Here is a 56,829-nt window from a genome sequence, read left to right on the forward strand (position 1 = left end):
CAGAGACGCCCGATGAGTGATCCCGCTGCAAATCTGTCAATCGAGCGCCCACGCAAGATCATCCACATCGACATGGACGCCTTTTATGCGTCCGTCGAGCAGCGCGACAACCCNGANCTTCGCGGTCGTCCCGTCGCAGTCGGTGGTTCCGAGGCGCGCGGCGTGGTGGCGGCGGCCAGCTACGAGGCCCGTAAGTTCGGCGTCCATTCTGCAATGCCTTCAGTGACGGCAAAGCGCAAATGCCCCGACCTGATTTTCGTGAAGCCACGCTTTGACGTCTACAAGGCTGTATCAGCTCAGATCAGGGAAATCTTCGCCGAATACACCCCAATGATCGAACCGCTGTCGCTCGACGAGGCCTATCTTGATGTTACTGAGAACCTGAAGGGCATGGAGATCGCGACCGAGATCGCGCTTGAAATCCGGGCGAAGATCAAGGCGACAACCAACCTCAACGCATCGGCGGGAATCTCCTACAATAAGTTCCTGGCCAAGATGGCGAGCGACCTCAACAAACCAAATGGCCAGGCGGTCATCACGCCGAAGAACGGACCAGCCTTTGTGGCGGCGCTGCCTGTCAAGAAGTTTCACGGCATCGGTCCAGCGACTGCGGAAAAGATGCATCGTTTCGGTATCGAAACTGGAGCCGATCTAAGAGAGAGGGATCTCGAGTTTCTGGTTCGGCATTTCGGCAAGTCCGGGCCGTATTTTTACGGCATCGCGCGTGGGATCGATGATCGTCAGGTAAAGCCAAACAGGGTCCGAAAATCTATCGGAGCGGAAGACACGTTCACTGTGGATATTCACACCTACGAGCCTGCCCTGGAAGGATTGAAGCCCCTGATTGCGAAGGTCTGGCACTACTGCGAGGCAAATCGGATTACCGGCAAGACCGTGACGCTCAAGGTTAAGTACGCCGATTTCATGCAGATCACCCGCGCAAGGACGATTGGCCATGGTTTCCGATCGAAAGAAGAAATCGAGGAATCCATTTGCGTGCTGCTGGGAGCCGTCTTTCCTATCAGGAAGGGGATACGGCTGCTCGGCGTGACAATCTCCTCGCTCGAGCATCTGGCCGACACGTGCGTTGAACAGCTGGCCCTGCGTCTATGATGGGCATCGGCTTGAAAATCAGTTTCGCCCCCGCGTCGCTACCATGCGGTACGAGCCGTACCCAACGCGAACGAATTCATCGACTGTACGTGGGCGACGTGCGGTTTCACCGTGACAACGCAGTTCCCCGGGTAGCTAAGCTTATGCTGGGCAAGGTGTTTCAGCAATTCCACAACATTGCGCTTCTCGGTAAGCGGAAACGAAAAAGTCATCCAAGTTCTCCATACGGCACGTTTCGGGCGCCATTTAGGACTTGGTTTCTTTCGCTCCGCAACATGAAATGTTTAATAACAAAATTAAAATCGATTAGTTTTTCGCTCAACTTTTTAAAATCGATTTAAAATCGTCTAGCGCCTGGCTCATCGTCCACACCACGGTCGCGGCGTCTGTGGGCACTTCGTTTCACTACAGACGAAGGGTACAGCGAGCCCCTCGCCTACCAGGATGTTGCTGACATTCCGTCCACCAGCATAAAGAACGGCGCAGGAGCGGCCGTAATTGCATCGATCCGTTCCTTCAGTCCCGGGCTCGCACGCGCAGGAAACCCTCGTAAGCTCGACCGGTCCCGCTGCGACGAGTTCCTTCAGGCGGTCAGTTGCACGGTCGCCGAGTTCCTTCTCAAACGTACAACGGGGGCTGAAGACCTCGGGCGCGTTGTATCCAACGAGCCGTGTGCCGTTGTTCTCGCCTTCTACATGAATTGTATCGCCATCGGTGACCGAAAACGTCGACGAAACAAAGGTCCTGGTCGATGAGGACGGCGAACTCACCGCAGCAAACTTGCTGCCAGAAAAAAACTGAAGGCTTGCAATCAACGCGAGGACCACAATTGCCGTCAGAAATCGTCTGTCGTTCCAAGTCAGTCGATGCGAACGCCGCCTGGCAAACTTCGAGCGAGGGTACTTCGGCGAGCGAGGATGACGGGGCAACGTCTCCCGAAACTGAAATTGGGCCACGTTTGAGCGATCTGCAAGAATCTCGAAGACCTTTCTCCACTGCTTGTCAGTAAGAGTGAACCTGTCACCACTGCGCTCAATGCGCGTCAGAATATCGGTCAGGAATCTCCGCTGCCAGTCATTGAGATGATGGTTGCGTAGTGCGATCTCGATGTCTCTTTTGAGATTGGTTGCTGTTTCCATCGTTCACCAATGCCGATTGATGGAGTTTAGCCCGCAAACAGCTAAGGGAAGCTTTCAGCGGCAGATCGACTTATAGTCAGTCACGTGTAAGCAGCGCGCGTCCAACCACAACGCGGACGCTGAACGAATTTGGCCCCTCTCGCTACGCAGGCTGGAAAGGCCCTGACGCCTCCCTCGAGTGGCGTTTCATCGCGCTCATCAAATCGAAAAGGAAAAAGGGGCCACGCAAGAATACCGTGGCCCATAAGTTGTGAAGGTCGAAAACCTCCAGAGGGGAACAGCTGCTGCGCGGAACTGGGAGGAGAAGCCGCTATATGCATCAGCTGCCACCGTTATGATCGTTTTTTGACCAATTGGAAAACATTTTTTGTGCAACGCAGCCATGCAAATGTGGATACTTGCAGCAAACCGCGCCGGTACCTCCGCGCTGTTCCGCCATTGGTCGTTCCGTTTCGCTGAGTTCAGCGCCTTAATGACCGGACACTTTGTCCGACACAATTTCGTTTCGACGCCTAGCCGCTTCGTGGTGCCTTGAAAGTCCGAGGCAAATGGCTGACCTTCGGTCCCCATGAAAGGGAGGCGACTACCGCATGTGTAATCTCTACCGCATGGATGATCGCGACTGGGTCAACAAATGGGCGCAGGACGTTGAGAGCCTGATCAACCTGATGCCCGCCTATCAGATCAACCCGGATCAATGGGCACCCGTCATCCGAAACACCTCCGACGGCAGGAAACAGCTCGCGAACTGCCGATGGGGCCTGCCCTCTCCGATCTACTTGCAGAGGAAGGCAGCCGAAACCCGCGCTGAGAAGCTTCGAAAAAAGGGCCTTCCAGTGGACATGGACGAACTCCTACGGACGGAGCCGGACAGCGGCGTTACCAACATTCGCAACTTGACTTTACCCCATTGGAAGCGATGGTTCGGCCTTGAACATCGATGTCTCGTGCCCGTGACGGCCTTTGCTGAGCCAGACCCGGCGAGCAAGGAAGAAGGCGGCAGGACACCAAACGCGTGGTTTTCTGCGCGACCCGACAAGGCGGTCATGTTCTTCGCTGGCCTCTGGGTGAGACAATGGAAGAGCGTCCGCAAGGTCAAGGATGGGCTGACGACTGATGATCTCTACGCAATTCTGACAACGGAGCCGAACGACATCGTCCGGAATGTGCACGAGAAGGCGATGCCGGTTCTTCTGCAGACTGCTGAGGAGATCGAAATCTGGATGCGCGCACACTGGGAGGAAGCCAGACACCTGGCCCGGCCGCTACCAAACGACCGCATCGTGATCACGTCACGGGAGCCCTACGGGTCCACGATTGTAAGCAAGGCTGGCGAGCCGCTTCCCGAACCGATGGTGCTTTAGAAGATCTCTGATCGCGGGAGACAGTGACCACGCCATAAAGTTTTGGAGCGCCTCTCATATGCAGGTGCTGCGCAAGGCAGATTCGGAAGTAGAACCAACGTCTAATTGAACCGCGCCGAAAATGGAGCAGGAATACCAACCTGATCCGTGCGCTAGGGAGCGGACACGCGGACATCGATCGCGATAAGTTGTCGTCGGCAACACAAGGCCGACGAGGATACTAACGCTCTGGGAGGAGCCGATGAGTGCATCAGCATTTGCGCGGCATGCCAACTTAATCCAAGAGGCGATCGGCTCGAACGCTGCGGCCAGGTCCGCACTTGTCGCATCCTGGTGCAGATCGGCAGACCTTCACCGGCTCGACCCGACCGAGAGCAATCGACCGAAACGACTGACGGATTCGGAGTTGCGCTTTGCTCGCCAGAAAATCGAACCGCTGATCCGGGCTGCCTGCATTAGCCTTGATCGACTGCACCATGCGGTTGGGGGCATTGGCTGCTGTGTCCTTCTCGCCGACCGCGACGGCATCCCGGTTGAGCGGCGTGGCGCCGTCGCCGACGACGAGACATTCAGGGAATGGGGGCTTTGGACGGGAACTGTCTGGAGCGAAGAAAGCGAGGGGACAAACGGAATCGGCACGTGCTTGGTAGAGCAGCGCGCTGTGACCATCCACCGAGATCAACATTTTTACTCTCGCAATACGCTTCTGTCCTGCACGACCGCGCCGATTTTCGATCACGAGGGCAAGCTTGCCGCCGCGTTGGACGTGTCCTCTTGCCGCGCGGATTTGACGGAGGGCTTCGTCAATTTAATCACAATGGCCGTTGGCGACGCGGCTCGAAGGATCGAGGCGGAGAACTTTCGTATCGCCTTTCCTGAAGCCCGCATTATTGTCGCTTCGACAAACGAAAAGATGCCAAACCCTCTTCTCGCCGTCGACAGCAATGATTTGGTGATCGGCGCGACCCGATCTGCGCGCATCGCATTCGGAATCACGTCGGAATCGCTGATGAGGTCCCTTCCAGCCGCTGATCTTCTGGGAGATGAACCTGGCTATGCCGGAAATTTGCGGCAGGCCGAGCGCACCGTCCTGGAGCGCACGCTCGCCAATACCGCCGGCAATGTAACGGCGGCGGCCGAAATCCTCGGGATTTCACGGGCCACGCTTTACCGAAAGCTCGGCAAATTTGGTCTGCGGGGCGCTCAATAGGAATTTTGCAGGCCACAGTGTCTCAACCTTGAGACACTGTGGCCTTCCGAACTGCCGCGCGCGGGCTGACATTCCGTCGAAAGCGAAAAACACTCCCACAAGGCGTCGCGCAGGGCGGCGCGTTTTGGGAGGAAAGCATGAACAAGGTCGAATTCCATCGCACGGCCAAGGTGCCGTTTGCCAAGAAGTATGACAATTTCATCGGCGGCAAGTGGACGCCCGCGAAATCAGGCAGGTACTTCGACAACACCTCTCCGGTCAACGGCCAGGTCCTTTGCGAGATCGCCCGTTCGGAAGCTGTGGATGTCGAGGCCGCTCTTGACGCGGCCCATGGCGCCAAGGACGCCTGGGGCAAAACCAGCGCGGCGGAGCGGGCACGGCTGCTCAACCGCATAGCCGATAAAATGGAAGAGAACCTCGACACACTGGCGCTCGCGGAAACCTGGGACAACGGCAAGCCGATCCGTGAGTCCACCGCGGCCGACATCCCGCTCGCCATCGATCATTTTCGCTATTTCGCCGGAGCCATCCGCGCGCAGGAAGGTTCGATCGCCCAGATCGACGACGATACGGTCGCCTACCATTTCCACGAGCCTCTGGGGGTCGTCGGCCAGATCATTCCCTGGAACTTTCCGATCCTGATGGCCGTGTGGAAGCTGGCACCTGCACTGGCTGCTGGCAATTGCGTCGTGCTCAAACCTGCCGAACAGACGCCGGCATCGATTCATGTGCTGCTCGAACTGATCAGCGACATCCTGCCGCCAGGTGTTCTCAACGTTGTCAATGGATTTGGCCTCGAGGCAGGCAAGCCGCTGGCCTCGAACCCGAGGATCGCCAAGATTGCGTTTACCGGGGAGACGACCACCGGACGCTTGATCATGCAGTACGCCTCGCAGAACCTGATCCCCGTCACGCTGGAGCTCGGCGGGAAGAGCCCGAACATCTTCTTCTCGGATGTGGCAGACGAAGACGACGATTTCTTCGATAAGGCAATTGAAGGCTTCGTCATGTTCGCCCTTAATCAGGGCGAGGTCTGCACATGCCCCAGCCGCGCCTTGGTTCACGAGAAGATTTATGACCTCTTCATGGAAAGGGCCTTGAAAAGGGTCGAAGCGATTGTTCAAGGTGATCCGCTCGACCATGCGACCATGATCGGAGCCCAGGCCTCCAGCGAGCAGTTGGAGAAAATTCTCGCCTACCTCGACATCGGAAAGAAGGAAGGCGCTGAGCTCTTGATCGGGGGTGAGCGCAACGAACTCGCCGGAGACCTCGCCGGCGGTTTCTACGTCAAACCGACTGTCTTCAGGGGCACGAACAAAATGCGCATCTTCCAGGAGGAGATATTCGGGCCCGTGGTTTCCGTCGCAACGTTCAAGGACGATGCCGAAGCCCTTTCAATCGCAAACGACACCTTGTACGGCCTCGGTGCCGGCGTGTGGACCCGAGACGGCACGCGCGCCTATCGGTTTGGCCGCGCAATCCAGGCAGGCCGCGTCTGGACCAATTGCTATCATGCCTATCCCGCGCACGCGGCCTTCGGGGGCTACAAACAGTCCGGCATCGGGCGCGAGACCCATAAGATGATGCTCGACCACTACCAGCAGACGAAGAACATGTTGGTGAGCTACAGCCCGAAAAAGCTTGGCTTCTTCTGATAACCTCCCAAGCGCATGCGGTGTGGCCATCCCGGCCACACCGCCCCATCCCCGGAGGTCACCATGCGGGACAAAGTCTTTCTCGGAAGAGTAAGCGCGACGCCGGCGGCGATAACGCTTCTGGACGAAATCATCACCGACCATGGACCGGTCCTGTTTCACCAGTCAGGTGGCTGTTGCGACGGGTCTTCGCCCATGTGCTATCCCCGCGATGATTTCATGGTCGGCGATCGCGATGTCCTTCTCGGCACCATTGGTGACACGCCGGTCTACATCAGCGCATCCCAATACGAGGCCTGGAAGCACACTGCGTTGACCATCGACGTCGTCCCAGGCCGGGGCGGGATGTTCTCCCTCGACAATGGCCGCGAGCAGCGCTTCCTGATCCGCTCCGCGATTTGCGAGGTGTCACCCCAACCGCCTCGGTAGAGACCACACGGGCTCCCAATTGCGATGCTTCAGCTGCAGAGCCGGATCAAGGCATCACCGGACAAATGGCAGGTAGGCTTGCGCGGGGCGGCAACACAGTGGTGCGCAAGGGCCTTGCGAACACACGTGCAGGTTACGATTGAAGTCGTTCTTGAAGAAGGAGCTGGCCAATCGACGACGTCGATGTGGAACAATTGCCACACTGGCGCGCGAACACCTTCTGCTGCAGGAAGAATGGCGAGCGTTTGCTTTTCCTTTTTTAGGAATGTCCCATAGCCTGCATGTGCCCAAATGGGCGGAAACGTCGCCAATGCCTGTCGAAGGCAATAGCAGAGCATTGGCGGCGTTTCGTTCGGTTGGCATTCTGTTCGCATTGCTTCTTGAGCGGTTTCGACCGGCGCGGATCCTATTTTCGCAGCGTCGCCAGATAGTGCTCGAGTGCCTTGATCGCCTTGTCGCGGTCCGCGCCTTTCAGCGCCGAGCCGATATCCCACTGCAGGTCGCCCTCGCTGTTCGAAAACACATCCTTCGCCGCTTCTTGGGCGGTTCGAGCGCCGATCACACGGTAGGTCTTGATTGGATAGGCGAAGCCCTTGACGGTTAACGGAGGCAGTTCCTCGGCATCGATTTCGTCCTTGACCAAAGCGTAGGTCTCGCCCGCCAGCAATATGCCGCCGAGGTCGGCATGGCCCTGCAGTCTCGAAGCGAGGTTCACCTCGCCGCCGATGATGGTATAGTCCATCCGATCCTCGCTGCCGAAATTGCCCACGGTGCAATAGCCTGTATTGATGCCGATGCGCAGATGGAACGGCAGGGCAAAGCCGGCTCCTGCCCATTCCCCCCGCAACTCCTGCATCCTGTTCTGCATGGCGATCGCCATTCTGACACAGGCGACAGCGTCTTCCCTGGTACCCCTGGTTTCGGGATCGCCGAAGAAGACCAGGATTGCATCGCCGATGAACTTGTCGATTGTCGCACCGTACGTCAGAGCCAGCTTCGCCATCTCGGTCAGATAGTGATTGAGCAGATCGGTCAGTTCTTCGGACTCGAGCTTGTCGGTCGTCGCCGTGAAGTCGGCGATGTCGGAGAAGAAGACTGTCAGCTTCTTGCGGGTGGACGAAATCTCGACGTTTTGCTTGCCGGAGAAGATCGAGGCGAAGACCTGTGGCGAGAGATATTTCGACAGCTTGCTCGAGACTGCTTCCAGCGCCCGGTTCTGCTCGCCAATCCGTCTGCTCGCTTCCTCCGCTTCGCTCTTGGCAGCTTCCGTGGCCGTGTGCAGCCGCGCGTTTTCCAGCGCAATCGAGGCAAGTTGCCCGAAACGCTTGAGAAGCTCGACCTCTTCGGTGCCGAACTCGAGGGCCGAGGCGTCGTCGTAGGCGATGCCAAGGACACCGACCACCCTGTTGTCGGACTTGAGTGGCACGGCCATGATCGCCCTGATTGTCACATCGAGCTGGGCGGCGGCCGCCGCCCTCCCCGGCCAGGTCGGGTATTCGTTGATCACAAGCGCCTCGCGCGTATGCCAGACCGTCCCCGCCACGCCCTCCTTGCTCTTCAGTTGCTGACCCGCGGCCTGTCCCGCATAGACACCGACGCCGACCATGCGCTGAAGCGTCTCTCCGGCTTCGTCGACAAGATAGACGTATCCATGTTGCGTGCCGAGCAGACTTGCGGCACGCATCGTCAAATCCGACAGGAGTCCGGTCAGGTCCAATCTCGCAATCAGGCCGAGCGACGTATCGTGAAGGGCGCCCAGATATTCGCTCTGCCGGCGAAACTGCAATGCCAGCTGCTCCTGTTCCCTGCGGCGGTTCTCGAGGTCGCCGAGATTGGAGCCCAACTGCGCCGTCATGTCGTTGAACGTTGTCGCCAGCGTGCCGATCTCATCGCCCGATTCCACCTTCGCGCGCGCGGCAAGATCGCCTTGGCGAACCCGGTCAGCAACGCCCGTCAAGCGCTGGATCGGCCCGGCGATGCTTTCCCGGAAGATCAGCCCCAGGATCAGGCCGAGAATGGCGGCGGCCACACCACCTAGCAAGATAATGCGCTGGGCCTTCTGGAGCTGGTCACGGCCGCCACCGAGATCCGCCTGCAGCCGTTGTTGCTCCTCATTGGCGATCTCGTCCAGAATTCCAAGCATGCCTTCGGCAAGGGGGACGGCCTGCGTGCGGAAGATATAGAGATCCTCACGTGCGTGTTCGCCTTCGACCGCTGTAAACATCTGCGCGGGAAATTGCAGGAAGACTGCGCGAGTCTTCGACAGCTTGTCGATCAATATTTTCTGGTTCGGCGTCAGCGCGACGGTAGCGTCAGTGATGCTCTTCCAGGCTGCGTCATTGATGGTGAGGTTAGCCTCGTATTCGTATTTGAAGCCGTCTCGCCTGGTGGTCACATAGCCCCGCAGCCCTGCGACCATCGCATAGAAGGAGCTCTGGAAGGACGCGAGGTCGGCCAGATAGGCCATGTTTTCGGGCGTCGCGTCTCGTTTCTGCTGCGCCAGGATCAGCGCCGTTGCCGTCCCGACAATCGTGGCGATCATCGGGTTTGCATCCGTCACCAGCAGCTTGAGGGCGGGTTCGCGTCGAAGCTGGTCATTGCGTAACTCGAAGAGCTGATCCGTCAGCGGCTGCCAGGAGGCAAGCTTTTCGTGGAGCTCCACCATCCGCTGTTCGACGTCTGCGGCCGGGTCGGGCCGCGGAGCTGTTCTCTCCTGGAGCAGACGTTCAAGCGACTGCATGTCCCCGAGAAATGCGGCTTTCGCCGAAGCGTAATCGTCGCGGTAGCTCTCCTCGCCGAGCGCAAGATAGCCGCGAACGGCGCTCAGCATCCGTAGCAAATCGGCTTGTGCCCGCGCCGATGCGACCGCGCTCGGGGCACTCAGGTTGGTCGTTCTGTTGATGCTTCTGACTGCATCGAGGCTGCCCAGATAGTTCAAGCCGACAACGAGCAGCGTCAGCGCCGCCAGAATGCCAAATCCGACCGTGAGCTTGCCGCCGATATTCAGGTTTCTGAGAACCGGTGAAGCTGCGCGGACGAGCGCATACAGTGGGGCGACATAGAATGGACGATTTCTTGCGACCACAGGCTCCTCGTGCTCCATGCCTTCAGCTTCGGCCCCTCATGGCTTGCGCCGCCAGTCCGCGATGTTCCACGTCTCGGAATCCCATGGCGTGGGATTGAATCCGACGATATCGTTGCGAACGCCGGGGACGTTTGCCCACTCGACAATGGGAATGACCGCGGAGTGAGCAATCAGCAGGTCGTTCATCGCCACGAACAGGCCAATCCGCTTTTCCGGATCGATCTCCGTTTCCGATGCGTGGAACAGTGCATCGTACTTTTCGCTGCAATAGCGGGACTCGTTCAGCCCCGACCAGTTGTTGCTTTTCTGAGCGGCCTGCGCGCAGGTCCACTTGACCATATAGCTTCCCGGATCGGGGCTCTTGTTGCCGGTCGCGAATTCCTCAAGATCCGCGTAAAAATGCTGGCTGGTATTAAGGATGTCCGGTGAAGGCGAGAAGAAGACACTCGAATCGATCTGCTTGTCCTCAACCCTGATGCCGATCGCCGCCAGATCGGCGCCGATGATCGCCTGGGTCTTCTGGCGGACCGGGTTGACCGAGGTCTGGAAAAGAAGGGTCAAGGGAACGCCGTTTTTGTCGCGGATGCCGTCGCCGTTCGTGTCGCGCCAGCCTGCCTCGTCCAAAAGTGCGCGAGCCTTGTCGGGATCGAATTCCCAGGTGGTGTTGGGAGAATTATAGAGAACGGGGGCGACCAGGAGGTTTGCCGTTGGCCGGCCAGTCCTCCCGTAAAGCGCGGCGATCTTGTTGCGGTCGACAGCTTTCGCCAAGGCGAGCCTCACCTTGGCATCGGCAAGGATTGGATTGGGAAACTGCAGGCTCGCGCGCTCGCCATCCGATGTCTCACGGTTCGGGTCGGTGAAATTCAGCATGAGGCGCTCGACGTAGGAGCTAAAGTAGAGCGCCACCTTGCCTATCTGCTTCGCCTCAAGCTCCTGCAATTCGTCATCGCCGATCTGCAGGTTCCACGCGTAGTCGACGACGCCCGTGCCGAGCACGGCCTTGGCCGCCGTCTTCGCATCGCCGCCACCCTGCAAGGTCACTTCGTCAAATCCCAAACGCGCCCGGTCTCGGTATTCAGGATTGGGCTCGTAGATGATCTTGACCGTGTTGACGACATCGTCGCCGATCAGCAGGACGTCCTCCGTACGGAATTCCTTGAGGCGATACGGCCCGGTCCCGACGGGGGCCAGGTTGGGAGGCGCGTCAACCGCGGCCTTGTTGTTGTAGGGAGCGAATATATGCTCCGGCAGGATTGTTCCCTGTATACCGACGAAGGGGAGCGCCCAGGCGGGATCGACATCCTTGAACGTTACCTTGACGGTCAGGTCGTCGAGTGCTTCGACCTTGTCGACCGACTTGTAGGTTCCGATACTCGAGGAGCCCACATCCGGATTGGTGATGTAGGCATAGGTGAACACAACGTCCTTGGCGGTGAAGGGGACGCCGTCCGACCATTTGACGTTCGGCTTCAGCTTCCAGGTGACCGACCGCCCGTCGCCCGCGACCTGGCCGTTCGTCAAGGAGGGAATTTCTTCAGCTAGAAACGGTACCAGATGTCCCTCGGCGTCGAAACTCGCCAGCGGTTCATAGACCACGCGGCTGGCAGTCTGATCCTTCACGCCGGGGGCAAGATGCGGGTTGAGGATGCTGGGCGCCTGCCAGAAGAGGAGCCTCAGTGTGCGATCAGCCGAATGCGCAGGGTGTGAGACAACCGCAAACAGCAGGGTTATCACCAGAACGAAAAAGCGTTGCGCTCTACCCATATTTGCACGTGCCTCCGTCATTTGCGATGCCAACCGGCGATGTTCCATGTTTCGGAATCCCAAGGCGTCGGGTCGAAGCCTTCAAGGGAGTTGCTTATTCCGCTGACATCGGCCCAGTGAACCAGAGGAATTGCCGCGAAATCCGAAACGAGCAGATCGTCCATCTTCACGAAGATCTGCCGGCGCTTGGCCGGATCGACCTCGACGGCCGACGCCCGATAGAGCGTGTCGTAATCCTTGTTGCAGTAGCGGGCCCAGTTTGACCCGGACCAGTTATTGGCCTTTTGCGCCGCTTCGCCGCAGGTCCAACCGATCATATAGCTGCCGGGATCGGGGCTCTTGTTGCCGTAGGCATATTCTTCCATGTCGGCGTAGAAATGCCGCCGAGAGTTGGTGCTGTCCGGCCCGGAGCCCAGAAAGATGCTGGAGTCGATCATCTTGTTTTCGACCTTGACCCCGATCGCCTCCAGGTCTGCCTTGACGATCTCCTGGGTCTGCTGGCGAACGGAATTGACGGTTGTCTGAAACAGAAAACGCAGCGGCACGCCGTTCTTGTCGCGCACGCCGTCGCCGTCGCTGTCTTTCCACCCTGCCGACTCGAGGATCGACTTGGCTTTGTCGGGATCGAACGCCCATTCGCTATTCGGCGAATTGAAGATTTCCGGGGCGACCAGAATGTTGCTGGTCGCACGGCCCGTGCGGCCATAGAGCGCCGCGATCTTCTGTCGGTCGATAGCAAGTGCGAGTGCGGCGCGTACATTGCTGTCGGACAATGTGGGATGCGGATATTGCAGACTCGACCGTTCCCCGTCGGCGGTTTCTCGGTTGGGGTCGGTGAAGTTCAGCATGATGCGCTCGACATAGGAGCCCCAGGACACCGTCGCCTTGCCGACACCGTCCGATTCGAGCTCCTTGAGCACGACATCGTCGACCTGGAGGTTCCAGGCATAGTCGACCACGCCTTCCTTCAGCACCGCCTTGGCCGCGACCGAAGCGTCGCCGCCGCCCTGGAGCGTCACCGCATCGAAGGTCAGCTCATCCGCGTTGCGATAATACGGATTGCGCTCGAAGATTGCCTTCACCGTGTTGACGACATCCTCACCTATGACAAGCACATCCTCAGTCTGAAACGCCTTCAGGCGGTACGGACCTGTGCCTACGGGGGCCAGATTTACGGCTGCCGTCACCGCATCCTTGTTGTTGTAAGGGGCAAACACATGCTCGGGCAGGATCATACCCTGCACTCCGACAAACGGCAGCGCCCAGGCCGGATTGACGTCCTTGAACGTGATCCGCACGGTGTCGTCGTCGACCGCAACGACCTTGTCGATTGCCTTGTAAGAGCCGACACTCGCCGAGCCGACATCCGGGTTTGTGATATAATTGTAGGTGAAGAGCACATCCTTGGCCGTGAAGGGCTGGCCGTCGGACCATTTGATACCGTGCTTGAGCTTCCAGACGACTGAACGGCCGTCGGCACTCACGCCGCCATTCTCGAGCGTCGGAATGTCCGCGGCGAGGAAGGGAACGAGATGCCCCTCGCGGTCGAAGCTGGCGAGAGGCTCATAGACGATCCGGCTGGCTGTCTGGTCCTTGATGCCCGGAGCCAAGTGAGGATTGAGCGTGCTTGGAGCCTGCCATAACAGCAATTTCAACGTCTTGTCGGCCGAGATTGCGTGTTGTGGGACAATCAAGATCGACAGGAAGAGAATAGTCGGCAGAAGGAAGCGCGCTGTCTCCAGGAACGCTCCGCGTTGCAACCGGCACCGAGCTTCTCTCCGCATCGCACTCCCCCACGATGGTATTGCCCGACGGCGGCAGGACCCGCTGCGCGTCAGTATCCTAGAAGTCCATCAAATTCCTTCCATGCGTCTCGGCAGACGCCATGTTGATCTCATCACGAACAGTTGGCAATACCCAGGGTGGTAGAGCGAGAAAGCCTAAAGCTTGTCGAAATTAGACGCTTTTCGACATTGCTCGACGAACAGGATTGCCAGGCTGATAGAGGCTTGGCCTGAGGCAGGCAAAGACTTCTGCGAAACGCGCGGCCCCGGGGCATTGTCTGCAACGGGCCTGAGAGCGGTCATTGCGTGACGTGAGTTCCGGCGTTCCAACCGCCATGCCCGAGTGGCGCCAGACACCATGTCGCCAATACCGCGCATTTTAGCAATCTGACATACGAACAGATAAACCCTAGCGTGTTAAACTCTGGAAGAATTTAGGAGTGAGACATGAAGTTTCCCATGGTGGTAGCTTTGAGTTCGGCAGCGGCATTCCTGGGAACCGGCGGCTATGCCGTGTTGCCCAAATTTATGACCGCTCCGATCCAGCGTTCGTTTGCCGCACCGACGCAGCCGATGATCATCGACAATGGAGTGATCGTGCAACGAGGCACGGCCTGCAACATCAAGGGCAACGTCAGCATCGAATCTGGCGACCGCATCTATCACGTGCCGGGCCAGCACTATTACGAGGCCACAAAGATATCGCCGCAATATGGCGAGCGCTGGTTCTGTTCCGAGCAAGAAGCGCGTGAAGCTGGTTGGCGAAAGGCCAGATACTAATCCCGCCGAGTGAACATTCGTTGCTACTTGGAAATTGACCTCGACCCCCGCGCCTTCGCGCCGATGGTGCGTTTCCCTCACTCGCAAGCGGAGCCATCGATCCTATAGAAATGAACGTCAGCGCTGTCACTGTTAAATCATTGTTCCAGTCGTGACGGCTTTTGCGCCACGTGTAGACCATGTTGATCTGGAAGCATGTTGCTGGCATAGAAGGCCATACGGGAATGGTGTCTCCCTATAACCGCGCTGTTGCTGATGACGCCTGCTGATCAACGCCCCATTTGGGCGAGCAGGAGGCGTGCGTGGGATATCTCATTGTATTTATCGGATCAGGGCTCGGCGGCATGCTTCGCTACGCAGTGGGCATGCTTTCAATTCGTGTCTTCGGGACGAATTTTCCGTACGGAACGCTCGGCATAAATGTTTTGGGCTCTGCCCCCATGGGCATTGTCGTGGGTGTTTTCACAACGTCCAACCAACCTAACGTCGCAGGACGCCAAGTTGTTTTTGACCACTGGCGTCATTGGCGGTTTCACCACGTTTTCGACGTTCTCACTTGATGCAGCGGTCCTGTGGGAGCGCGGCCAGCATTTGGCTGCTGCGGCGTATGTCGTGGCAAGTGTCATTGTATCGCTTATGGCTCTGATACTGACCATGATGGTCGTCCGGCGACATCTATGAAGGTCGGCCTTTGGGGCCAATGAACGAACCCGCTGCGCGGGATGGCGCGTGGGTTGAGGTAGAGGGCACGAGGCGGGCGTCGGCAGCCCGATGTCGGGATATACTTTGAGGAAATTCGGCACTTTGCCAAGGACCATTCTATGTCCTGATGAGTGTTGGCCAGCGCGTCGGGTCGCCTCGCTTCACCTTGAGCCGGGCGGGCGGGTAATCCGACGCATGCTGGACGTTCGGCCGCACTCGGCCGAACGCACGCGCCGACGCCTCCCTTCGGAAGTTCGAAATCTTTGGTTTCAGTCCCATCATTTCAGCTATAAAATGGGAGACATAGCTCAAAGGGGATTCAAGACCCATGCCCACAGAGAAGGAGGGCCGTGTGCCTGTTGCGCTGGAACAACGCGACGTAGGCGCCGACCAGCGGATGTTCTCGCCTTCCGTTGCGCGAAATTCGGCGCCGATCCTCGCGGTCCTAAAACGTGTCCTTCCAACACATGGCACCGTGCTGGAGATTGGTTGCGGGACCGGCGAGCACGCTGTGTGTTTTGCGGGAGCAATGCCCAACCTCACCTGGCAGCCGAGCGATCCGGATGCCGACGCCCGCGCCAGCACGTCCAGCTGGATCAAATTCGCAGGGCTGAAGAATGTGCTGGCACCGTGGGATATTGATGTGTGCTCAGGACAATGGGGCGTCGAACAAACGGGGCATTTTGACGCCATCGTGTCGATCAATATGATCCATATCGCGCCATGGGCGGCAAGCTTAGGATTGTTCGCAGGAGCTGGCCGCTTGCTTCGCGCTGGTGGGTTTCTTGTTCTCTACGGCCCATTCATGCGCGACGGCGCACACAACGCCCCCTCGAATGCTGCTTTCGACGTGGCTCTAAAGGAGCGAAACCCATCCTGGGGTGTGCGTGATATCGCTGATCTTGAACACGTGGGTGAGGCCGCCGGACTTAATCTCCGCGAGACGATCGAGATGCCTACCAACAATATGTTGCTGGTTTTCTCCACCGGCAGTGCCTGAACGACAATCGTCACAGACCCGGAGATGGCCGGACCACAAAGGTGCCAACGGTGCTGCCCCTGCGACAAGAAATGGGAGGACGCGTCAAGTCCATGCTCCTCTTTAGCAAGAATAGTGTGTTGCGTGCATCCCTTGAGCCCCCTCCGAAAGCGCTACAGGCTCACAGGAGGCTGCATCCTCCAAGCGGCAATCGCAGAGTTTATTCAACGCCACCACTGAAGCGTTAACAGTTTCCGGGATTTGCTGCCACGCTCGAGGCACTGCAGCTAGAAATCACAACGTCGGATACACTCCGCTGCTCGATGCTTAATATTACCAGTGAGTGTCCAACTGCCCAAAACGTCCCCACACGTCTCCATTCTCCACACTCAAAAAACGTCGGTTGCCGAGACAAAGACTATTAGTTTTCAACATACTGCGAGGGAAAGATAATGTCCTGATCGACCAGAACATTGAATTTGTAGCCAGGCCTGATCCGAACTGTCGGCTGAACGTTCAGATTCTTGGAAATGGTTTGCTCGGCCACCCGACCGAAGGTTTCCGCAAAGTTTCGTCGCACAGCATCGGAGGCAGTGTCCTGTGTCGCAAGCGTTGAACTCTCGGGTATCGCCATATCGATCCCGGTCCCTAGCAGAGCGATAAGAACCGCCGACCCAAAGGTAGGCCAGAGGTGATGATCGGTTTTGTCTTTGAACCCGCCGTATCCCTCCGCGTCGGTGCCCGCCATGCCGCCGAGCTGCAGCGTTGACCCATTCGGGAAACTGATGTCAGTCCACACAACGAGGACGCGTTGCTGGCCGAACGAGACCTTGGAATCGTAGCGTCCCAACAGCTTGGCGCCTTGCGGGATGAGAAGGCGGTAACCGGTTGCGCTGTCGTAGACATTTGCGCTGACCTGAGCAATTGCCCTCCCGGGTAGGTCGGAATTGAGACCGGTGATGAGCGTTGCCGGTATCACAGACCCGCGCTTCAGCTCATATGGCGAGAACTGCGGCACGACCTGCTTTGAGAGGTAACCAAGGTCCTTGATGTCCTGATTGAAAAAAGCCTCCTTCGAGACCTGACCACTCGGATCAATATTCTGGCTGATCAGGCCCGACTTCATCGCCGCCGCGTAAAGATCGGATGCGCCACTTGTGCCGTCGTTAAGGTTCTGCGGATCACCGTTTTTGGTGCCTGTGGAGGTCTGCTCAGCATCGGAAATATCCACTTTCAACGGAGAGTCATAGGCGGTCACGCGTGCCTGGAGGCGTGCCATGCGCTGTCTTTGTGCCTCGCGCAAGAACTGTTCGTCCTGTTCGCGCTTTAGCCGCGTCCTCCACTCCTCATCCGATTCAAGTCGAAGTCGCCGCTCTTGTCGGTCAATCGGTTCGTGTTCGGCAACCGGCTGCTTGACGGCCTCCTTCTCGATTGCCCGCGGCGTTGGCTGAAATATTTCCTGCCTTTCCGGCTCGCCGATGATGCCGTCGGAAATACCTTTCTTCAGTTGGTCTGCGAAATTCGTTGCCGGCGTGTTCGACGTGGTGTCGAAATCACTCCCACCATTGAATGTTGCCCCACGCCAGGAAAGTCCGACCACCACGACACCGAGGAACAGCACGGTGATGACAATGGCAATGACGATCGGCAGGCGATTGAGGCGGCGCATAGCTCGCTGATCGACCGCGTGGCTCGTGGCGCCAAGCTGAAGCGACTGGACCATTGTTGTCTCTCTTACTGTCGTTGCATGATGGAGAGCGGACTTGCGGGCGTGGCGCCCGCGGGTGTCGTCGCATAAGCGCGGCCAAGCGCGATCGACGGTGTCATCAGGCGTGCAAGGACCTCACCATTGAGGCTATCGATCGAGTAGGTGAGTTGGATTGGCTTTTGGTTCTTGCCGACTCTCCCGTCCGTGATGACGACAAAACCCCATCCCCTCAGTGCTGCCTCGAGCGCGCTTGCATAGTCCGAGCCGTCCACATCCATCTTGATGGGTGTCCTCACCGGTCTGTCGATCTGTTCGGCAAACTGGCTTGCCATATCGCCTGCGATGGCACTCGCGGCGACTGGCCCGACGGCGGCTCCCTGTGCCGAATGGGTGTCAATCGGTCCGCCAGGCGCCTGGCATCCAGAAAAGAGGCTGCACGTGATAAGCAAGCAGGGGGACAATTTGTGCATTGATCAGCCTCCGCGCCGAATAGTAATTCTCTGCTGGTGCCAACCGACGCCCGATACAAGGATTGCTTCGTCGAGCGCATAATCGACGACCATAATGTCGTTCTTCATGCGATAATCGACGATCCGGTTCTGCCCACCGGAAACGACAAAGAGCACAGGGGCGTCTTGACCCGCGATCGACTTTGGAAATTGGATGTAGGTCTTGGCCCCGTCGGAATAAACGCGCTTGGGTTTCCACGCCGCAGAACCGCTGAGCGAATAGGAAAAACTCAGTCTCTCAGGGGCTGCGCCAAAGTTGCTTCCAGTTTGCAGTCGTGCATTGACGCCGGCTAGCTTGGTCGACACGTCTTCCGGATACTCGAAACCGACGCGCGCCATATACTGACTTGGGTGCGATTTGAGCTGGATATGATAGGTCCGGCGGGACGTCGTGACGACCATCGACGTCAACAGGCCAGGCTCCGACGGCTTGACGACAAGATGGATCGCCTGCCCACTGGTTGCACCTGATGTCGCAGGCTCGACTTTCCATCGGACAGTATCGCCGACGAGGACGTCGCGTACGATTTCGCCCCCCTGAAGCTCGATGTCGCAAACCTGCAGTGGAGAACAGACGATCGAGGGCTGGGCCTCGCCAAAGAGAAACATGACCTTCCCGTCCGGACCCGTTGCAACAAGGGCCGGCGTTCCTCGCCACTTCCTCGAGACGTCCGTCGCCTTGACCTCATTTGGCGTCATGCCTTGCGCAAGCGAAGCGCCTGCGAAGACGAGTCCGACCATGCAGCCGAAGGCTGCCATCAGTTCTGTTTTGTACATTCGGAAACTCCCTGCCCTTAAAGCTGTGCCGTCCAGTCGAAATCCCGAACGTAAAGGCCGATCGGGTTAACGCGGATGATTGCCTCATCCTGTGGTGCGGTCAGTGCGACCGTTGCGATCCCGCGAAAACGGCGCGTGCCGGTTTCTTTGCCCTTGCGGTCCCTCTCGTACTCCGTCCAGTCGATCTGATAGGTTTGCTGCGACAGTGCCACGATGTTGTTCACCTCGATGGCAACCGTCGATGTCCTGGCCTTCTCGAACGGCGAATTGCCGCGAAACCAGGCATTTACCTTCTGCGTCGAGGGGTCGGAAGTTCGTAGAAGGGCATAGGTGCGATCGATATACTGCTTCTGCACCACGGCATCCGGCGTAATCGACCGGAAGCTGGTTACAAAATTGCCAAGCGCCGCCCTGACCACGCGTGCATCGGCATACTCGATCTGCTCCGGGAAACCTGACGTGACCGAGGTGCCAAGTTTATCCACCTCGACGATGTAAGGGACCAGCTTGACCTGAGTGCTGAGGTACAAAGCATACCCAAAGCCCGTCACTGCCATGGCGAGAGCGAGGATTCCGACGGTCCGCCATGCAGCAGCGGCCTTGACGTAAGAGCCGTAGCGCTCGGACCATTCCTGCCTGGCGACAAGGTACGGGTTTTCGGAAGGCCGGTTTGCTGCCATTCGATTTCTCTCCTAAGGATCACGGTTTATCGCTGCGTTCGGGAGGTGGCTTAAGGCCAGCGCGACCGCTCAAGCTGGCATCGAGTTTGGCATTGGCAAGGCCGAGGATCGAGCCGGCATAGGCACCGGGCGAGCCGATCGCCTTTTCCTTCGCTGCCGATGCGACTGCTTTGCCGGCGGAGCTGATGCCAGCACCGATGCCGCGCGCGGCAGCCCCGGCAAGCGAGGACCCGGCGGCGCGAGCTTCCTTTGCAGCAGCAAAGCCTGCGATGATAGCGCCCGTACCTAGAAAGAAGCCTGCCAAGGCGACCGAAGCAGCCTGACCGCCGTGTCGAATGACCTCCATACCGCCCGTAACCGAGGCTCCCTGCACGACACCCTGTATGATGTTCGGCACGTACATTGCGATAATGAAGACAACGACAGCTATGCCGGCGATCGCGAGCGCAGTTTGGAAGTGATTGCCAAAGTCCGGGTCATCGGCCAGTCCGATCAAGACCTCGGACCCGATGTGCGAGATCATGACAAGTGCCATGAGTTTCATCCCGACAGAGAACGCGTATACGAGATATCGTATGGCGAAGTCTTTGGTGAAGGATGACCCTCCAAGACCGAGCATGATCATGCCTGCGAGCAAGCCGAGGTACATCTCAACCATCACGGACACAAATATCGCAGCGACCAAAGAGAAAGCAATGACGCTCACCACCATCGCAAAAGCCGCTGAGATGGCAAGCGCGGTCTCGTGGAACGGCCCGAAGCGAACTTTTTCCGCCATCTTGGTCGCGACGGCGAGTCCGGTATTGAACACGTCTGCGGGCGAGGCCGCCTCACCCCCGGCTCCAATCTGAAAGAGGCTGTCGACGACGGCTTTTGCAAATGTTGGTCCTTGGGCGAGGACGAAGGCAAAGAAGCCGACGAACATGATCCGCCGAACAAGTTCAGCGAACCAGGCGTCCAGTGAAGCCGCTTGTAGCGCGAGCGATATGGAGGCAAGTCCGATCTCAATAGTCGCCAAAATCCAGAAGAGCGAGCGAGCGGCGTCCATGACCTTCGTTTCCCATCCCTTGGCAGCGGAGGTGATTTGAATCTGAAGTGAAGTCAGGGCAGCCCCCTCTTGGGCAAGCGCGGGATGCACCAGCAAGATTGTGAAGGCCGCGAGTGCTGCAGCGGTTCTGATTTGGGCAAGCGCCTGGTTCATGGGATCACCATTCCACCTTCATCTTCTCGCCACCGGATGTAGGCGGGGCGATTGAATGGAAGAATTCCTCATGCAACTTCTGCGCCAGGTCATTCTCGGTCTGTTCTGATTGAAGCCAGGTCCCCACCATGGTCATCTGTTGTGAAACGAGGCCGCGCAGTTTCTGCATCTGGGCGACTTGTTGCGCGGCAATCTCGTGGCCGATCTGCAGGGCTTTCATTTGCCCGTCCGCCGTCTCCGACATGCTGCGAAGCGAGCGCATCGTGCTCTCTTCGCCGTCGAACTGGTCGGCGGTCAAACTGGCCGCCTTTAATGTGCCGGCAATTGTGTCCCGGTTGGTGTCGGACCAGGTCTGGTATGTTGAAGAAAGATCCTCGCCCTTCAAAAGGGCGCCCTGAAGCTCGGCATAACTCTTGAACCGCTGCTTTAGCACATCGTCCGCGCTGCCCATCGAAAAGGCGATGCCCTGCCCCTGGTCAACGATGCCGCGGAGCTGGTTGAGGTCGTCTTCCACCCGCCCCCAGATGTGACCGGGAAGCGATGCGGTATTTTGCAGCATGTTCGTGTAGATATTCAGTTGGTTTTGAATTTGCTCTGCCAACTGGCTGATCTGTCTCAGTTGATTGTCGACCTGAAGGCCCGAGCTTTTCAGAAGATCGATGAGCTGGGCGTTGTTGGCGAGCTGTGTCCATTCGGTAGCCGCGCCGGTGACCGAACCTGCAGAAGCGGTTGCGGCCGAACCCAAGATGAGCGTGCAGGCGATTAGTCCGACAAGCCTCTTATGCGATATTGAATAGCGATGTGGCATCGTGGACTCCTCTCGACTCAAGCCAACGGACTGGCCAGTCCTCACCATGATTGGACTTCAATATGCGGATGCGCTTGAGGTCTTCCTTGCCTGAGACCCCAACGAAACTAAGAGCAACGGGACCGAGCGACATGTCGAACAGACGCCGCCCTTCCGGTGTTGCGACGTAATATTCCCGCTTCGGGATCGCGCTCGCGACGATCTCGATCTGGCGTTCGTTGAATCCAATTCTCTCATAGAACTCGCGCGTGCCCGGTTCACGGGCGGCACCGTTCGGAAGGCAGATCTTTGTCGGACAGGATTCCTTCAGAACGTCGATGATTCCAGAGCGCTCGGCATCAGAAATGGATTGCGTGGCGAGAACGACAGCGCAATTCGCTTTTCGGAGAACCTTCAGCCATTCGCGAATCTTGTCCCGGAAAACGGGATGGCCAAGCATCAGCCACGCCTCGTCAAGGAGGATCAGACTTGGCGAGCCATCGAGACACTTCTCGATCCGTCGAAAAAGGTAGCTGAGAACAGGGACAAGATTGCGCTCGCCGCGGTTCATCAGAGGTTCGATCTCGAAGCACTGGAATCCAGCAATTGCCAGCCCGTCCTCTTCGGCATCGAGCAATTGACCCATGGGTCCGTCGACCGTGTAGGGATGAAGGGCATCCTTGATTTCGCGGACCTGAACGCCAGACACGAAATCCGAAAGCGATCGGCCGGGAGCAGTCGCCATGAGCCCAATCTGACGGGAAATCGCGTTGCGAAGATCCGGGGTGACGGTAACCCCCTGAAGTGCGACGAGCATCTCGATCCATTCGATTGCCCAGGCCCTATCACCGTCCGTGCCGAGATCAGAAAGAGGGCAGAACGCAAGCGCCGGTTTTTGCATTTCGCTATCGCCGATCTCGTAATGATCGCCACCACAGGCAAGCGTCAGTGGAAGCAGAGAACAACCTTTATCAAAGGCAAAGACCTGTGCACCCTTGTAACGCCGGAACTGAGCAGCAATGAGTGCGAGTAGCGTCGACTTGCCTGAGCCTGTTGGACCGAAGATCAGCGTGTGGCCGACATCGTCGACATGAAGGTTCAGCCGAAAGGACGTCGAGCCGCTGGCGACTTGCATCAGCGGTGGAGAGTTTTGTGCGTAGAACGGGCACGGTGCCGTCGGGTTGCCAGACCACACGGAGTTAAGAGGAATGAGATCTGCGAGATTACTGGTGTTGATAAGCGGTTCACGGATGTTGCAGTACCAGTTGCCGGGTAGGCTGCCGAGATAGGCGTCCGTTGCATTCAGCGTTTCGATCCTCGCTCCAAAGCCCTCTGCCTGCACCAGCCGGCGGATTGCCTCGGCCTTTTCTTGCAACGCCTCGCTGTTTCCGTCGAAGAGGACGACAACCGGCGTGTAGTATCCGTAAGCGACAAGTCGGGATGAGGCATGTGCGATCGCGTCCTCCGTTTCGGCAACCATGGCCATAGCATCCTGATCTATGGAGCGGCTTTGCGTCTGAAACAGCTGATCGAAAAAGGGGCGCACCTTTTGCTGCCATTTCTTCCGCGTGCGCTCGAGCTTCTGGCGTGCTTCTTCCGCGTCCAGGACAATGAAGCGCGATGACCACCTGTAGGTCAGCGGCATCAGATCGAGGGAGTTCAAGATCCCTGGCCAGCTTTCGGCGGGCAAACCGTCGATCGCAACCACACCCAGAAATCGGTTTTCAACCTTCGGCGTCAGCCCATGTTCAAGCTGTGCCGTTACAAGCCAGTCAAGATACATGGGCACATCCGGCAAGCGGACGGGATAATTGTCACCCGTGATGCAAAAGCGAATGAATTGCAGAAGTTCGTCGTATCGGGCAATTGTCGTCCCACCCCGGTCGCTTGTCTCACGTGTTTCCATGCGTCGGATAGAGAGCGTGTTGGCAAGATACTGTTCGACCTCTCGCACCGCATTCTTGAAAATGGCGAGCACTGTATCCGCGTAGGACCTCTTGCGGCTTTCTTCGTCAGAGTAGATGTACCTGCTGAGCGCAGACTTCTTAGCCTCAAGTGGCCGATGGGTCAGGATCACTGCGTGCTTGCTTTCAAAATGCCCCTGTTCCCGTACGAAATGCGCGCGGCGCTCGGCATCGATTGCTCGCGTGACAGCGTCGGGAAAATGGCAGCGGTCCTCGGAGGGGTAGTCGACGGTCGGAACACGGATCGCTTCGACCTGGATCATCCACCCACTGCCAAGTCGCGACAGAACTGCGTTGATCTGTCGCGAAAGCTCATTGCGCTCGAGATCGGTCGCACTTTCTGAATCAGGTCCGGCAAAGTACCAGCCAGCCATAAGGCTCCCGTCCTTGAGGAGTAGCACGCCGTTGTCGACAAGGCCTGCATAGGGAACAAGATCTGCAAAAGAGGGATCCGTGATCCTGAATGCTCTCAAAGCAACCATGGCCCACCTCCTCAGTATTTGCGCCACGGCGAGGTGGTTGGTTTGTAGAAAGGCTTGTATGAAATGTGCCTGATATAGACCTGACGCATGAGCGGATCCGACTTCGCCAACATGCGTAGCAGGCCGATGACGACAATCCACACCGCGACGCCGAACACTACGGAGTACACAGTCAAGACCACGAAGATGAGAATGGCTGCTGCCAAGCCAGTAATCAGCACCAGTTCGCGGTCAGCGCCCATCAGAAAATTTGGGCGAGACAATGCCCGATGGATGCGGTTTCGTTGCAAGCCGGACAGGGATTCAGCCATTTGCTTTCTCCTCTCGTTCCAACACCTTCGATGATGAGCGTTGATCATCGATCCATCCGATCGATGCGCCTGTTGCGTCGAATAGAGCGACAATCCGGGTAGCGCCAAGGAGGATACCGGCCACAAGGACCACGTACACCATACGTCGCGCGAAATCGTTGAGTTCGCCGCCGAAAATCAGCATCCCCCCTGCGATCGCGACGGCAGCCAGCGCAATGTAACCGGCGACGGGCCCCGTGATCGATTGCTGGATCCGTTCGAGCGGGCCCTCCCAGGGAAGCCCGCCGCCGGTACTGGCGAGCGCGGGCATCACTGTCACGAAAAGGAGTGCTGCGCTGAAAAAAGCGGTAGCAAGTGGAATTTTTCTATTTGGCACGGCGACGCTCCTGCTCTTCGGTTGGTTGGTCGGATTGGATTTCGTATTGGCCATTGACGAAACGTCTGACCCGAATGATGTCGCGCACACGTCGGCCCCGCGGAGTGCGTTCAATAGAGACAATCAGATCGACTGCCTCCCCGATGACTGCCTCCATTGGCTGCATGCTTGCCTCAGCGGTAAGCTGCTCCAGGCGGCGTAGCGCCGAGACTGCGGTATTGGAGTGGATCGTGGCCACCCCCCCAGGATGACCGGTGTTCCATGCCTTCAGCAATGTGAGCGCAGCACCGTCTCTGACTTCACCAACAACGATACGGTCGGGGCGCAGGCGCATCGTGCTCTTCAACAGCCGGGCCATGTCAACAGCGTCGCTGGTGTGCAGCAGAACCGCATTGTCGGCTACGCACTGGATCTCGGCGGTGTCTTCGAGCACAACGAGGCGATCCTCAGGAGCGCACTTGACGATCTCGTCGATGACAGCGTTCGCAAGTGTCGTCTTTCCCGAACCAGTTCCGCCTGAAATGATGATATTCAAACGCGAGCTGACCGCATTTCGGATGGTCGCGGCCTGCACTTCTGTCATGGTTCCCGAGCTGACATACTCGTCCAACGGGATCAGAGAGGACGCCCTTCGGCGTATCGTGAATGTCGGCTTTGCGACCACCGGAGGCAGCAACCCCTCAAAGCGGTGGCCGCCAATCGGGAGCTCACCCGAGATGATGGGGTGGTCGGTGTCGACAGCGCACTGCAGCGCGTGAGCGACCGTACCAATGACGATTTCCGCTGCCGCTGAGCCCACTTGGCCGTGCGGCGAAAACCCTTGGCCTAGCCGTTCGACAAAGACCTTGCCATCGGGGTTCAAGACGATTTCAACGACACTCGGGTCATCAATTGCGGCACACAGGCGGTCGCCCAGGGCATGACGCAATTTGCTGATCAAACGAACTTGAGCAGGATGTTGCATTGTCACGATGCGACCTTCGGTTGGAGTGCAATTTCGTTCTTCTGGTTCGCACTGGGAAAGTGCGGTTGGAGGTGAAATTGCCCACTTGCGATCCGACGATCCACTCGCAAACTTGTTAGTGATTTCTCGTCGACGACGACATTTCGTTAACCCGCGGTCCGTGGGCGGAACTTGGCCGAAGTCGGAGCGCGACGCTGGCGACCAAACGACTGGTTCCGATCCATTTCAGAAGCAAATGACGGCAGAAGCGCTCGACCCGTTCGGGGTCCTATGGAAGGCCAATTCATCTCCGCAGCACATGAATCGTTGAAATCCGGTATTGGACCACTGGCGGTCCGCTGACGACCATTCCCATGGGAACAACGCCAAGAAGCGAGATCATGTCATGGGAAGAACAAGACTAATTTTCACTGTATCGGCCTTCGGGGTCGCAGCTATTGCCACGCCGCTGCGCGCGGAAACGCTTGTCGTCAATAGCTATGGAGGACCTTACGAAGCCATCATCCGCAAGGCCATCATCGAGCCATTCGAGCAGCGAACTGGGATAGATGTCATCTATGACCCCGTCGGCTCAGCCTCGCAGGATTATGCGAAGATCAAGGCGACCAGGGGCCGGCCCGGCTTTGACGTGGTCGTCATGACCGCCTCTCAATCGCTGCAGGGCTGTAAAGACGGCGTTCTGGAAAAGCTTGACGCAAATAGCATCCCGAACCTTGCGAAGCTCTCGCGAATTCTGACGGAAGCGGCCGGTCCCTGCGGTGCTGTGCACGAGGTCCAGTACATGTCGTTGCTTTATCGAACGGACAAGTTGGCAACGCCCCCGGTATCTTGGTCAGCACTTGCCTCAAGCGACCTCGCGGGTCGGGTCGTGCTGCCGACATTTCAAAACACCATGGCCATCTACCTTGTCGAAATGTTCTCACTGATGAATGGCGGCGACCTCGTCGACAATCTCGCTCCTGGGTTCAGGGCGGTGGCCGCAATCGCCAAGCAATCGATCGGCTTCGAACAGAGTTCGGCAATTCTCGAGAGCTACATAAAGGATGGAACGGTCTGGGCGATGCCTTTCTGGAGCGGCCGGGCGCAGTTGCTTGTCGATAGCGGCTTGTCTGTGGATTACATCAAGCCAAAGGAGGGCACCATCCCGCTTGTCGCCACGCTGAACATTCCAATCGGCGCCGAGCATAAGGATGCTGCGAGAAAGTTCATTGACTTCTTCCTGGAGAAAACCAGCCAGGAAGCGTGGGTGGGCGGTTACAAGGTGGGGAGCGCCCGCACCGACATCGATGTTCCGGCCGCGATAAAAGCACGCCAGATCACCTCAGATGCGGACTTGAATTCCCTTCATTTGCCGAACCTGACTACCGTCGCAGAACGCCTGCCCAAATGGGCGGAACAGTGGGAACGCGACGTTGTCGCGCACGCAAATTGAGGGGTCCCATGACTATTATTGCCTTGGAGATGCCTGGCAAACCGCGAGTGTTTGCCAGGGGTTGGATCAGGTTTCTGGGATTGTCACCAGCGACCTGTCTGCTGGTATTTTTCTTCGCTCTGCCGATGGGAATGATGATCGGAATGAGCTTTCACAATCCGTCATCGCAGGGAATGAGCCTTCTTAGCTATTCGCGTTTTTTTACCGACGGCCTGTCACTCCTCGGCTTTTGGAGGACAACTCTCATGTCGAGTCTGGTTGCGATTTCGGCAACCTTGCTCGCCTATCCAGTTGCCTACTATCTGGCGCGTTCGAGAGGGCGGTGGCGTTCAATCGTGTTTGCCATCGCGCTCGCGCCCGAGCTTGCCGGTGTCGTTCTGCGAACCTATGGCTGGCTCATCATCCTGGAAGACAGGGGTTTCATCAACGATGTCCTACTTCACGCGGGGCTGATTTCGTCACCGCTTCCCTTGTCGAAGAACTTGTTTGCAGTGGTCATCGGTCTGACCCATGTCGTGTTGCCTTTCGCAATCCTGTCCTTGACGACAAGTATCCAAGGCATAGACGACAACCTCGAACGTGCAGCCCAGATTTTGGGAGCGCCGCGTCATGCCGTTGTCTGGCACATCCTGCTTCCACTGTCGGTTCCGGGTCTCACAAGCTCATTCCTTCTTTCCTTTACAATGGCTGCTAGCGCTTATGCGACGCCCGCGTTGCTCGGCGGAGCCGGCTTCAAGGTCCTCGCAACCATGATTTCCGAGCAGGTCCTCTTCTATATCGATTGGTCCTTCGCAGCCGTCATGGCGAATGCGCTGCTGATCCTCATGCTTGTGATCTCATACGCCGGGATTCGTTTCGAGGCGGGTTGTCGCCAAAAGTATCAGAGCGTCGCAGGAGGTATGGAATGAACAGAGTGATATCCGCGCTGTTTTGGTGTGCTCTTGCACTGGTAATCGCCTTCATCGCGCTGCCAATTGTGGTGGTCTTTGCAGCGTCTCTCAGCCCAACCGGCGACGTGACATTTCGACCGTGGGAGTGGACGGTCAAATGGTACTTCGATCTTGCGTCGGAGCGGTGGCTTGGACCGTTTTGGCTAAGCGTCAAAATTGCCATTGTCGTTTCTGTCGTAAGTGGCGCGATCGGGACCGTTGCTGCCTATGTCGTCGCTTACGAGAAGTTTGCAGGAAGCGAGATCGTCATGGCCGCACTCCTTTCGCCGCTTTCCGTGCCGCAGATCGTAAAGGGCGTGGCGGTGGTTCTGTTTTTGTCCGTGATCGGACTACAGCCGTTGCTCGGAACGCCGGCTCTCATTGCCGGTCACTGCGTGCTTGCGCTTCCCTTCGTGGTTCGCATGGTTGCCACGTCGATTGCAAACTTTGACTGCAACCTCTTCCGAGCGGGCCAGATTCTCGGGGCAAATCAATGGCAGCGGATCAGGTTCATCCTCCTGCCTGCGATCAAACCGGGTATTCTGTCAGGGGTGACATTCGCATTCATCATCTCGTTCAACAATATTCCGCTCTCGGTGTTTCTGGTGCGACCGGGAGAAACCACGCTGCCGATCACCGTCATAAACTATCTCGAATACAGCCTCGACCCCGTCATGGCTGCGGTCAACGTCGCATCCATGGCCTTCATTCTGATCGTGATTTTCAGCTTCGAAAAACTCGGCGGTTTTTCCGCCCAACTGCATGGTGGTAGCAAATGAGTGCAATCGACGTGGAACTGATCTCGGTCAGCAAATCCTTCGGTCCGATATCGGTCGTCACAAACATTGATCTTAAGATTCCGAAGGGAGAATTCGTCAGCATTCTCGGACCGTCCGGGTGCGGGAAGACCACAACCCTCAACATGATCGCGGGGTTTAGCGCGCCGTCCGGCGGCGACATCCGTATTCGCGGCCGCAGCCAGGTTGATGTTCCTCCCGAACGCCGAAACATCGGCCTCGTTTTTCAGAACTATGCACTTTTTCCACACATGACCGTCGCCGAAAATGTTGGGTTCGGCCTGCGTATGAGGGGCACGCCAAAGAACGAAATCGGATCAATCGTTCAGTCCTCGCTTCGCAGGGTTCATCTCGACACACTGGCAGACCGCTATCCCAGAGCGCTGTCGGGCGGACAACAGCAACGCGTCGCCCTGGCGCGGGCGCTTGCGCCACGACCCTCGGTTCTTTTGCTCGACGAGCCGTTATCCAATCTTGACCTGAAACTGCGCGAAGCAATGCGTGCGGAATTGAAGGAGATGCAGCAGGAACTGGGTATGACCTTCATCTACGTCACCCATGACCAGGAAGAAGCGATGGCAATGTCCGATCGCATCGTCGTCATGTGGAAGGGGGCCGTCGCGCAGCAAGGGGATCCCGGTTCCATCTATGGCGATCCACAATCGACCTTTGTCGCCGATTTCATCGGGAAGTCCAATATTCTGACATTGAGGGAGGTAACGTCGACTGGAACCGCATGGGATGCTGCAATCGACAGGTGCGACATAAGACTTCGCGCGACGCGCGGAAAGGGAGATGCCCGCTATTGTGTCATTCGACCCCAAGACATCCAGCCGCTTGTCGACGACGCTCCGGTTCCGGAGGATTTCAACGTGCTTAGAGGTATGTTGCGAAGAGTGATAAATCTTGGGGCATCGCTCGAGATGAGCGTTGAACTCGCGCCCGAAATTCACGTCAGCGTTCTGGTTCCTTCCGCAGGGTCGGACGCAATGCCGGCCCCTGGGCAACAGCTTAAGCTCGGCATTCCTGCCTGTGCATTGAAACTCCTGGCCGACTGAGCAGCGATCGATAAAGCAGCCGCATCAATGCCTCGGGGTTCATATTGGAGATCTCCGAGAGGCCCGCTCTAGGATCACCGTGACCTAATCGAGAAGGTCACTATAGGAGATGAAAATGCTTACAAAGGAGCGGCTTAAGGCCATTCAGCATTCCAGCAACGTGTGTGCTGATATCGAGGGTTTTGATTTCGACCGATACGACAGCCGCGACATCGAGGCGATCCGAAGGTACTGGCTGCAGTATGGGGTAATACGGTTCAAGCAGACCCGCATCACAGACGCGCAGCAGGTGGCATTCTCCCGGCATTTCGGCGAGTTTGTCATCCACCCGAAGCAGTTGCAGGAAGGGGGACATCCAACGCACAGGGAAATTCTTGTCATCAGCAACGCAATGACCGACGGCAAGCCCAGTGGAGCCATGGGAAACAGTGAGGCCACCTGGCATACGGACACATGGTTCTACGAGAAGCCTCCGGCTGGGGCGATTTTGCGTGCAGTTCAAGTCCCTCCCTCAGGCGGTGATACCTACTTCCTGTCGACCTATCTTGCCTACGAAACACTGCCGGCGACACTGAAAGCAGCCGTCGATGGACGGCAGATCTTCTTCCAGAACGTCTATGACAAAACGGGTAAGCTGCGGCTGGGAAAATCGACCCCGAAGAGCCAGGACTATCGCGAGTGGAGCGGCGTCGTGCACCCACTTGTGCGCACTCACGGCGAGACGGGTCGCAAGGCGCTTTATCTCGGCGGAACAATTGACGGCGCATGGATCGTTGGAATGAGCCGCGACGAGAGTGAAGCGCTCTTGGCGGAGCTGTGGGATCACACTACCAGCACCAAGCAAGTCTTTGTGCAGCAGTGGGACGAAGGAGACATCATGATGTGGGACAATCGATGCACGATGCATCGTCGCGATTCATTTGATCCGGCCTTCATCCGGATCATGCACCGTACGACGACCTCAGGCGAACGGCCAGTCTGATCCCCAAAACGAAGAGCTATCCGTGACAATGTTCTATCAATTGATGGATCGCCATCCACCCCTGAATCCTGACCTGATCGAACTATTGTCATCGGTAGAGACGGCGACGATTGGCCACGTGGAGCATGTGGGATTTGTGGGAAGTCAGGTCCTTCCGCTGTTCCCGGCTCATGCGGCCGGAGTTGCCGTAACCGTCGCGGCCCCCGGCCGCGACGGTTCTATCATCTACAAGGCGATCGACCAGCTCATGCCCGGCGATATGCTTGTGATCTCCCGTGTCGACGGCGATGACATCGCCTGCGTGGGAGGCGGGGTGGCAATGGCTGCCATGGCGAAGGGCGCCGTTGGCATCGTCGTGGACGGTCCATGTACTGATGTCGAGGAGATCGTGGAAGTTGGGCTGCCGGTCTGGTGCCGGGGTGTGTCCTCCAAGACCACCAATCGTCAATTCAGCATCGGTGGTTCCTTGAATGTTCCCGTCGCCTGCGGACGTACCGCCGTGTTGCCTGGCCAGGCCGTACTTGCCGACCGCTCCGGAGTGTTCGTCGCCGATGCCAACCGGATGCGCCAAATCGCTGAAGCAGCAAGGCAACGCCAGCAAAGATCGGTCGCCGTGCGAACGCATCTGGCGGCAGGCAGATCGATTTTTGAATTCCAGCCGGAGACCGGATCGTGAAAATCGCGTTGATTCAAATGAACTCGCAACCGGACCGCCGCCGGAATCTGGTTCAGGCGGAGCGGCTGATGAACGAAGCGATGCGCGGAACTCCCGACCTGATTGTTCTCCCTGAGCACTTCGATTGGATGGGAGGAACCGCAGATGACAAACGGCGCGCCGCCGATCGCGTCCCCGGGGGCGAGGCCTACGGTTTCATCGAGCGTTTTGCGAAGGACAATTCAGTCTGGATACATGCCGGCAGCTTGCTGGAACGGCAGCGCAACGACGGACCCGTGCACAACACGACGATCGTGTTTAATGCGCGCGGCGAGCAGGTCGGCCGCTATCGGAAGATACATATGTTCGACATAACGGCGCCGAACGGGATGACATACGCGGAATCGTCGGTTGTGACGCCGGGCGATGATCTTCTTATCTACGAGTTGAATGGATACAGGATCGCATGCGTGATCTGCTACGATCTTCGTTTCTCGCGCCTGTTCGATCGGTTGGCCAGCGAGATGGTCGATATCTTCATTCTCCCCGCTGCGTTCAACCGCCAAACCGGACGCGCGCACTTTGAGGTCCTATGCAGGGCGCGGGCGATCGAGTATCAGGCTTACTTCGTCGCATGTGGTCAATGTGGCAGTTACCCAACTCCCGGCGGCCCGCGCCGGGAAACGTTAGGCCGTTCTCTTGTTTGCGACCCCTGGGGAACGGTGATTGGCAAAGCCGGCCACTTTCCGGCAGTTCTCCAGGTCGAAATCGATCCGCATCGCCTTGCCGAAGTACGGCGCCTGATTCCGATGTCAGAGCATCGGGTGCTCCTTGATGGCAAGCACCTCCACATCAAGCCGGAACGCATGTAGCGCCGGCGTTTCGCAAGCGCTTTGCTTTCCCAGGAATTTATCCAAGCTTCATCCTGCCGTTTCCTCCGGATCGCTAGGTTCTTCCGATTGGCGAGAAGGAGAAACCGTCCATGCAGGAACAGAACATTCAAGCTAGTCGCGACGTGAAATTTCTCAATTGTGAAGAGATCCGCGCCGCAGGCGCCGACCTGACCACGCAGGAGCTTCTGGACGCAACAGATGCGGCTTGGCGGGACATCCGGTCAGGAAAATCGTTTGGTGGCAAGTCCGTGCTGTCGCTGCCAGAGGAAGCCTTCTGGGAGATCGAAAGCGTCGCTCCATTCAAGTCCCAGTTTGAGAACGAGCGGTTGGGATGGAAATTGTCGTGCCTCTACAGCGTCAATGATCAACTCGGCGGCGTCAAGATTATCGGTGCCAACGCGTTCAACCGCAATCTCGGCTTTCCGCGATCGACCTCGACCGTACTGCTGCTGGAGAAGCGAACCCTGCGCCTCGTGACGGTTCTGGAAGGAACCGCAATGTCCGCCCGGCGCACGGGCACCTATGCAACGACGGTTCTGGGCATGTTCACGAATCCAACGGATAAGCTATCAGTCTTTTTGTTCGGGTCGGGCCCAATCGCCCGCAGCGTGATTGAGTGCCTTGATTTCCGTTTCGCAGACAGGATCGAAGAGATCGTGGTGCGTGGGCGTAGCAGGGAAGGCCTTGAGGCACTGATGGCAGACATCGCGGGTTGCACGACGATCCCAGTCATCCCTGCAAGCGACACCACACGCCTACCGTTCTGCCGGTTTGTGATCACGGCCACGAATTCCAGAACACCTCTGTTTGACGATTGCGCCCTTCATCGACGCGCCATATCGCTGCATCTCGGTGGAGATGAGGTCCCAGAGACCTACCTCCAGCGAGCACTTCGATCGGGTCTTGTCGTCTGCGATGACGTAGCGACCGTCTCTCGCCGAAATTCGCAAAGTATTGCGCTGCATTTCTCCAGGCGCGGCCTTTCCCTCGAGCAGGTCGGCCCGTTGATCGGAGTTGCAGAGCTTTCGGGCTCCGGTGATTTGCACGTCGAGCAGGAAGGTCCGACCTGCGTCACCTGCGTTGGCCTCCCGATGCTCGATCTCTATGTCGCACAGGCAACCTACAAAAAATACCGTGCTTTCAACGATCACATGCTGGCAACCCGGACTTGATCAAAGGGAGGCGGTTCATTGTACCTTTCCGAAATACTCGCCGAACATATCTCGGCTGTCGCCGCTCGACCTCCCCTTGCCGAGACGCGCAACATGGCAATCCGGTGTGTTCTTGATCTTATCGGTGCTGCCATCGTCGGTCATTCCTCCGACAGTGCAACGGCAGCGCGTCGATCCGCAGCTACCCTCTTTGGCAAAGGCGAGACGCCGATATGGTTTTCGGGACAGGAATTGGCCGCTGTCGGCGCCCTTTTCTGTAACGCAGCAGCGGCCTGCGCCCTTGATATCGATGACGGTCACCGGGCAGCACGAGGCCATCCCGGAGCCTCAGTGGTAACGACTGCCCTTACCATCGGCTCGATGCAACAGCTTGGCGGCGACGACATCATCGCTGCAATTGTCGCAGGCTACGACATTGGAGTGAGGACGGCAGCGGCACAGAACCCGCAAACTATTTCCACGCGGCAGTCGGGACGCTGGGCTGCCATCGCATCCGCCGCAACCGCGGCGGTCTTGCTCAAGGCTTCACCAGGGGTGACTGCTCAGGCGCTTGCCATTGCCGGCGTGCTTGCCCCGAACCAGCAGGCAAATGGTAGCTCGGGTTACTCGAAGATGACCGGCAACGACGTCAAGGAAGGCATCCCGTGGAGTAGTGCCACGGGGCTTATGGCTCTCGAGCTTGCGCGTCGCGGTTTTACGGGTCCTTCTGATCTGTTTGATCACCCTGACTACTACGACCCAAGGCTGCTACTCGGAGAACTCGGTCACCGTTGGGAGATCCTCGGCACTTACTTCAAACCCTATGCGTGCTGCCGCTACATACATCCGGCTCTCGATCGGCTTCTTGAGCTTGTTGAACGCTATGGTCTGACGTCAGAGACCCTCATCTCGATCGATGTCGAGACGTTCGGCTGGGCGCTCCGGCTTGCAAATCGCACCTCGCCGGAGAACCTCGTCGATGTCCAGTATAGTCTTCCCTACTGTCTCGCGATTGCCCTTGTTGACGGCTCCTCCGGATTGTTGCCGATAACAACCAAGTGCCTTGCACGCCCGGATCTCGTTGCTGCTGCAAAGAAGGTTCAGCTCGTGGTTCATCATCAGAGCGACCGCCTCTTTCCGGCCGAAACCCTGGCACGCGTCACTGTTCAAACAAAAAATGGCAAGTTCGTTTCCGACTTGGGTGGCCCACTCGGAGATCCCGGCTTGCCGCTGCTGTGGCACGGTATAGAGGAGAAGTTCTGTCGATTGACAGCCGCCAGGCTTACGCCGGGGAAGCGACAAGCCATTGTCGACGGCGTGCTGGCACTGGCGCAGGGCGAGGCAGGACCGCTATTTGCGGAAATGCCACAGTATTTGGACATGCACGAGGATTGACAGGGTTCATCGCAATGTGAGCGCGTCATGTGGGCACACTACGTCCTTATGCTGGAACCGGACGCTTCATGGGTGCTTGGGGATTTTGTCGCTTCTCGCACCGTTCCAAACGGCAAATCGGCCATTGATCATCAGGTGCCGCACGCGAGCAAGATTGTGGCTTTCGACAATCGCAACATCGGCACGCTTTCCAGGAGCGAGAATGCCCCTGTCTCCCGCAAACTCGGGGAAAATCCGAGCAACGTTGCCGGTTGCAAGCGCTATCGCGCAAGGCAACGTCGTCTGCTCTCGTTGCACCATGCGGTTGATCGCTGCAAGGATGCTGTCCCAATCGCCGCCGGCAAAATCGGTAGACAAGGTATCGACAAGCCCCTCACGGACCAGGAGGTCGATGTTGGTCGCGTCGTTGCGCCAACGGGTTGTAATGCAGTCGAGTGTTGAAACGTCGATGATGACGCCACGCTTCTTGAGTTCGCGTGCGGAGGCAACACATTCATCCGGACGAAACGAGGGATGGTTGGCGTGAGCCGCCACAATGCGGGCTGATGGAAATCGCACCGCCAGGTTCAGTAATGTTCGTGCTGTTGGGAGCGCGTGGTGGAATATGCCTGGCAGGCCATAGTGCGCACTGGCTGCGGCAATCTCCTCCAGTCCTCTCAAGGAGAGCGCGACAGGGGGCATGACGGTTTTCGTTATCAGCTCCACAAGTTTCTGGGCGGACATGATCGATAACAGACCGCATTCGGCGAGAAGTGCTTCGATCAGTTCAGTTGAGGCTGCGTCCTTACCGTCGAGGGTGCGTCCGAGGACGGCTTCTTTGAGACTCCGCGCCCATTTCGGGGAGAGCCTGATGCCCGATAATGCAAATATCGCGTCCGGTATGAAGCGATAGTCCTGGGCCCCTCCCCCAAGCGTCTGACCACCGCCGGCTTCGCCAAGCGCTCGCACCCCAGCACCAATCATCGTCTCGATGGTCTCTGCATGATGACGGTCGCTGAGACCGGCGCCGTCAATTGCAAGTGCGGCGCGAAGGTTGCTCGGCGTATGCGCGCTCGTGATATGTATGTCGAGAGGATGGTTGTTTCGCCCATCGTCGATTTCATCGGCCAGTGCGAGGCCGCAGACATTCAGGAGAGTAGAGGTGCCGGAAAGCAGGTGTCGGTTGCGAAAGTAATCGACGTCGCTCGACCGAAAGGGCTTGGACCCGCTCGGCATCGAGGGGCCGTGCACACACCCATGCGCATGCGCGTTGATAATGCCGGGAATGATCGTGTAGCCGTCGGCGTCGATGACAAGCGATCCCGCGGCGGCCGCAAGCTGACCCTCCGCGACCTGGACAATCGTTCTGCCGCGAACACGGACGGAAGCGCGGGTGTGAACTGTTGATCCATCTCCCGTGACAACGCGGCCATTGAGGATCAAGGTTTCGCATGCCATCGCGCTCTCCTTTCGGGCAAGGACGGATTGACGGAGCCGATGCCATAGCCGACGCCGCGCACCGTACGAATGGGGTCAGGGGCTCCCCCAATCCTCAGACACCTGCGCAGTCGCCCGATGTGGACGTTCACCGTCTTGCAATCGACGTATATTCCACTTGGCCAGCACTGCCTGATAATCTCCCTGCGGTCGGAAATCCTGTCGGGCTGAAGAAGGAAGTAGCGCAGGATGGCAAACTCGATCCGTGGAAGGTAGACGGGGCAATCGGCACGCCACACGCACCGCGCCGCCACATCCATCTCGATGTCGCCATATCTCAGGCGCTGTGTCGTGCCTTGCATCATCAATGCCCGAAGCAGATGACTGGGCGAAACAGGTCGGGTAAAGACTTCATCGGCGCCCGCGTTGAGGAAGGCGAGACCCTGGCCATGCGCCCCCGGGTCAACCAGGGCGACAATGATGATCGCGCTGCCTGCTCGAAGATCGCAAATCTGCGCACAGGCCGAAACTGCGTCCCTGACCCGGCCGTCAATCAGAAGCGCACAGACGCTGTCTTGGCGCGCAGCGATAACGATGTCATTGGCTTCTGACTGCAGGCTCGTCGCGAAGCCGGATTGCTCTAGAAGGTGGCGGGCAATGAAGCACAGATCGCCGTCCCCTGAGCCGATAACAATCGTCGGTCTCATGGCATACTGTCGCTGTTGTTGTGTTTTGGCGCCCCTACAATCTCACGAGAGAGGGTGCGCTTCAAACATTGATGTCCAACGCTCGATTAAGAAATATTTCTTCGATGTTCACACGGCATCTAAGAACGGGACGAAGCAGACGGCACCTGTCGGACATTACGCCTTGGTATCCCCAAGTGCTGGTTTTCCATTGATATGAATGGCCAATGAATTGATTTGTCGTGAAATTGGAGGCTGCAAAGGAACGGCTGCATAATTTTGTTCTCACCTCGTCCCTCCGGAGAACCAGATGTGTACCCCTTTGGAAATGTCGAACTTGTCGTCGGAAGAAAGCAGACTGGAGGATGAGGAGCACTGCAATGATCCCCATGTGGCAGCAAAACCCCTACCCTGCCTGACCTGTCGCAACCGCTCCTGTAAAGGACGCAAGGCTCAGCCGCAGCTGGACGGCACCGCCAAAGGCACGGCCCCAACGAATGAGCCCATCGAGTGATAGTGCCGATCATCTTGAGTTTAGTCTTCTCGACACAAATAACACGCAACGATTGCAAATCGCCTTTAAACATTAATCGAAAAGACTGAGAAGGCGGGATTAGCAATTATGCGAGTTGGCAAGAGTAAATATTGACCGCAACCTTAGAGGGATAATCGTCGGACCTGTCATACGCTTCCGACATGACATTCAATCCATAAGGGCAGGCGGAGAGAACTCATTCAAGCGAAGATCATCTTTGCGGATAACGGCGGCACGGATGCTCATCCAATCATTGCTGCAATCGAAAGGGAGGCGATGGCTGTGTCGGTGGTACACTCCATCCTTCAACTGCGAAGGCATCTCTATCGATCGCAATATGACGTGGTGATCGTCGATGCCGTTTCATCGCCAAACGAAGCAATCGACTTCTGTCGGCAAATCAGGACCAGCAGCGCGATCCCGATCTTCCTTATTGTGGAGCCCTTCAAAGCGGATCTGATCGTGTTGGCGCTAGAAGCCGGGGCCGATGATTGCATGTCGCTGCCCGTCTCGATCCCTGAATTTGTCGCCAGGATCAACAACCTTCTGAGACGTGCCTCATACGCCCGCATTCCCACACATCGACAACCGCTAGCATTCACCTTCGCCGGCTTTCGTCTCAGCGTGCTTGAACGCCAGCTTTGGGGTCCGGACTGCCAGATCGTTGATCTCACCTCTGCAGAATTCGATCTGCTGCTGGCACTGTGCCGGAACCCGGGAAGGCTGATGCGACGCGAAGAGTTGCTGACATCGACGCATGCCGGTGTTGCAGGACCCGTGACACGCAGCATCGACGTCCACATCAGCCGTCTGCGTCAAAAGATAGAAGACGATCCGCCGAACCCTCGCCTGCTCAAGACAGTGAGACTTGGAGGATATGTTTTCACGGCCGACGTGATGGCGGGCTAGGCCATGTCCGCGAACTATTAAGTTTTGTTTCCGGACACCGTTCCAATTGATGCGCGAGAACCATGCAACTAATCGTATGCACGCCTGATCGTCATGGACGGGCTGAAAGCTGGGTTGGCGTCGCGCAGGCGACGACGGGGTTCATTGAATTGCGCAAGGGTGGTCGTCGACATCAGCGTCCACATGGAGCTTTGCGCATCCTGGGGGAGCTTATCGGCTATGAATATGCGTACTCTTTTTCACGAAATGATCGATTCGACCGCGACAACGTCCACGGAGGATTCGCTTCGCGCCGCCGTTGCGAGGATCACCACCAAGCATGGTTTCGAGCGCTTCGCATATCTCAATCTCGACGCCGTAAGCGCCAGGAGCTTTGCCGTATCGAACTATCCGCAGGACTGGCAGGCGATGTATTTCGGCCGCTCATACATGGCGCTGGATCCCGTCGTCACTATGGGCAAACGGATGATGCGGGCGTTTCAGTGGTGCGTCGATGAGCAACGACGACGGGCGACGAAAGACGAGCGCGGTTTCTGGGACGCGGCGTCGCAGTTCGGCATTCGCGCAGGGGTGACTGTGCCGATACGCGTATGCTACGGGCAGGTTGCAATGCTGACCCTGGCTTCCTCTCAAAATTTACGTCCAAGAGAATTCTGCGAAACCGAATGCGCCGTCGCCGCAACCTCGGCGACGTTTCTGCATTCGCGTCTCGTCTCGACGAATTGTCCGACAACCCAGCGTCAGCCAGGATTGTCCGACCGCGAGGCGCTGTGCTTGGGATGGATAGCCGCGGGGAAGTCGATGCAGGACATCGCCGAGATCCTTGGCTTGAACTACCACACCGTTCGCTGGGATCTCGACAACATCCGCGCGAAACTCAACGTAAAGAACCTGAAACAGGCACTTTCCCTGGCGCTGCAACTGGGTTTGATCTGACAGTTGCTATCGAAGAACCTGTTCGGCCGCCGCGGCCGAACAGTCCTTTGGCGTCTCTCGATGGCGAGATGAATACATCCCTCAAGTGCGGATGCGCCGGACGCCGATCCAATGTCTGCCTTACGCCACCTTCACCCTTTCGACGAATTCAGAATGGTAGTCGGCGGGACAGATCCGCTCGAAGGTTGCCTGGTCGGCGGCGAGAACACCCGCAACACTTGGCGTTTCGTTGATGAGGCGAGGTTCTCCCAGACGTCTCATCGGCCAACCGGAGCGATTGAGAAGTCGCTCGAGCCGGACATCGGTTACTGTGACGATCTCGTTGTAGCCGTTGAGAAAGGACCATTCCGCAATTGCGGCAAACATGGTCCGGGTCGCCAGATGCAGCGGACGCCCCTCCATTCCGTGACAATGGTCGATGTCGACACAGAAGCGCGAGCTTTCGATCATGGACGCATGAGGGCGGAACGTGTCACCACCCCCAAGCAAGCATGAAAATAGAGTTTGCAGCATCGTTGGGCCACAGGCAGGAAGAAGGCGCGCGCAGCCAACGACATTGCTTTGCTCATCGATTGCCAGAATGTAGGTCGGCTCAAGCGCGTCGAATTCGTCGCACTCGCGCTCGCCCTTACACGCGACCCAACCTAAGCGTTGCGCAAAGACACGGGCGCGCAGCCGATACATTTGTTCAAGGAGACCTAGGTCACGGGATGTTCGGGGTTGACTGAGTGCGACTGCCTGCATGATCAAAATCCTCCGCAATTTGGGTTACGCAATCAGCGTGAACGGAGGTGACAGAGATTTGAACTCGCAGATTTGCGGGTCGAGACAAACGCCTGCGCCGAGACGGGAGAATGTCGCTCAAGGACGGACCGAGCTGGTTGCATACGATGAGCACGGGAATTCGCAAGCGCGATCCCATTGGACGGGCCTCGGTGCCCCCTGGAGGTGACCCCGTTCCATGCAGAAAAGGTGGGGATACTGTCCGTCATCGAGAAACACCTGGCTTTGCATTGATGTAATGTGGGACGGCGCCACGTTCTAAAATGCGGCTGAGCTGGACGAAGGACTGAATGACAAAACAACTCGATATGTTTGCTTCGACGCTGGCGGCCAGCGAACTGCAAATCGAGCGTATTCGCCGAACCGATCGGAAGTCGATCGGTTGGAGTGCAGAGGAAATGGTTGAATGCCTGGAGGCAACCGGGGACTACCGCGTGTTACGCAGGCTTGCTCCCCGTTCCGCTCCCACACGTCGCCGACCGGAATTTGGACGCCTGGGCGTTCTCATCGACACCGAGACGACCGGCCTTGATCACCGCAAGAACGAGATCATCGAGATCGGTGCGGTAAGCTTCACGTTCGATGACGAAGGCCAAATCGGGGACATCGTTGATGTCTATTCTGGACTGCAGCAGCCACAAACCGCTATTCCCCCGGGGATTACCCAACTGACGGGGATCACCGACGAGATGGTGGCGGGGCAACAGATTGATGTGGCGTCGTTGCGGCGGATTATCGAACCGGCAGATCTCATCATTGCCCATAATGCCGGCTTTGACCGCCCTTTCTGTGAGAGGCTTTCTCCGGACTTCAAAGACAAGGCCTGGGCGTGTTCGGTCTCTGAGATCGACTGGAGCGCGCGCGGTTTCGAGGGCACAAAGCTCGGCTACCTTGTCGGTCAGGCAGGCTATTTCCACGTTGGCCATCGCGCCGTTGACGATTGCTTCGCGCTGCTGGAAGTCCTCGACCATCAGAAAGCGGAAGCTGAGAAGCCTTTCGCCGAACTGCTCAGGGCCTCCGAGCGATCGCGCGCTCGTCTGTTTGCCGAACACAGTCCTTTCGACATGAAGGATCACCTCAAAGCACGGGGATATCGTTGGTCTGACGGGAGCGACGGTCGTCCGAAGTCCTGGTGGATCGAAGTCGACGAGGATCTTCTGGCAGACGAACTTCACTTCCTGCGAACTGAAATATACCGTTGGGACGATGCCGACCCGCCGGTCCAGCACCTGACTGCGCTGGAAAGGTATAAGGCGTAAGCTTCCACGCCTGGTTTCCTCTACCCGCCAGGCATGCAGCAAAAGGCGCATCCCCCAGGATGCGTCAACAGGTTGTTAGGACTTTGTTGACCATAATTGCCTCTCGCATGCCTGGCTTTGCAAACCGTCTGCACGCCTGCCAGGCCAAAGGGTTGAGGTTGGCCATGTCTGATGATCCGGAAAGGCGGTTGACGCCGTGCATCTTCGGTGCTGTCGGCAGAGCGCTATGGTCGATCGCCAGACGCGCTCGGCAAGCGGCGATCGCAACACTCGCCGTTCTCCTATCAGGAATGAGCGCCGAGGCAGAGGATCGTGCCTTGAAGCTCTTTTTTACGCACACCGGAGAGCGAACCACGATTACGTTCAAACGCGACGGAAGATTTGATCCGAGAGGGCTCGCGCAGATCAATCGCTTTTTGCGTGATTGGCGGAAAAACGAACCCACGCGGATGGATCCGCGTCTGCTCGATCTCGTCTGGGAGGTTTATCATCGCAGCGGTGCGCGTAACTATATCCACGTTGTATCAGCTTACAGATCTCCGACGACGAACAAGATGCTGCGCTCGCGTTCTCGAAGCTCCGGCGTTGCAAAGACAAGCCAGCATATGCTTGGCAAAGCGATGGACTTCTACATCCCTGGTGTGAAACTGCAGACATTGCGGGCGCTTGCCATGCAGTTGCAGATCGGCGGTGTTGGATACTATCCCCGTTCCGGGTCCCCCTTCGTGCACCTTGACGTCGGTCGAGTAAGGGCGTGGCCGCGGATGTCGCGGCAGGAACTCGCAAGCCTATTCCCGAATGGCCGCACCATGCATGTTCCGGCTGACGGCAGACCCCTTCCGGGCTACGCCCAGGCTGTCGCCAACCACAACAAGCACATTCAATCGGGTTCGATCGAGAATGCTGCAACAGCCGATGAGGAAGATGCTGTCGAACCCGGCCAGGCGAGCTCTTCGGCAGGCCCCATCGAGGTCGCACTCGTGCCAGTCCCATCCAGCCGCGCCGAGAGGGCCCTTGCCCACCAGGCAGGCCCAAATTCGGTCACTGCCCGGGCGAACGGCCAGGCGCCAATCGCGGATCTTTCCTTGTATGCCGTTCCGATCCCGAATTTCCGGCCTCCGGAAGAGGCGGTGGGTGCAGCGATTGATCCAACTCAGACGGCATCTATCGGTGCCTCGGACTCAAAGCAAAATACACGAAAGTTCCTCCGTATGCTCAGGGAAGGTCCGACGTCTGGCTTCACGCTTTCCGCACGGTCCGCTGCCTCGTTGCCGATGTCCGGATCGTCCGAACTTCAAGCTGGTATTGGGAGCGTTTCGGCAAAGCGGCTTTTAAGTTGGGCTCTGCATTTGCCGGACAGGGCGCCGCGCCTTTCTGCACCGCATGGTCATCGACGCCTGATCATTCTCGACTGGGATCGTGGTCCATACAGCGCCTCTCTTGCGACTTCACCTTAGTTTGAAAGTGATGGTCCCAAACGTCGGGCTGCAAAGCATTTTCGGCAGCTTTAGCGAACGACGGTCATCATAGATCCCCAGTCCGTCGCCCGTCTGGATGAGTGCTGCGCGCGCATCGCAAGCGGACGCATTTCCGTTGATGTCAGACATGCCCTGACGGCGGCGATGTAGTCTTCACCATCGTCGATTGGCCAGGCGGCCGGCAATGCCTCGGCGACTTCGCCAGGCGTATTGACCAGCCTTTATTTCCAGCGCGAGGCTCGTGCGAAGAATAAGTCCGGGATCGTCAGCATTCCATGTTTGACAAGCCGTCAATATCTGCATGTCGAACTCCCGAGTACCGTGTGACGCGACGGTGCCGCTGCAACTCATGGATATCCCATGTATTGGCGCGAAGTGGTTGCCAAGGTGATGTCGCCGAAAGCTGTCAAGGAGAGCAGCTCTGTACATATTTTATCGCGCGTATCTTTTAAAGTTGACGCGCGTTAATTTTGAAAGTATCTCTCCCGCCATCCGCTGACGACAGGAGGCCCGTCTCGCGGATGTGGCTCAATGGCCTTCATTACACTAGGGAGGATCATGTCTCTTTCTTCTTTCGCAAAATCCCTGCTTGCCGGCGCAACCTTTGCCCTTGTGGCCGCATCTGCTCATGCTGACGGCATTGGTGTGTCACTGCTGACGCAGCAGCATCCGTTTTACAACGAGCTGGCAAAGGCGATTACCGCCGAAGCCAAGGAAAAAAACGTCAACGCCGAAATCGCCATCGCCAACCAGGATCTCAACAAACAGCTGGCAGACATCGAAGACTTTATAGTCAAGGGTGTCGACACGATCATCATGTCGCCGGTCGACAGCAAGGGCGCTTTGGCCGCTGTCATGCGTGCGCAGACCTCAGGCATCAAGGTTGTCACTGTCGACGTTCCCGTCGAAGGTGCCACGGTCGCCTCCTACATTGGCACCGATAACTATGCTGGCGGCGTCAAGGCCGGCGAACTCATGGCCGAGCAGCTGGGCGGCAAGGGCAATGTCGCGATCATTGACTACCCGCTCGTGCAGTCTGTCGTGAATCGCGTTAACGGTTTCAAGGACGCCATTGCCAAGCATCCCGATATCAAGATCGTTTCCATTCAGACCGGCATTACCCGCGCAGAAGCGCTGGCCGTCGCACAGAACATGCTTCAGGCCAATCCCGACATCAATGGCATCTTCGGCTTCGGCGACGATGCGGCACTTGCCGCCTCTGTTGCCGTCAAGTCGGCAGGCTTGACCGGCAAGGTGAAGGTGATCGGCTTTGATGGCATGCCCGAGGCAATCAAGGCCGTCGACAGCGATCCCGATATGGTCGGTGTGATCCAGCAGTTCCCGGACCAGATGGGCAAGCTCGCGGTCGATACCGCGGTAAAATTGAAGGCCGGCGAAACCGTTCCGGAAAGCCAACCGATCGTCCCGGGCGTCTACGTCAAGAAGTAACACTCCTCCTCCCGAGACGGCTTTTCCAGAGAAAAGGACCGCTCACTTCCGATGGCCCACGCCTTGCCGTGGGCCATCGTAACGCTCGACCTGAAGGATGACGTCATGGACGCCGCATGCGGTAGTACAATCCTCGAAATCAAGGGTGTGACCAAGGTGTTCGGCGCCGTCTTGGCGTTGAAGGACATGCAGCTCAGCGTGCGACGCGGCCGCGTACACACCATCCTCGGCGAGAATGGAGCCGGCAAATCGACGTTGATGAAGATCCTTGCCGGGGTTTACCAGCCGACGTCGGGTACGATTGTCCTCGACGGTGCGCCCTATCGTCCCGCCAATCCCCAGGATGCGGCCCATGCCGGCCTAACCATCGTCTTTCAGGAACTTAGCCTTTGCAACAACCTGACTGTCGCGGAAAACATCCTCGCCACGCGCGAGCCCACACGCGCCGGCTTCATCAACGACAAGGCGCTCGTGCGCAAAGCCGCCGAGCTCGTAAATGAACTTGGCTTGCCGGTCTCCGTTACCGATAAGGTCGGGGACCTGTCGATCGCCCAACGCCAGCTGGTCGAGATCGCCAAGGGCCTCAGCATCAACGCCAAGGTCGTCATTCTCGATGAACCGACCTCATCACTCAGCGACAGCGAGGCGGAGATCCTGTTTGAGATCATCGCGCGCCTGAAGTCGCAGGGCGTCGCCATCATCTACATCTCCCACCGCATGGAGGAAATCATGCGGTTGAGCGACGACATAACGGTTGTTCGCGACGGCAGCTATATCACCACCCGCGACAAAACCGAGACGACGATCGACGAGCTGATCGCGCTGATGGTCGGTCGCGACATGAACGAGATCTATCCGCCCCGCGCCGTGCCAGCGCCCGCAATCGACGTGAAGCCGGTGCTTGCGGTCAAGGGTCTGTCGCGCGAGGGTGAGTTTCAGGACATTTCCTTCGATGTCAGACCCGGCGAGATTCTTGGTTTCTTCGGCCTGATCGGCTCCGGACGATCCGAGGTGATGAACACGCTGTTTGGCGTGCACCATTCATCGGCAGGCTCGATCGCCATTGACGGTGCGGAGGTGAAAATTGCCTCGCCTGTCGACGCGATCAACAGGCACATCGGCTTCGTCACCGAGAACCGCAAGGAGGAAGGCCTGGTTCTCAGCCACAGCGTTGAAAGCAACATATCGATGGCGGCGCTCGATGAGTTTGCTGGTCGGCTCGGCTTCCTAGCGCGCCGGCGAGAGCGGCTTGCCGCTGCCAGCGAAATCGGCAGGCTCGCGATCAAGACCACCTCGCTTGAGACGACAACTGGCTCACTTTCGGGCGGCAACCAGCAAAAGATTGTGCTCGCCAAGTGGCTTTTGACCAAGCCGAGAATTCTCATCCTTGATGAACCAACACGCGGCGTCGACGTCGGTGCCAAATTTGAAATCTACAAGATCATCCGCCAGCTGGCGGCGGAGGGCACAGCAATCTTGCTTGTCTCCTCCGAGCTTTCCGAAGTCATCGGCATGAGCGACCGAACTGTGGTCATGAGTGAAGGCCGCATGACGGCGATCGCAGACAAAAGCCAGATGACGCCGGAACAGATCATGAGCTTTGCGACGGGATTCCTATCATGAATGACAAGCTCGCGGCCAACGCCGCCTTCATGCGCGTAATGAAACAATATGGCGGCATCTTCCTGTCGCTGATCGTTCTCTGCGTGATCTTCTCGATCACAAACCAGCGCTTCATGTCGCTGGCGAACTTCCTGAATGTGCTGCAGCAGGTCGCTGTGATCGCCATTGCGGCCTTCGGCATGACCTGGGTGATCCTTCTCGGCGAGATCGATCTTTCGATCGGTTCCATCATCGCGGTTGCCGGGATGGTCGGCGCGCAATGTTTTCTATTCGGCCTCGGCTTCGTGCCAGCGGTCTTGCTAACGCTGTTCGCCGGCGCGTTTCTCGGTTTCGTGAACGGCGTGCTGACGGCGAAATTTCTTTTGCCGTCCTTCATCGTGACCGTCGCGACCATGGGCATCTATCGCGGCCTCGTCAGCCTGCCGACTAATGGCGCGCCAGCCATGATCATGGATCCGAGCTGGACTGCGATTGGCACCCAGAGCCTTCTCGGCATTCCCCTTGTCATCTGGTTCGTTGCCGTACTTTTCGTCTTCAACCACATCCTTTTGTCGAAGACGACCTTCGGGCGCCGTGCCTATTTGACCGGCGGTAACCGCGAAGCGGCCCTTTATTCCGGCATCAAGGTGGACCGGCTGAAGATTGTCATCTTTATGATCTCGGGGATCATGGCGGCGATCAGTGGCATCCTGCTTTCCTCCCGCCTGTTCTCTGCCCAGACGAATGCAGGCATGAGCTACGAGCTTGATGCAATCGCAGCGGCTGTTCTTGGCGGCACAAGCCTGTCGGGTGGGGTCGGCACCATGATCGGCACGCTGATTGGCGCGCTCATCATCGGAGTGCTCAACAACGGTATGAACATGCTATCGGTTCCCTACTTCTACCAGCTCATCGTCAAGGGCCTGGTCATTCTCGTGGCCGTCTATCTCGACGTGCGCGCGAAGCGGGCGAAGCAATAAGAAAAGGGAAGCACCCGGCATGTCCAAGATACTTACCATTGGCGAAATTCTCGTCGAGATCATCGCGACGCAACGCGGCGATGGCTTCCGCGAGGCTGTTCCACTCATCGGACCTTTTCCGTCCGGCGCACCAGCGATCTTCATCGACCAGGTCGGTAAGCTCGGCCAGGAATGCGCGATCATTTCCCGCGTCGGCGATGACGACTTCGGCTGGGTCAACATCGACCGGCTAGAGGCAGACGGCGTCGACATCTCCGGTATCGAGATCGTGCCGCAGGGCACCACAGGCAGTGCTTTCGTGCGCTATCGCGAGGACGGGAGCCGGGCGTTCGTTTTCAACATCCGTCACAGCGCCTGCGGCACCATCGAGTTGTCGGACAACACGCTCGCCCTCATCGATACCTGCACCCACATGCATGTGATGGGGACGGCGCTCTATGCTCCGAGCGTCGTCAAGAGCATCCTGACGGCGACCGAAAGGGTCAAGGCCCTTGGCGGAACGGTATCCTTCGATCCAAACCTGCGGCCCGAAATACTTGATGCGCCTGGCATGCGCGAGGCGCTGCAAGCCGTGCTCGCAAAGACCGACCTCTTCATGCCGAGCGGCGAGGAGCTGTTCCTTTTTGCCGAGGCCAAGACAGAGAAGGAGGCCGTGGCCGAACTGCTTGCCAAGGGCATCAAGGCGATCGTCATAAAGCGCGGTGACAAGGGGGCCAGCTATTTCGACAAGGATACGTGGCTCGATCAGTCGGGCTACAAGGTCGAGGAGGTCGATCCGACCGGCGCCGGCGACTGCTTCGGCGCAGCTTTCGTGACCTTCTGGCTCGCCGGCTTGGAACCCGCAGCAGTCCTGCGCTACGCCAATGCGTCCGGTGCACGCGCCGTGACCAAGGCAGGCCCGATGGAGGGCGCCTCGACCCGCGCAGAACTGGACGCGCTCATCCAATCGCAAGGGAATGCGTAACATGCAGAAAAGCTACCTATCCGATATCGCAAAGTGGCGCGGACGCGACGGCGTCAAGGGCATTCCCTCTGTATGTTCTGCCCATCCTGCCGTCATCGAGGCCTCGATGCTGCATGCGCGGCGCCGCGGCGTGCATCTGCTTGTCGAAGCGACGTGCAACCAGGTAAACCAGGACGGCGGCTATACAGGAATGACGCCCGCCAACTTTCGCGCTTTCGTCGAGAATATTGCCGCTAAAACGGGCTTTGATCTTGGAAGGCTGATCCTCGGCGGCGACCATCTCGGACCCAATCCGTGGAAACATCTGCCAGCCGACGAAGCAATGGCAAAGGCATGCACGATGATCGAAGCCTATGCGAAGGCCGGCTTCACCAAGCTGCACCTGGACACCAGCATGGGCTGCGCCGGCGAGCCAGTGGCCCTCCCCGACGCAATCACGGCTTCTCGCGCTGCCCGACTTGCCGCCGTTGCCGAAGAGGCATTGGACGGCATCAACGGCATCAAGCCGGTCTACATCGTCGGCACCGAGGTTCCAATTCCTGGCGGTGCGATGGAGGAGCTTGATGTACTGGACGTGACGAAGCCGGAAGCTGCGCGCGAGACGATCAGCGTCCATCGGGATGCCTTTGAGGCGGCCGGTGTCCCGGACGCCTTCTCCCGTGTTGTCGGCGCAGTCGTGCAGCCCGGCGTCGAGTTTGGCAACGAGAACGTCATTTCCTATGTTCCGGAACGAGCCGCAGCTCTTAGCGCCGCCCTATCCGATCTTCCAGGTCTGGTATTCGAGGCGCATTCGACCGACTACCAGACGCAAGATGCTCTGCGTCGCCTCGTGCTTGATGGCTTTGCCATCTTGAAGGTCGGGCCGGGGCTGACCTTTGCACTGCGCGAAGCTTATTACGGGCTGGACCGGATCGCCGAGTTCCTGTTTGCCGGCAAGCGCAAGGAAACGCTCGTGGCTACCATCGAGCGCGTCCTCACAGCCGAGCCGAAGAACTGGGAAAAATACTATCATGGCTCCGAGGCCGACCGGCATATTCAGCGCCATTTCAGCTATTCGGACCGCGTCCGCTATTACTGGCCCCATTCCGAGATCGACGCCGCAGTGACTGCAATGTTCACGCTCCTCGACGGCGTTGATATTCCGGAGACTCTGATCAGCCAGTACCTTCAGGCAAGCTACGCTGGGGTGCGCGCAGGCAAGGTCAAGCCACGGGCGCAAGATCTGACTATCGCCGCAATCGATCACGTGCTGGATGACTACTTCGAGGCCTGCCGCGCCTAGCCAGTGCGACGGTTGCGCGACGGGCAGACATCTGCTTGAAGTGCTCCTATAGTTTAAATCGATTAAGCATGAACGAGGGTGGGACCGGCTTTGACAAGCAAACCGATCAGGACCATGGAGGATTTCTCCGAATATGTCGGGTTGTCCCGCCCGACGGTATCCAAATATTTCAACGATCCAAGCTCGGTCCGCATCAAGACCCGCAACATCATCGAAGCGGCGTTGAAGGAAAGCGGGTTTCGCCCGAACATCTTCGCTGTCAATCTGAACCGTCGCCGCAGCAACATCATCGGGATCATCATCCCGGACTCAACCGATCCCTTCTACATGGCTTTGACGCGGCGCGTGGAATTTATCGCAAATGCCAGCGGCTTTCTGGCCTTCATTCTCTCCTCTGACGGCAACCCGGAGCTGGAAGCTCGGGCAATTGAGACGTTGAAGTCGATGAACGTGGCCGGTGCCATCATTGCGCCACTTGGTGTTCAGTCTCATCAGGAAACACTGCTGACCCTTGCAGCCGCGATCCCACTGGTTTTCGTCGACTCTCCACTTGATGACATTTCGCCCTTTGTCGGCACCAACAACCGCAAGAGCTTTCAGCTTATCGTCGACTATCTTTGTCGGTCCGGGGAGCCCCCATGCTACCTCGGAATGCCGCCAGTCAACACCAATGCCCGAACTCGTGCAGCGGCCTACGTGGAAGCGATGCGCGAGTTGCAGATGGAGCCCGTCGTCCTGCCCCTTTCCGAGAAGGCGGATTGGGACTTCGAGCGCATCGGTTTTGAGGAGGCGCTACGCTGGATTGACGGGGGCGGTTTTCCAACCAAGACCGTGCTTTGCGCAAACGATCGCATCGCCTTTGGCGCTATAGCCGCTGCCTATCAGCGCGGACTGAAGGTCGGCCGAACGGCAGACAGCGATCTCAGAATCGCCGGCCACGACGATCATCCCCTTTCACGCTACGCGTGTCCACCGATCACGACCGTCGCCCAGAATTTTAACGAGATCGGCAGACTGGCAACGAAGCTTTTGTTCGAGATGATTGACCTCGACGGCGAAGTCGCAGCCACCTCTGACAAAGAGCGGGTACTCCTCAATGCGGATCTCATCTTGCGGAGCTCCGCCTAACGCCTCGGCCCCGTTCAGCTGTGAGCGTCCGATAGGACTGTCCCAGTTTTCTGTCCGATTGAGCTCAAATGATCACACGGCGCGACCATCACCCCTGTCGATGTCCGGCAAATACGCAACAACAATCGATCGAAATGTGAAGATAGCGTCACCGATCAGGATGCAGCTATTCCCTTTTGGTGTCCGCGATACCAACGGCAGAGCGCCGTCTAGTTTGAGTGCAAGCGCTTTTCCGTTCTGGCGTCGAATAGATGGATCTTGTCCAGGTCTGGTGCCAGCAGCAGTGAATCGCCCGGACGGACGTCAAGTCGATCCCTTACCGATACGATGACATTGTCGGAACCGAGCTTGGCCGTGAGCTGCGTTTCGGCCCCTGTGGGTTCAGTCAGGATAACCTTTGCAGCGGAACCGGCACCGATCGAGAGGTGCTCGGGCCGAACCCCGTAAATGATGTCGGATCCAGGCTTCACACTGACATTTTCGGGCAAAGGCAGCCTCGCACCACCACGAGCGATGAACTCAAGCGGACCCGATGAATTAACTTTGCCGTGAATAAAATTCATCCCCGGGGAGCCGATAAATCCGGCTACGAACAAGTTTGCGGGGCAGTCGTAAAGATCGAGTGGCGAGCCAATCTGTTCAACAGATCCGTCGCGCATGACTACAATCCGGTCGGCCATGGTCATGGCTTCAATCTGATCGTGGGTCACGTAAATAGTCGTTGTCTTTAGCCGCTGATGCAGTTGCTTGATTTCGGAGCGCATCTGCACGCGCAGCTTCGCGTCCAAGTTCGACAACGGCTCATCAAACAGAAAGACTTGCGGGTTTCTCACGATCGCGCGGCCCATCGCTACACGCTGCCGCTGTCCACCCGAGAGATTTCGAGGGTATCTTTCCAGAAGTGACTCGAGACCAAGTATTTGTGCCGCTTCCCGAACACGTCTCCTTGTTTCTTCCTTCGGGGCCTTCGCAAGCCTGAGCGAAAACCCCATGTTGGCTTCAACGGTCAAGTGCGGGTAAAGCGCATAGGATTGGAACACCATTGCGATATCGCGCTCTTTCGGTGCGACATTGTTCACGATCTTGCTGCCTATGGAGATCCTACCGCCCGAGATCTCTTCAAGCCCTGCAATCATTCGCAGGAGGGTTGATTTGCCGCAGCCGGACGGACCGACAAGAATAACGAACTCGCCATCCTGGATATCAATATCCACCCCGTGCAGCACTTCAAAATGACCATAGCTCTTTCGGGCATTCGCGACTGTTACTGACGCCATCATGTTCTCCGGCAGTTATCTCTGTTCGATAGTCGTCTCGTTCGAGGGTCGGTACTGATCGTTACCTGCTCGTTGCCATTGAGTAAGGGGCAAGCGCTGCATCGATCGCTGCCAGGCACAAATCGCGAGCGCTCGCACCGATCCGCTCTGAAACGACATCGGAGTAGACCCGGCCGAGGTATTGGCTGATCAAGGTCTGCGGGATATCGCCGTGAAAACGGCTGAACAACTCGTCTACCGCGGCGCTCGCTCGCGGATCTGGCCAGTAATAGCGGATTCGATCGCTGTAACTGAAGTGACGTTGAAGCTTTATTTCTTCGGCGGTTCCACCGTAGTGCCCCGCCCAATTCAAAGGCCGATCCAACATGATGGATTCCATGGATTCGACCAGTGTCGTTTCGCGGTCTCCGCAAGTAATCGAGGCAATGGCATCGAGGCCATACAACGCCTCCCGAAGGGCAAAGGTGAGACCAGGCCCAACCTTGAGGATAGCAAACCCGCCGTCAACAAGGGCAGCCAGGCCCTCGGTTGTCTGGTAGTCGGTGGAATGTGCTTCGAACAGCAACCCGGGCATTTCATCCAGGGCCGAAATCAGGCTCTTTGCTCGTTCGGGTTTGTAGAGCACAACATTTGAATTGCCGAATTCGACACCGGGTTGGACCACGATGCCGATAACGCGAGCGATCGCCGTAGCTATTCCTGCTTGCGCAAAGGACTCCTGATGGACCTTCAAAGTCTTAAGAGCGGCGTCACAACGTGTGATGTCGATGTCCGCGATTTCATGGGTTGCTCCACCGGGTGGTGGTACCTCAGTTCCGATGATGTAAACCGGCGGACGACGATTTGAACGAAGAGCAGCTTCCTCGGCTGCCTTGGCCAGCCGCGCGGCGCGTGCAGCTGTTAACTCGTCGTGAAGAGCGATTGGTTCACCCGCGCAACCCATCGATGTGTCTAGATGAATCTTCTCAAACCCGGCCTCTACATAAGCGACGACCATCGCCTCGGCGCGCGCCATGGCTTCTTCGGCCACCAGGAATTTCCAGGGGTTTGGGCCGAGATGATCGCCGCCAAGGATGATCCGTTCAGTCGGGAAATCCAGTTCCGTAGCGATGCCCTCGATAAATCGACGAAAGCCCGCCGGTGTCATTCCGGTATAGCCGCCCTCCTGGTTTACCTGATTGCACGTGGCTTCTATGAGAACTGGTTGCTCTTCGGCCCCGGCGCGCCGAAGCGCGGCCTCGATGACAAGTGGATGCGCCGAGCAAACCGAAGTGATGCCGCGGGGAATAGGAAGCGATCTTCCTCCGAAAAGCTTTCCAAGTGCGGTCTGCCGGTTTTCTTCGATCCGTGTCATGCGAGCTTCACGACTTTGGTCAGGTGTCTGGGAGAAACGGTATCGATTTGGCGAGCCTGAGCGACGCGCTCGCCGAGGATCTGCAACGCTGGAAGAACAATCAGTCCTGTCAGCGAAAGGTCGACGTCAATGGGCAGCCCAACGTCTCCTGGTCCGCCAATTCCGATGACAGCCGCGCCCTTTTCCCTCAATTCCTCGACCAGCTTCACCTCAGCCTCCTTCTGGTCTGAGCTGTAAAGCATGACCACCGCGGTCTTTTCGTCGACGAGACTGATTGGGCCATGGCGATACTCCAGCGGATGAAACGCCTGTGTCATCGTCTGGCTCATTTCCATGAGTTTGAGCGCACCTTCCAGAGCGACACCAAACAACGGTCCGCCGCCGAGAAAGACGAAATGCGATCGGTCTGCAATAATTGTCGGAAGGACTGCATCGAGTGCATTGGCGAGCTTGCGGGCGGAAGCGCCAATGGAGCCGGGGATTGGCTGCCCAATTGCCTGCATACCGAGGAGGACCATTAGACTTGCCGAAACCGTCATGACGATCCCCTCCTGCGGATGAGTCTCGGATGTCACCAACCGATCGCAGTTCCTTGCGAGCGAACTTTCAGCCTCTACGGTTATAGCCGTCACGAAGGCGCCAGCTTTGCGGCTTGCCTTTGCGGCTGCGACGGTCTCGGTTGTCTCGCCACTGCGCGATAGGGCGATGACGTGTGTCGCTTGCCAATCAGGCCAGAAGGCGGACGGTCGGCTCTGCCATTCCGCGCCGGGCACGGCTATGGCTTTGCGACCTGACATGTTGGCATACGCCGCGAGCGAGAGCGCGAGATTATAGGACGTGCCGCAGCCAACGAACACCAACAACTCGGCACCCTCTACGGACGTGTTGGCGCCAATAGCCTTTTCCCAGTAGGGGAACTGTTCGAAAATAACCTTCTCGGTCGTGTTCATGTGGACTCCGATTTATTTGACTGAGCCGGCCAGCAGGCCGCTGACCAGGTAACGATTCAGGAAAATGACGACGAGAGCGGGGATGACGATTGCAATCGATCCGCTTGCTGTGATGAGGCCGTAGTCGATGAAGTTCTTGGTGACGAACTCGGGAATGAGCACCGTCATTGGCTTCGTTGCCTGAGGCGAGAAGATCAGCGGCACCAAATACTGTCCCCACGCGCCAAGGAAGGTCAAAATCGCCGCTGCCGTCAATCCAGGGCCGGCAAGGGGCAACACGATGTTGAAGAAAATGTAAAGTCGCCCTGCCCCATCGAGTTGGGCTGCTTCTTCAAGCGCAATCGGAAGGGCTTCGAAGACACTGCGAAGTAGCCACAACGACAGGGGCAGAAAGGCAGACACATAGATCAAAGAAACCCCGACATATGTATCAACCAGATGCAGTTTGATCATGATCTGGTAAAGCGGGATCAGAACGGCATAGGCAGGGACCGCCAGGGTCGCAACAACCGCCACAAAGAGAACTTTGCGACCGGGAAACTGTAGTCGTGTGAACGCGTAGGCTCCGAGCGCCGACACCGCCACGCAGAGCAAGGTGGCAGCCACCGACGTCACCACGCTGTTGATCAATGCGGCTCGGAATTGTTTGAAGACCTCGACCCCACCGATCCGGGCAATATTAATACCGAGAAGCCTCGAATAGTGATCGAGGGTGAAGTGCTGTGGAAAGAAGCGGATCGGCCGGGTCGAAAAGTCTTCGGTTGGCGTCACAGAACTCGCAACTGTCCAGTAAATCGGTCCGAGGGACCAGAGCAACAGCGCTGCAACGCCGACCCAAATCATGATGCGGTACTGAATTGTGGGCTTCATCAGTCGAACCGTGTGTTGCGATAGACCCGAAGGACGTAAACGAGGGAGATGAGCAGTGATACAAGCGTGATCACCACAGAAAGTGCCATGCCGTATGAGAAGCGCAGGTTCTGAAAGGTCTCGAGGTAGATCTGGACGAGAATCGGCCTGGTTTCCAGGCTGGCACCGGCGAGTACCCAAGCCTCATCGAAGAGATTGAAGGCGTTAACGGTGGCGTTGGTCATGGCAACGGCGATTGCGCTGCGAACAAGCGGAAGCGTGACCAATCCAAACATTTGCAGGCGAGTGGCCCCGTCGATGCGCGCAGCCTCGTAAAGATGAGCGGGTATGCTCTGCATCGCGGCGAGAACAATCACGACCGTCAATGGCATCATGCGCCACACGTGAACGACGGTCACAGCGATGATGGCACTTGTGCGATCGTTGAACCAGACATGATTTTCGAACGGAAGGCCAAGCGCTGACAGAATGCCGTTGAGCAGGCCTGCACCAGGCTGATAGATCCAAAGCCATATTACCGAGTTCACGACACCGGGAAGTGCCCAGGGAAGAATGACGGCCGCCAGCACCCACTGGCGCCCCACCTTCACCTGGTTGATCAGCGCTGCGGCAAGGACGCCGAAGACAGTTTCCGCTGCCACCGCAAGGACGACGTACATGAGCGTGTTTGCCCACGTCGTTCCGAGCTGCGCGTCTGACAGCATCCGCGTGTAGTTCTCCAACCCCACGAACGGAGTTCCTGCTTGCATGGGGTTGACCCTGTGCAGGCTGTCCCACACGGTTCGACCCATCGGGTAGAAAACCAGGGCGGCCATCGTGATTGCAATCGGAGCCACCAGTAACAGGCCGAGTGTGGTGTCGGCGTTAAAGCCGACCCCACGCTTGCTGGTCACATCTTGCGATGCAAAAGCGGTCATTGCGCCATGGCCTGCTTGGCGGCATCGGCGATCGCCGCCACCGCTTGATCGACAGTCATCTGGCCCTTTGCTGCGCTATTGATCGCGGTATTTACGCCGCTTGAGAACTGCGGGTACCATGGAGGCGTTCCCTGCGGGAACAGCGGCTCAACTGTCTTGGATTGCGCAACAAGTGCAGCTCCGCTGTTCAGCTTTCCAGCATCGTTGAGCTCCGACAGGGCCGAAGTGCGTGTTGGCAGAAACCCATTCACGACATTCTTCTTTTGGAAGTCCTTGCTGGTAAACCACTTCACGAAGGCGATGGCGGCATCCTTGTTGGCAGAGACGTTCGGTATAGCAAGCGCCTCCGGCAGACCGAAACTGCGTGTCTCACCACTTGCTGTGGGCACCAGGATTGCTTCTACCTGACCGGCAACCTTCGACTGCTTCGGATCATTCATTTGCCCGAGACGACCGGGCTCGCCGGAAATCATGATACTGGTGAGACCCTGCGAGAACATGCTTTCGTTGATCTGACTGTCTTTCAGACCGGTCGACGCCGGATCAACCAGCCCTTCCTTCAGAAGCATCAATTCGAAGGCAAGCGCCTTGTAGCCAGCCGAATCCGGCTTCGTGAAAAGTGGATTGAAATCCTTGTCGAAGAGTTCGCCACCAAAGGCCTTCGTCAACAGGTACCAGCTGGTCGAGGCGCCCTCCGTCGCGGAGACGGGAAGGCCGATTGGATATTCAGAGATGCCCTTTTCCTTGATTTTCCGGGCGTCCGAAACCAATGCGTCAAGCGTCTTCGGCATTTCCGTAATGCCCGCATCGGCGAAGTGCTTCTTATTGACAAGCATGACGCGGAAGTCGTTGGTATAAGGAACGCCAAGAAGCTTTCCGTCGACCGTGAAGATTTTCGCGACGCCAATATCCTTCACGGTATCTGCATCAATGACGTCGTTCAGAGGCAGGAACCAGCCAGCGGCACTGAACTGCCCCGTCCACGACCAGTCGAATTCG

The 56,829-nt window shown here is 57.7% G+C and carries 52 protein-coding genes and 1 riboswitch (1 of these 53 only partly in view); of the genes, 28 read left to right on the forward strand and 24 right to left on the reverse strand.

Translation table 11 applies throughout. The features are described from left to right. The first annotated feature begins 12 nt into the window (after positions 1 to 12). Positions 13 to 1,113, forward strand: a complete 1,101-nt coding sequence (dinB, locus tag RHIBUN_RS0107830; RefSeq protein WP_025659123.1) for a DNA polymerase IV — start codon at positions 13 to 15, stop codon at positions 1,111 to 1,113. A 359-nt stretch (positions 1,114 to 1,472) separates the two neighbouring features. On the opposite strand, the gene RHIBUN_RS0107840 is transcribed toward dinB, so the two are convergent. Then, positions 1,473 to 2,252, reverse strand: coding sequence for a thermonuclease family protein (locus RHIBUN_RS0107840; protein ID WP_025659124.1), 780 nt, complete (start codon positions 2,250 to 2,252; stop codon positions 1,473 to 1,475). 590 nt (positions 2,253 to 2,842) lie between these two features. Here RHIBUN_RS0107840 and RHIBUN_RS0107845 point away from each other — a divergent pair. The 4 genes from RHIBUN_RS0107845 to RHIBUN_RS0107860 all read left to right on the forward strand — a co-directional run bounded on the left by RHIBUN_RS0107845 (position 2,843) and on the right by RHIBUN_RS0107860 (position 6,910). Further along, the gene (locus RHIBUN_RS0107845) at positions 2,843 to 3,616 is read left to right on the forward strand and encodes an SOS response-associated peptidase (protein ID WP_025659125.1); all 774 of its coding nucleotides are present in this window, start codon (positions 2,843 to 2,845) and stop codon (positions 3,614 to 3,616) included. A gap of 241 nt (positions 3,617 to 3,857) precedes the next feature. Further along, entirely contained in the window at positions 3,858 to 4,826 is a 969-nt protein-coding gene (locus RHIBUN_RS0107850) for a helix-turn-helix domain-containing protein (RefSeq protein WP_025659126.1), read from the forward strand. Between the two features lie 137 nt (positions 4,827 to 4,963). Beyond that, positions 4,964 to 6,481, forward strand: coding sequence for an aldehyde dehydrogenase (adh, locus tag RHIBUN_RS0107855; RefSeq protein WP_025659127.1), 1,518 nt, complete (start codon positions 4,964 to 4,966; stop codon positions 6,479 to 6,481). Positions 6,482 to 6,544: 63 nt separating this feature from the next. Beyond that, complete coding sequence (locus RHIBUN_RS0107860) at positions 6,545 to 6,910, forward strand: DUF779 domain-containing protein (protein WP_025659128.1); 366 nt, start codon at positions 6,545 to 6,547, stop codon at positions 6,908 to 6,910. A gap of 406 nt (positions 6,911 to 7,316) precedes the next feature. On the opposite strand, the gene RHIBUN_RS0107865 is transcribed toward RHIBUN_RS0107860, so the two are convergent. The 3 genes from RHIBUN_RS0107865 to RHIBUN_RS0107875 are packed head-to-tail and all read right to left on the reverse strand — an operon-like array spanning position 7,317 to position 13,543. Further along, positions 7,317 to 10,013: an adenylate/guanylate cyclase domain-containing protein gene (locus RHIBUN_RS0107865; RefSeq protein WP_025659129.1), complete on the reverse strand. Its 2,697-nt coding sequence runs from the start codon at positions 10,011 to 10,013 to the stop codon at positions 7,317 to 7,319. 18 nt (positions 10,014 to 10,031) lie between these two features. Continuing rightward, positions 10,032 to 11,759 (reverse strand): peptide ABC transporter substrate-binding protein, encoded by a 1,728-nt coding sequence (locus RHIBUN_RS0107870; protein WP_245271641.1) that lies wholly within the window; start codon positions 11,757 to 11,759, stop codon positions 10,032 to 10,034. A gap of 17 nt (positions 11,760 to 11,776) precedes the next feature. Then, positions 11,777 to 13,543: a peptide ABC transporter substrate-binding protein gene (locus RHIBUN_RS0107875; RefSeq protein WP_051420042.1), complete on the reverse strand. Its 1,767-nt coding sequence runs from the start codon at positions 13,541 to 13,543 to the stop codon at positions 11,777 to 11,779. Positions 13,544 to 13,990: 447 nt separating this feature from the next. Here RHIBUN_RS0107875 and RHIBUN_RS0107880 point away from each other — a divergent pair, with 447 nt between their 5' ends. The 4 genes from RHIBUN_RS0107880 to RHIBUN_RS0107890 all read left to right on the forward strand — a co-directional run bounded on the left by RHIBUN_RS0107880 (position 13,991) and on the right by RHIBUN_RS0107890 (position 16,025). After that, complete coding sequence (locus RHIBUN_RS0107880) at positions 13,991 to 14,323, forward strand: hypothetical protein (RefSeq protein ID WP_025659133.1); 333 nt, start codon at positions 13,991 to 13,993, stop codon at positions 14,321 to 14,323. A gap of 211 nt (positions 14,324 to 14,534) precedes the next feature. Then, positions 14,535 to 14,595: riboswitch (Fluoride riboswitch) on the forward strand. A 72-nt stretch (positions 14,596 to 14,667) separates the two neighbouring features. Beyond that, positions 14,668 to 14,883, forward strand: a complete 216-nt coding sequence (locus RHIBUN_RS37990) for a hypothetical protein (RefSeq protein WP_348625974.1) — start codon at positions 14,668 to 14,670, stop codon at positions 14,881 to 14,883. Beyond that, positions 14,780 to 15,004 carry a CrcB family protein gene (locus RHIBUN_RS37995; RefSeq protein WP_348625975.1) on the forward strand — a complete coding sequence of 75 codons (225 nt, stop codon included), beginning with the start codon at positions 14,780 to 14,782 and terminating at the stop codon, positions 15,002 to 15,004. Before RHIBUN_RS37990 ends, RHIBUN_RS37995 begins: the two co-directional genes overlap by 104 nt. A gap of 349 nt (positions 15,005 to 15,353) precedes the next feature. Further along, positions 15,354 to 16,025, forward strand: a complete 672-nt coding sequence (locus tag RHIBUN_RS0107890; RefSeq protein WP_025659134.1) for a DUF938 domain-containing protein — start codon at positions 15,354 to 15,356, stop codon at positions 16,023 to 16,025. 400 nt (positions 16,026 to 16,425) lie between these two features. On the opposite strand, the gene trbI is transcribed toward RHIBUN_RS0107890, so the two are convergent. The 10 genes from trbI to trbB are packed head-to-tail and all read right to left on the reverse strand — an operon-like array spanning position 16,426 to position 25,763. Next, positions 16,426 to 17,727 carry an IncP-type conjugal transfer protein TrbI gene (trbI, locus tag RHIBUN_RS0107895; RefSeq protein WP_025659135.1) on the reverse strand — a complete coding sequence of 434 codons (1,302 nt, stop codon included), beginning with the start codon at positions 17,725 to 17,727 and terminating at the stop codon, positions 16,426 to 16,428. Positions 17,728 to 17,738: 11 nt separating this feature from the next. Further along, entirely contained in the window at positions 17,739 to 18,182 is a 444-nt protein-coding gene (gene trbH / locus RHIBUN_RS0107900; protein WP_025659136.1) for a conjugal transfer protein TrbH, read from the reverse strand. Between the two features lie 3 nt (positions 18,183 to 18,185). Beyond that, on the reverse strand, positions 18,186 to 18,998 hold the full coding sequence (gene trbG, locus RHIBUN_RS0107905; protein ID WP_025659137.1) for a P-type conjugative transfer protein TrbG: 813 nt from the start codon (positions 18,996 to 18,998) through the stop codon (positions 18,186 to 18,188). A 17-nt stretch (positions 18,999 to 19,015) separates the two neighbouring features. Next, positions 19,016 to 19,678: a conjugal transfer protein TrbF gene (locus RHIBUN_RS0107910; protein WP_025659138.1), complete on the reverse strand. Its 663-nt coding sequence runs from the start codon at positions 19,676 to 19,678 to the stop codon at positions 19,016 to 19,018. A gap of 19 nt (positions 19,679 to 19,697) precedes the next feature. Further along, positions 19,698 to 20,879, reverse strand: coding sequence for a P-type conjugative transfer protein TrbL (trbL, locus tag RHIBUN_RS0107915; protein ID WP_025659139.1), 1,182 nt, complete (start codon positions 20,877 to 20,879; stop codon positions 19,698 to 19,700). A gap of 4 nt (positions 20,880 to 20,883) precedes the next feature. After that, positions 20,884 to 21,687 (reverse strand): P-type conjugative transfer protein TrbJ, encoded by an 804-nt coding sequence (gene trbJ, locus RHIBUN_RS0107920; RefSeq protein ID WP_025659140.1) that lies wholly within the window; start codon positions 21,685 to 21,687, stop codon positions 20,884 to 20,886. Further along, positions 21,659 to 24,112 carry a conjugal transfer protein TrbE gene (locus RHIBUN_RS0107925; RefSeq protein ID WP_025659141.1) on the reverse strand — a complete coding sequence of 818 codons (2,454 nt, stop codon included), beginning with the start codon at positions 24,110 to 24,112 and terminating at the stop codon, positions 21,659 to 21,661. Before RHIBUN_RS0107925 ends, trbJ begins: the two co-directional genes overlap by 29 nt. A gap of 11 nt (positions 24,113 to 24,123) precedes the next feature. Further along, complete coding sequence (locus tag RHIBUN_RS0107930; RefSeq protein WP_025659142.1) at positions 24,124 to 24,423, reverse strand: conjugal transfer protein TrbD; 300 nt, start codon at positions 24,421 to 24,423, stop codon at positions 24,124 to 24,126. Beyond that, positions 24,416 to 24,784, reverse strand: coding sequence for a TrbC/VirB2 family protein (locus RHIBUN_RS0107935; RefSeq protein WP_156932682.1), 369 nt, complete (start codon positions 24,782 to 24,784; stop codon positions 24,416 to 24,418). The genes RHIBUN_RS0107930 and RHIBUN_RS0107935 overlap by 8 nt, the downstream gene beginning before the upstream one ends. A gap of 4 nt (positions 24,785 to 24,788) precedes the next feature. Further along, complete coding sequence (gene trbB / locus RHIBUN_RS0107940; RefSeq protein ID WP_025659144.1) at positions 24,789 to 25,763, reverse strand: P-type conjugative transfer ATPase TrbB; 975 nt, start codon at positions 25,761 to 25,763, stop codon at positions 24,789 to 24,791. Positions 25,764 to 26,148: 385 nt separating this feature from the next. Here trbB and RHIBUN_RS0107945 point away from each other — a divergent pair, with 385 nt between their 5' ends. The 9 genes from RHIBUN_RS0107945 (at position 26,149) to RHIBUN_RS0107985 (ending at position 35,055) form a co-directional block, all read left to right on the forward strand. Continuing rightward, positions 26,149 to 27,195 carry an ABC transporter substrate-binding protein gene (locus RHIBUN_RS0107945; RefSeq protein ID WP_025659145.1) on the forward strand — a complete coding sequence of 349 codons (1,047 nt, stop codon included), beginning with the start codon at positions 26,149 to 26,151 and terminating at the stop codon, positions 27,193 to 27,195. A 29-nt stretch (positions 27,196 to 27,224) separates the two neighbouring features. Beyond that, positions 27,225 to 28,103: an ABC transporter permease gene (locus RHIBUN_RS0107950; protein ID WP_051420047.1), complete on the forward strand. Its 879-nt coding sequence runs from the start codon at positions 27,225 to 27,227 to the stop codon at positions 28,101 to 28,103. After that, positions 28,100 to 28,903, forward strand: coding sequence for an ABC transporter permease (locus RHIBUN_RS0107955; protein ID WP_025659147.1), 804 nt, complete (start codon positions 28,100 to 28,102; stop codon positions 28,901 to 28,903). The genes RHIBUN_RS0107950 and RHIBUN_RS0107955 overlap by 4 nt, the downstream gene beginning before the upstream one ends. Next, positions 28,900 to 29,979: an ABC transporter ATP-binding protein gene (locus RHIBUN_RS0107960; protein WP_025659148.1), complete on the forward strand. Its 1,080-nt coding sequence runs from the start codon at positions 28,900 to 28,902 to the stop codon at positions 29,977 to 29,979. Before RHIBUN_RS0107955 ends, RHIBUN_RS0107960 begins: the two co-directional genes overlap by 4 nt. Positions 29,980 to 30,094: 115 nt before the next feature. Then, a complete protein-coding gene (locus tag RHIBUN_RS0107965) occupies positions 30,095 to 30,961 on the forward strand; it encodes a TauD/TfdA family dioxygenase (RefSeq protein ID WP_025659149.1) in 867 nt (288 codons plus the stop codon). Positions 30,962 to 30,983: 22 nt separating this feature from the next. Beyond that, complete coding sequence (locus tag RHIBUN_RS0107970) at positions 30,984 to 31,637, forward strand: RraA family protein (protein ID WP_025659150.1); 654 nt, start codon at positions 30,984 to 30,986, stop codon at positions 31,635 to 31,637. Beyond that, positions 31,634 to 32,488, forward strand: coding sequence for a carbon-nitrogen hydrolase family protein (locus RHIBUN_RS0107975; protein ID WP_025659151.1), 855 nt, complete (start codon positions 31,634 to 31,636; stop codon positions 32,486 to 32,488). The genes RHIBUN_RS0107970 and RHIBUN_RS0107975 overlap by 4 nt, the downstream gene beginning before the upstream one ends. A 110-nt stretch (positions 32,489 to 32,598) precedes the next feature. Next, positions 32,599 to 33,681: an ornithine cyclodeaminase gene (locus RHIBUN_RS0107980; protein ID WP_025659152.1), complete on the forward strand. Its 1,083-nt coding sequence runs from the start codon at positions 32,599 to 32,601 to the stop codon at positions 33,679 to 33,681. A gap of 18 nt (positions 33,682 to 33,699) precedes the next feature. Then, the gene (locus tag RHIBUN_RS0107985) at positions 33,700 to 35,055 is read left to right on the forward strand and encodes an MmgE/PrpD family protein (RefSeq protein WP_025659153.1); all 1,356 of its coding nucleotides are present in this window, start codon (positions 33,700 to 33,702) and stop codon (positions 35,053 to 35,055) included. Between the two features lie 66 nt (positions 35,056 to 35,121). Here the strand turns inward: RHIBUN_RS0107985 and RHIBUN_RS0107990 are convergent, their stop codons facing one another. Together RHIBUN_RS0107990 and RHIBUN_RS0107995 are read right to left on the reverse strand one after the other, a co-directional pair. Beyond that, a complete protein-coding gene (locus RHIBUN_RS0107990; protein ID WP_025659154.1) occupies positions 35,122 to 36,492 on the reverse strand; it encodes an amidohydrolase family protein in 1,371 nt (456 codons plus the stop codon). After that, entirely contained in the window at positions 36,474 to 37,178 is a 705-nt protein-coding gene (locus RHIBUN_RS0107995; RefSeq protein ID WP_025659155.1) for a response regulator transcription factor, read from the reverse strand. Before RHIBUN_RS0107995 ends, RHIBUN_RS0107990 begins: the two co-directional genes overlap by 19 nt. Before the next feature lie 775 nt (positions 37,179 to 37,953). Here RHIBUN_RS0107995 and RHIBUN_RS0108005 point away from each other — a divergent pair. Then, complete coding sequence (locus RHIBUN_RS0108005) at positions 37,954 to 38,601, forward strand: response regulator transcription factor (protein WP_348625976.1); 648 nt, start codon at positions 37,954 to 37,956, stop codon at positions 38,599 to 38,601. 219 nt (positions 38,602 to 38,820) lie between these two features. Beyond that, a complete protein-coding gene (locus RHIBUN_RS0108015) occupies positions 38,821 to 39,537 on the forward strand; it encodes an autoinducer binding domain-containing protein (protein ID WP_018856392.1) in 717 nt (238 codons plus the stop codon). Between the two features lie 120 nt (positions 39,538 to 39,657). Here RHIBUN_RS0108015 and RHIBUN_RS0108020 read toward each other — a convergent pair whose 3' ends face one another. Beyond that, positions 39,658 to 40,281 carry an acyl-homoserine-lactone synthase gene (locus RHIBUN_RS0108020; protein WP_025659158.1) on the reverse strand — a complete coding sequence of 208 codons (624 nt, stop codon included), beginning with the start codon at positions 40,279 to 40,281 and terminating at the stop codon, positions 39,658 to 39,660. A 329-nt stretch (positions 40,282 to 40,610) separates the two neighbouring features. Here RHIBUN_RS0108020 and RHIBUN_RS0108025 point away from each other — a divergent pair, with 329 nt between their 5' ends. Both RHIBUN_RS0108025 and RHIBUN_RS0108030 read left to right on the forward strand, forming a co-directional pair. Next, the gene (locus RHIBUN_RS0108025) at positions 40,611 to 41,579 is read left to right on the forward strand and encodes a 3'-5' exonuclease (protein ID WP_025659159.1); all 969 of its coding nucleotides are present in this window, start codon (positions 40,611 to 40,613) and stop codon (positions 41,577 to 41,579) included. Between the two features lie 164 nt (positions 41,580 to 41,743). Then, on the forward strand, positions 41,744 to 43,036 hold the full coding sequence (locus RHIBUN_RS0108030; protein WP_025659160.1) for a DUF882 domain-containing protein: 1,293 nt from the start codon (positions 41,744 to 41,746) through the stop codon (positions 43,034 to 43,036). Between the two features lie 50 nt (positions 43,037 to 43,086). Here RHIBUN_RS0108030 and RHIBUN_RS38000 read toward each other — a convergent pair whose 3' ends face one another. Then, a complete protein-coding gene (locus RHIBUN_RS38000; protein WP_312867227.1) occupies positions 43,087 to 43,242 on the reverse strand; it encodes a hypothetical protein in 156 nt (51 codons plus the stop codon). A 373-nt stretch (positions 43,243 to 43,615) separates the two neighbouring features. Between RHIBUN_RS38000 and RHIBUN_RS0108035 the strand changes: the two genes are divergently transcribed. From RHIBUN_RS0108035 to RHIBUN_RS0108060, 6 genes are all read left to right on the forward strand, one after another. Beyond that, the gene (locus RHIBUN_RS0108035) at positions 43,616 to 44,506 is read left to right on the forward strand and encodes a substrate-binding domain-containing protein (protein WP_025659161.1); all 891 of its coding nucleotides are present in this window, start codon (positions 43,616 to 43,618) and stop codon (positions 44,504 to 44,506) included. 105 nt (positions 44,507 to 44,611) lie between these two features. Further along, a complete protein-coding gene (locus RHIBUN_RS0108040) occupies positions 44,612 to 46,129 on the forward strand; it encodes a sugar ABC transporter ATP-binding protein (protein WP_025659162.1) in 1,518 nt (505 codons plus the stop codon). Then, positions 46,126 to 47,088, forward strand: coding sequence for an ABC transporter permease (locus tag RHIBUN_RS0108045; RefSeq protein WP_025659163.1), 963 nt, complete (start codon positions 46,126 to 46,128; stop codon positions 47,086 to 47,088). The genes RHIBUN_RS0108040 and RHIBUN_RS0108045 overlap by 4 nt, the downstream gene beginning before the upstream one ends. A 19-nt stretch (positions 47,089 to 47,107) precedes the next feature. Continuing rightward, on the forward strand, positions 47,108 to 48,052 hold the full coding sequence (locus tag RHIBUN_RS0108050; protein ID WP_025659164.1) for a sugar kinase: 945 nt from the start codon (positions 47,108 to 47,110) through the stop codon (positions 48,050 to 48,052). A 1-nt stretch (position 48,053) separates the two neighbouring features. Then, on the forward strand, positions 48,054 to 49,334 hold the full coding sequence (locus tag RHIBUN_RS0108055) for a D-tagatose-bisphosphate aldolase, class II, non-catalytic subunit (protein WP_025659165.1): 1,281 nt from the start codon (positions 48,054 to 48,056) through the stop codon (positions 49,332 to 49,334). 114 nt (positions 49,335 to 49,448) lie between these two features. After that, complete coding sequence (locus RHIBUN_RS0108060) at positions 49,449 to 50,462, forward strand: LacI family DNA-binding transcriptional regulator (protein WP_025659166.1); 1,014 nt, start codon at positions 49,449 to 49,451, stop codon at positions 50,460 to 50,462. 209 nt (positions 50,463 to 50,671) lie between these two features. Here the strand turns inward: RHIBUN_RS0108060 and ugpC are convergent, their stop codons facing one another. From ugpC to RHIBUN_RS0108090, 6 genes are all read right to left on the reverse strand, one after another. Beyond that, positions 50,672 to 51,739 (reverse strand): sn-glycerol-3-phosphate ABC transporter ATP-binding protein UgpC, encoded by a 1,068-nt coding sequence (gene ugpC / locus RHIBUN_RS0108065; protein ID WP_025659167.1) that lies wholly within the window; start codon positions 51,737 to 51,739, stop codon positions 50,672 to 50,674. Between the two features lie 61 nt (positions 51,740 to 51,800). After that, the gene (locus RHIBUN_RS0108070; protein WP_025659168.1) at positions 51,801 to 53,093 is read right to left on the reverse strand and encodes a D-tagatose-bisphosphate aldolase, class II, non-catalytic subunit; all 1,293 of its coding nucleotides are present in this window, start codon (positions 53,091 to 53,093) and stop codon (positions 51,801 to 51,803) included. Then, positions 53,090 to 54,043 carry an SIS domain-containing protein gene (locus tag RHIBUN_RS0108075; RefSeq protein ID WP_025659169.1) on the reverse strand — a complete coding sequence of 318 codons (954 nt, stop codon included), beginning with the start codon at positions 54,041 to 54,043 and terminating at the stop codon, positions 53,090 to 53,092. Before RHIBUN_RS0108075 ends, RHIBUN_RS0108070 begins: the two co-directional genes overlap by 4 nt. 12 nt (positions 54,044 to 54,055) lie before the next feature. Continuing rightward, the gene (locus tag RHIBUN_RS0108080; RefSeq protein WP_037215255.1) at positions 54,056 to 54,913 is read right to left on the reverse strand and encodes a carbohydrate ABC transporter permease; all 858 of its coding nucleotides are present in this window, start codon (positions 54,911 to 54,913) and stop codon (positions 54,056 to 54,058) included. After that, positions 54,913 to 55,830: a sugar ABC transporter permease gene (locus RHIBUN_RS0108085; protein ID WP_025659171.1), complete on the reverse strand. Its 918-nt coding sequence runs from the start codon at positions 55,828 to 55,830 to the stop codon at positions 54,913 to 54,915. Before RHIBUN_RS0108085 ends, RHIBUN_RS0108080 begins: the two co-directional genes overlap by 1 nt. After that, a protein-coding gene (locus RHIBUN_RS0108090) for a sugar ABC transporter substrate-binding protein (RefSeq protein ID WP_025659172.1) crosses the window boundary here: on the reverse strand, positions 55,827 to 56,829 show its 3' portion. Its footprint extends 254 nt past the window's final position; only the last 1,003 of its 1,257 coding nucleotides appear in the window; the start codon falls outside the window, past its right edge — the gene reads right to left on this strand; it ends in the stop codon at positions 55,827 to 55,829. The genes RHIBUN_RS0108085 and RHIBUN_RS0108090 overlap by 4 nt, the downstream gene beginning before the upstream one ends.

Source organism: Rhizobium sp. IBUN, from assembly GCF_000510625.1.
GTDB lineage: Bacteria > Pseudomonadota > Alphaproteobacteria > Rhizobiales > Rhizobiaceae > Rhizobium > Rhizobium altiplani.

What these genes read in the sequence shown, in the direction of transcription:
- RHIBUN_RS0107840 (WP_025659124.1), bottom strand. Translation starts at nt 2,252, where the DNA reads ATGGAAACAGCAACCAATCTCAAAAGAGACATCGAGATCGCACTACGC.
- RHIBUN_RS0107845 (WP_025659125.1), top strand. Translation starts at nt 2,843, where the DNA reads ATGTGTAATCTCTACCGCATGGATGATCGCGACTGGGTCAACAAATGG.
- RHIBUN_RS0107850 (WP_025659126.1), top strand. Translation starts at nt 3,858, where the DNA reads ATGAGTGCATCAGCATTTGCGCGGCATGCCAACTTAATCCAAGAGGCG.
- adh (WP_025659127.1), top strand. Translation starts at nt 4,964, where the DNA reads ATGAACAAGGTCGAATTCCATCGCACGGCCAAGGTGCCGTTTGCCAAG.
- RHIBUN_RS0107860 (WP_025659128.1), top strand. Translation starts at nt 6,545, where the DNA reads ATGCGGGACAAAGTCTTTCTCGGAAGAGTAAGCGCGACGCCGGCGGCG.
- RHIBUN_RS0107865 (WP_025659129.1), bottom strand. Translation starts at nt 10,013, where the DNA reads ATGGAGCACGAGGAGCCTGTGGTCGCAAGAAATCGTCCATTCTATGTC.
- RHIBUN_RS0107870 (WP_245271641.1), bottom strand. Translation starts at nt 11,759, where the DNA reads ATGGGTAGAGCGCAACGCTTTTTCGTTCTGGTGATAACCCTGCTGTTT.
- RHIBUN_RS0107875 (WP_051420042.1), bottom strand. Translation starts at nt 13,543, where the DNA reads ATGCGGAGAGAAGCTCGGTGCCGGTTGCAACGCGGAGCGTTCCTGGAG.
- RHIBUN_RS0107880 (WP_025659133.1), top strand. Translation starts at nt 13,991, where the DNA reads ATGAAGTTTCCCATGGTGGTAGCTTTGAGTTCGGCAGCGGCATTCCTG.
- RHIBUN_RS37990 (WP_348625974.1), top strand. Translation starts at nt 14,668, where the DNA reads ATGCTTCGCTACGCAGTGGGCATGCTTTCAATTCGTGTCTTCGGGACG.
- RHIBUN_RS0107890 (WP_025659134.1), top strand. Translation starts at nt 15,354, where the DNA reads ATGCCCACAGAGAAGGAGGGCCGTGTGCCTGTTGCGCTGGAACAACGC.
- trbI (WP_025659135.1), bottom strand. Translation starts at nt 17,727, where the DNA reads ATGGTCCAGTCGCTTCAGCTTGGCGCCACGAGCCACGCGGTCGATCAG.
- trbH (WP_025659136.1), bottom strand. Translation starts at nt 18,182, where the DNA reads ATGCACAAATTGTCCCCCTGCTTGCTTATCACGTGCAGCCTCTTTTCT.
- trbG (WP_025659137.1), bottom strand. Translation starts at nt 18,998, where the DNA reads ATGTACAAAACAGAACTGATGGCAGCCTTCGGCTGCATGGTCGGACTC.
- RHIBUN_RS0107910 (WP_025659138.1), bottom strand. Translation starts at nt 19,678, where the DNA reads ATGGCAGCAAACCGGCCTTCCGAAAACCCGTACCTTGTCGCCAGGCAG.
- trbL (WP_025659139.1), bottom strand. Translation starts at nt 20,879, where the DNA reads ATGAACCAGGCGCTTGCCCAAATCAGAACCGCTGCAGCACTCGCGGCC.
- trbJ (WP_025659140.1), bottom strand. Translation starts at nt 21,687, where the DNA reads ATGCCACATCGCTATTCAATATCGCATAAGAGGCTTGTCGGACTAATC.
- RHIBUN_RS0107925 (WP_025659141.1), bottom strand. Translation starts at nt 24,112, where the DNA reads ATGGTTGCTTTGAGAGCATTCAGGATCACGGATCCCTCTTTTGCAGAT.
- RHIBUN_RS0107930 (WP_025659142.1), bottom strand. Translation starts at nt 24,423, where the DNA reads ATGGCTGAATCCCTGTCCGGCTTGCAACGAAACCGCATCCATCGGGCA.
- trbB (WP_025659144.1), bottom strand. Translation starts at nt 25,763, where the DNA reads ATGCAACATCCTGCTCAAGTTCGTTTGATCAGCAAATTGCGTCATGCC.
- RHIBUN_RS0107945 (WP_025659145.1), top strand. Translation starts at nt 26,149, where the DNA reads ATGGGAAGAACAAGACTAATTTTCACTGTATCGGCCTTCGGGGTCGCA.
- RHIBUN_RS0107950 (WP_051420047.1), top strand. Translation starts at nt 27,225, where the DNA reads ATGCCTGGCAAACCGCGAGTGTTTGCCAGGGGTTGGATCAGGTTTCTG.
- RHIBUN_RS0107955 (WP_025659147.1), top strand. Translation starts at nt 28,100, where the DNA reads ATGAACAGAGTGATATCCGCGCTGTTTTGGTGTGCTCTTGCACTGGTA.
- RHIBUN_RS0107960 (WP_025659148.1), top strand. Translation starts at nt 28,900, where the DNA reads ATGAGTGCAATCGACGTGGAACTGATCTCGGTCAGCAAATCCTTCGGT.
- RHIBUN_RS0107965 (WP_025659149.1), top strand. Translation starts at nt 30,095, where the DNA reads ATGCTTACAAAGGAGCGGCTTAAGGCCATTCAGCATTCCAGCAACGTG.
- RHIBUN_RS0107980 (WP_025659152.1), top strand. Translation starts at nt 32,599, where the DNA reads ATGCAGGAACAGAACATTCAAGCTAGTCGCGACGTGAAATTTCTCAAT.
- RHIBUN_RS0107990 (WP_025659154.1), bottom strand. Translation starts at nt 36,492, where the DNA reads ATGGCATGCGAAACCTTGATCCTCAATGGCCGCGTTGTCACGGGAGAT.
- RHIBUN_RS0107995 (WP_025659155.1), bottom strand. Translation starts at nt 37,178, where the DNA reads ATGAGACCGACGATTGTTATCGGCTCAGGGGACGGCGATCTGTGCTTC.
- RHIBUN_RS0108015 (WP_018856392.1), top strand. Translation starts at nt 38,821, where the DNA reads ATGAATATGCGTACTCTTTTTCACGAAATGATCGATTCGACCGCGACA.
- RHIBUN_RS0108020 (WP_025659158.1), bottom strand. Translation starts at nt 40,281, where the DNA reads ATGCAGGCAGTCGCACTCAGTCAACCCCGAACATCCCGTGACCTAGGT.
- RHIBUN_RS0108025 (WP_025659159.1), top strand. Translation starts at nt 40,611, where the DNA reads ATGACAAAACAACTCGATATGTTTGCTTCGACGCTGGCGGCCAGCGAA.
- RHIBUN_RS0108030 (WP_025659160.1), top strand. Translation starts at nt 41,744, where the DNA reads ATGTCTGATGATCCGGAAAGGCGGTTGACGCCGTGCATCTTCGGTGCT.
- RHIBUN_RS0108035 (WP_025659161.1), top strand. Translation starts at nt 43,616, where the DNA reads ATGTCTCTTTCTTCTTTCGCAAAATCCCTGCTTGCCGGCGCAACCTTT.
- RHIBUN_RS0108040 (WP_025659162.1), top strand. Translation starts at nt 44,612, where the DNA reads ATGGACGCCGCATGCGGTAGTACAATCCTCGAAATCAAGGGTGTGACC.
- RHIBUN_RS0108045 (WP_025659163.1), top strand. Translation starts at nt 46,126, where the DNA reads ATGAATGACAAGCTCGCGGCCAACGCCGCCTTCATGCGCGTAATGAAA.
- RHIBUN_RS0108050 (WP_025659164.1), top strand. Translation starts at nt 47,108, where the DNA reads ATGTCCAAGATACTTACCATTGGCGAAATTCTCGTCGAGATCATCGCG.
- RHIBUN_RS0108055 (WP_025659165.1), top strand. Translation starts at nt 48,054, where the DNA reads ATGCAGAAAAGCTACCTATCCGATATCGCAAAGTGGCGCGGACGCGAC.
- RHIBUN_RS0108060 (WP_025659166.1), top strand. Translation starts at nt 49,449, where the DNA reads ATGGAGGATTTCTCCGAATATGTCGGGTTGTCCCGCCCGACGGTATCC.
- ugpC (WP_025659167.1), bottom strand. Translation starts at nt 51,739, where the DNA reads ATGGCGTCAGTAACAGTCGCGAATGCCCGAAAGAGCTATGGTCATTTT.
- RHIBUN_RS0108070 (WP_025659168.1), bottom strand. Translation starts at nt 53,093, where the DNA reads ATGACACGGATCGAAGAAAACCGGCAGACCGCACTTGGAAAGCTTTTC.
- RHIBUN_RS0108075 (WP_025659169.1), bottom strand. Translation starts at nt 54,043, where the DNA reads ATGAACACGACCGAGAAGGTTATTTTCGAACAGTTCCCCTACTGGGAA.
- RHIBUN_RS0108080 (WP_037215255.1), bottom strand. Translation starts at nt 54,913, where the DNA reads ATGAAGCCCACAATTCAGTACCGCATCATGATTTGGGTCGGCGTTGCA.
- RHIBUN_RS0108085 (WP_025659171.1), bottom strand. Translation starts at nt 55,830, where the DNA reads ATGACCGCTTTTGCATCGCAAGATGTGACCAGCAAGCGTGGGGTCGGC.